The 57,135-nt window shown below is 70.3% G+C and carries 50 protein-coding genes, 2 tRNA genes and 1 riboswitch (2 of these 53 only partly in view); of the genes, 25 read left to right on the top strand and 27 right to left on the bottom strand.

Translation table 11 applies throughout. The annotated features are described in order from the left end of the window. Nucleotides 1-535, top strand: the 3' portion of a protein-coding gene (locus STRCI_RS27130; protein WP_269661585.1) for an SDR family oxidoreductase. The gene continues 218 nt to the left of window position 1, outside the view; only the last 535 of its 753 coding nucleotides appear in the window; its start codon lies off the left edge, out of view; it ends in the stop codon at nt 533-535. A gap of 130 nt (nt 536-665) precedes the next feature. After that, complete coding sequence (gene nagB, locus STRCI_RS27125) at nt 666-1,451, top strand: glucosamine-6-phosphate deaminase (RefSeq protein WP_269661584.1); 786 nt, start codon at nt 666-668, stop codon at nt 1,449-1,451. Nucleotides 1,452-1,514: 63 nt separating this feature from the next. Here the strand turns inward: nagB and STRCI_RS27120 are convergent, their stop codons facing one another. The 4 genes from STRCI_RS27120 to STRCI_RS27105 form a co-directional block, all read right to left on the bottom strand. Continuing rightward, on the bottom strand, nt 1,515-2,990 hold the full coding sequence (locus STRCI_RS27120) for a glycoside hydrolase family 3 protein (protein WP_269661583.1): 1,476 nt from the start codon (nt 2,988-2,990) through the stop codon (nt 1,515-1,517). Nucleotides 2,991-2,999: 9 nt separating this feature from the next. Then, entirely contained in the window at nt 3,000-3,830 is an 831-nt protein-coding gene (locus tag STRCI_RS27115; protein ID WP_269661582.1) for a carbohydrate ABC transporter permease, read from the bottom strand. After that, entirely contained in the window at nt 3,827-4,819 is a 993-nt protein-coding gene (locus tag STRCI_RS27110) for a carbohydrate ABC transporter permease (RefSeq protein WP_269661581.1), read from the bottom strand. The genes STRCI_RS27115 and STRCI_RS27110 overlap by 4 nt, the downstream gene beginning before the upstream one ends. 77 nt (nt 4,820-4,896) lie before the next feature. Next, entirely contained in the window at nt 4,897-6,180 is a 1,284-nt protein-coding gene (locus STRCI_RS27105) for an extracellular solute-binding protein (protein WP_269661580.1), read from the bottom strand. A gap of 308 nt (nt 6,181-6,488) precedes the next feature. On the opposite strand from STRCI_RS27105, the gene STRCI_RS27100 reads away from it, so the two are divergent. From STRCI_RS27100 to STRCI_RS27065, 8 genes are all read left to right on the top strand, one after another. Continuing rightward, the gene (locus tag STRCI_RS27100) at nt 6,489-7,253 is read left to right on the top strand and encodes a GntR family transcriptional regulator (RefSeq protein WP_269661579.1); all 765 of its coding nucleotides are present in this window, start codon (nt 6,489-6,491) and stop codon (nt 7,251-7,253) included. A 100-nt stretch (nt 7,254-7,353) separates the two neighbouring features. Then, a complete protein-coding gene (locus tag STRCI_RS27095; protein ID WP_269661578.1) occupies nt 7,354-9,489 on the top strand; it encodes a carbon starvation CstA family protein in 2,136 nt (711 codons plus the stop codon). Next, the gene (locus STRCI_RS27090) at nt 9,464-9,661 is read left to right on the top strand and encodes a YbdD/YjiX family protein (protein WP_269661577.1); all 198 of its coding nucleotides are present in this window, start codon (nt 9,464-9,466) and stop codon (nt 9,659-9,661) included. The genes STRCI_RS27095 and STRCI_RS27090 overlap by 26 nt, the downstream gene beginning before the upstream one ends. Nucleotides 9,662-9,771: 110 nt before the next feature. After that, on the top strand, nt 9,772-10,038 hold the full coding sequence (locus tag STRCI_RS27085; RefSeq protein ID WP_269661576.1) for a DUF3311 domain-containing protein: 267 nt from the start codon (nt 9,772-9,774) through the stop codon (nt 10,036-10,038). Beyond that, the gene (gene mctP / locus STRCI_RS27080) at nt 10,035-11,630 is read left to right on the top strand and encodes a monocarboxylate uptake permease MctP (RefSeq protein ID WP_269661575.1); all 1,596 of its coding nucleotides are present in this window, start codon (nt 10,035-10,037) and stop codon (nt 11,628-11,630) included. The genes STRCI_RS27085 and mctP overlap by 4 nt, the downstream gene beginning before the upstream one ends. 105 nt (nt 11,631-11,735) lie before the next feature. Next, a riboswitch (cobalamin riboswitch) is annotated at nt 11,736-11,874 on the top strand. 120 nt (nt 11,875-11,994) lie between these two features. After that, a complete protein-coding gene (locus STRCI_RS27075) occupies nt 11,995-14,346 on the top strand; it encodes a ribonucleoside-diphosphate reductase subunit alpha (RefSeq protein ID WP_269661574.1) in 2,352 nt (783 codons plus the stop codon). Next, the gene (locus STRCI_RS27070; protein ID WP_269661573.1) at nt 14,346-15,359 is read left to right on the top strand and encodes a ribonucleotide-diphosphate reductase subunit beta; all 1,014 of its coding nucleotides are present in this window, start codon (nt 14,346-14,348) and stop codon (nt 15,357-15,359) included. The genes STRCI_RS27075 and STRCI_RS27070 overlap by 1 nt, the downstream gene beginning before the upstream one ends. A gap of 215 nt (nt 15,360-15,574) precedes the next feature. Continuing rightward, on the top strand, nt 15,575-16,540 hold the full coding sequence (locus STRCI_RS27065; RefSeq protein WP_269661572.1) for a GlxA family transcriptional regulator: 966 nt from the start codon (nt 15,575-15,577) through the stop codon (nt 16,538-16,540). Nucleotides 16,541-16,544: 4 nt separating this feature from the next. Here STRCI_RS27065 and STRCI_RS27060 read toward each other — a convergent pair whose 3' ends face one another. The 10 genes from STRCI_RS27060 to STRCI_RS27015 all read right to left on the bottom strand — a co-directional run bounded on the left by STRCI_RS27060 (nt 16,545) and on the right by STRCI_RS27015 (nt 26,547). After that, entirely contained in the window at nt 16,545-17,921 is a 1,377-nt protein-coding gene (locus STRCI_RS27060) for a bifunctional albaflavenone monooxygenase/terpene synthase (protein WP_269661571.1), read from the bottom strand. Beyond that, nucleotides 17,918-19,003, bottom strand: coding sequence for an epi-isozizaene synthase (cyc1, locus tag STRCI_RS27055; protein WP_269661570.1), 1,086 nt, complete (start codon nt 19,001-19,003; stop codon nt 17,918-17,920). The genes STRCI_RS27060 and cyc1 overlap by 4 nt, the downstream gene beginning before the upstream one ends. Before the next feature lie 282 nt (nt 19,004-19,285). Then, on the bottom strand, nt 19,286-19,936 hold the full coding sequence (gene def / locus STRCI_RS27050; protein ID WP_269661569.1) for a peptide deformylase: 651 nt from the start codon (nt 19,934-19,936) through the stop codon (nt 19,286-19,288). A 126-nt stretch (nt 19,937-20,062) separates the two neighbouring features. Next, nucleotides 20,063-21,043, bottom strand: a complete 981-nt coding sequence (locus tag STRCI_RS27045) for a tetratricopeptide repeat protein (protein ID WP_269661568.1) — start codon at nt 21,041-21,043, stop codon at nt 20,063-20,065. 117 nt (nt 21,044-21,160) lie between these two features. Next, entirely contained in the window at nt 21,161-22,408 is a 1,248-nt protein-coding gene (locus tag STRCI_RS27040) for an HD-GYP domain-containing protein (protein ID WP_269661567.1), read from the bottom strand. Then, a complete protein-coding gene (locus STRCI_RS27035; protein ID WP_269661566.1) occupies nt 22,405-23,697 on the bottom strand; it encodes an HD-GYP domain-containing protein in 1,293 nt (430 codons plus the stop codon). The genes STRCI_RS27040 and STRCI_RS27035 overlap by 4 nt, the downstream gene beginning before the upstream one ends. Before the next feature lie 125 nt (nt 23,698-23,822). Further along, nucleotides 23,823-24,125: a mycothiol system anti-sigma-R factor gene (gene rsrA / locus STRCI_RS27030; RefSeq protein WP_269661565.1), complete on the bottom strand. Its 303-nt coding sequence runs from the start codon at nt 24,123-24,125 to the stop codon at nt 23,823-23,825. Then, entirely contained in the window at nt 24,122-24,826 is a 705-nt protein-coding gene (locus STRCI_RS27025) for a sigma-70 family RNA polymerase sigma factor (RefSeq protein ID WP_269664656.1), read from the bottom strand. The genes rsrA and STRCI_RS27025 overlap by 4 nt, the downstream gene beginning before the upstream one ends. A 256-nt stretch (nt 24,827-25,082) precedes the next feature. Further along, nucleotides 25,083-25,712 carry an alpha/beta hydrolase family protein gene (locus STRCI_RS27020; RefSeq protein WP_269661564.1) on the bottom strand — a complete coding sequence of 210 codons (630 nt, stop codon included), beginning with the start codon at nt 25,710-25,712 and terminating at the stop codon, nt 25,083-25,085. A gap of 19 nt (nt 25,713-25,731) precedes the next feature. After that, nucleotides 25,732-26,547: an SOS response-associated peptidase gene (locus STRCI_RS27015; RefSeq protein WP_269661563.1), complete on the bottom strand. Its 816-nt coding sequence runs from the start codon at nt 26,545-26,547 to the stop codon at nt 25,732-25,734. 252 nt (nt 26,548-26,799) lie between these two features. On the opposite strand from STRCI_RS27015, the gene STRCI_RS27010 reads away from it, so the two are divergent. The 9 genes from STRCI_RS27010 (at nt 26,800) to STRCI_RS26970 (ending at nt 39,972) form a co-directional block, all read left to right on the top strand. Then, nucleotides 26,800-27,300 carry a hypothetical protein gene (locus STRCI_RS27010; RefSeq protein ID WP_269661562.1) on the top strand — a complete coding sequence of 167 codons (501 nt, stop codon included), beginning with the start codon at nt 26,800-26,802 and terminating at the stop codon, nt 27,298-27,300. Between the two features lie 24 nt (nt 27,301-27,324). Continuing rightward, nucleotides 27,325-28,824 carry an ABC1 kinase family protein gene (locus tag STRCI_RS27005; protein ID WP_269661561.1) on the top strand — a complete coding sequence of 500 codons (1,500 nt, stop codon included), beginning with the start codon at nt 27,325-27,327 and terminating at the stop codon, nt 28,822-28,824. An 88-nt stretch (nt 28,825-28,912) separates the two neighbouring features. Next, a complete protein-coding gene (locus STRCI_RS27000; RefSeq protein WP_269661560.1) occupies nt 28,913-29,662 on the top strand; it encodes a thioesterase II family protein in 750 nt (249 codons plus the stop codon). Beyond that, nucleotides 29,656-30,411, top strand: coding sequence for a class I SAM-dependent methyltransferase (locus tag STRCI_RS26995; protein WP_269661559.1), 756 nt, complete (start codon nt 29,656-29,658; stop codon nt 30,409-30,411). The genes STRCI_RS27000 and STRCI_RS26995 overlap by 7 nt, the downstream gene beginning before the upstream one ends. Then, nucleotides 30,408-36,275 carry a non-ribosomal peptide synthetase gene (locus tag STRCI_RS26990; protein ID WP_269661558.1) on the top strand — a complete coding sequence of 1,956 codons (5,868 nt, stop codon included), beginning with the start codon at nt 30,408-30,410 and terminating at the stop codon, nt 36,273-36,275. The genes STRCI_RS26995 and STRCI_RS26990 overlap by 4 nt, the downstream gene beginning before the upstream one ends. A gap of 117 nt (nt 36,276-36,392) precedes the next feature. After that, entirely contained in the window at nt 36,393-37,106 is a 714-nt protein-coding gene (locus tag STRCI_RS26985) for a M50 family metallopeptidase (RefSeq protein WP_269661557.1), read from the top strand. Between the two features lie 122 nt (nt 37,107-37,228). Further along, nucleotides 37,229-38,545, top strand: coding sequence for a 3-phosphoshikimate 1-carboxyvinyltransferase (gene aroA, locus STRCI_RS26980; RefSeq protein ID WP_269661556.1), 1,317 nt, complete (start codon nt 37,229-37,231; stop codon nt 38,543-38,545). Between the two features lie 16 nt (nt 38,546-38,561). Beyond that, nucleotides 38,562-39,572 carry a ribosome small subunit-dependent GTPase A gene (gene rsgA, locus STRCI_RS26975; RefSeq protein ID WP_269661555.1) on the top strand — a complete coding sequence of 337 codons (1,011 nt, stop codon included), beginning with the start codon at nt 38,562-38,564 and terminating at the stop codon, nt 39,570-39,572. A 76-nt stretch (nt 39,573-39,648) separates the two neighbouring features. Continuing rightward, the gene (locus STRCI_RS26970) at nt 39,649-39,972 is read left to right on the top strand and encodes a DMT family transporter (protein ID WP_269661554.1); all 324 of its coding nucleotides are present in this window, start codon (nt 39,649-39,651) and stop codon (nt 39,970-39,972) included. On the opposite strand, the gene STRCI_RS26965 is transcribed toward STRCI_RS26970, so the two are convergent. Further along, the gene (locus tag STRCI_RS26965) at nt 39,969-40,577 is read right to left on the bottom strand and encodes a TetR/AcrR family transcriptional regulator (protein ID WP_269661553.1); all 609 of its coding nucleotides are present in this window, start codon (nt 40,575-40,577) and stop codon (nt 39,969-39,971) included. The two genes, STRCI_RS26970 and STRCI_RS26965, sit on opposite strands and share 4 nt — an antisense overlap. A gap of 183 nt (nt 40,578-40,760) precedes the next feature. Here STRCI_RS26965 and hisN point away from each other — a divergent pair, with 183 nt between their 5' ends. Beyond that, nucleotides 40,761-41,561: a histidinol-phosphatase gene (gene hisN / locus STRCI_RS26960; protein ID WP_269661552.1), complete on the top strand. Its 801-nt coding sequence runs from the start codon at nt 40,761-40,763 to the stop codon at nt 41,559-41,561. Nucleotides 41,562-41,681: 120 nt separating this feature from the next. Beyond that, nucleotides 41,682-42,074, top strand: a complete 393-nt coding sequence (locus STRCI_RS26955) for a CBS domain-containing protein (RefSeq protein WP_269661551.1) — start codon at nt 41,682-41,684, stop codon at nt 42,072-42,074. Between the two features lie 97 nt (nt 42,075-42,171). Here the strand turns inward: STRCI_RS26955 and STRCI_RS26950 are convergent, their stop codons facing one another. Continuing rightward, nucleotides 42,172-43,626, bottom strand: coding sequence for a catalase (locus STRCI_RS26950; RefSeq protein ID WP_269661550.1), 1,455 nt, complete (start codon nt 43,624-43,626; stop codon nt 42,172-42,174). Between the two features lie 160 nt (nt 43,627-43,786). On the opposite strand from STRCI_RS26950, the gene STRCI_RS26945 reads away from it, so the two are divergent. Further along, complete coding sequence (locus STRCI_RS26945) at nt 43,787-44,206, top strand: Fur family transcriptional regulator (RefSeq protein ID WP_269661549.1); 420 nt, start codon at nt 43,787-43,789, stop codon at nt 44,204-44,206. 133 nt (nt 44,207-44,339) lie between these two features. Here STRCI_RS26945 and STRCI_RS26940 read toward each other — a convergent pair. The 4 genes from STRCI_RS26940 to STRCI_RS26925 all read right to left on the bottom strand — a co-directional run bounded on the left by STRCI_RS26940 (nt 44,340) and on the right by STRCI_RS26925 (nt 49,581). Next, nucleotides 44,340-44,413: transfer RNA gene (locus tag STRCI_RS26940), tRNA-Met, on the bottom strand. A 90-nt stretch (nt 44,414-44,503) separates the two neighbouring features. Then, on the bottom strand, nt 44,504-46,330 hold the full coding sequence (locus STRCI_RS26935) for a tetratricopeptide repeat protein (protein ID WP_269661548.1): 1,827 nt from the start codon (nt 46,328-46,330) through the stop codon (nt 44,504-44,506). Nucleotides 46,331-46,535: 205 nt separating this feature from the next. Beyond that, nucleotides 46,536-46,609: transfer RNA gene (locus tag STRCI_RS26930), tRNA-Met, on the bottom strand. Nucleotides 46,610-46,650: 41 nt separating this feature from the next. Continuing rightward, nucleotides 46,651-49,581: a UPF0182 family membrane protein gene (locus STRCI_RS26925; RefSeq protein ID WP_269664655.1), complete on the bottom strand. Its 2,931-nt coding sequence runs from the start codon at nt 49,579-49,581 to the stop codon at nt 46,651-46,653. Nucleotides 49,582-49,745: 164 nt separating this feature from the next. Between STRCI_RS26925 and STRCI_RS26920 the strand changes: the two genes are divergently transcribed. Then, the gene (locus STRCI_RS26920) at nt 49,746-50,288 is read left to right on the top strand and encodes a PPA1309 family protein (protein ID WP_269661547.1); all 543 of its coding nucleotides are present in this window, start codon (nt 49,746-49,748) and stop codon (nt 50,286-50,288) included. A 12-nt stretch (nt 50,289-50,300) separates the two neighbouring features. Here STRCI_RS26920 and STRCI_RS26915 read toward each other — a convergent pair whose 3' ends face one another. The 4 genes from STRCI_RS26915 to STRCI_RS26900 form a co-directional block, all read right to left on the bottom strand. Beyond that, nucleotides 50,301-51,395: a YlbL family protein gene (locus tag STRCI_RS26915; RefSeq protein WP_269661546.1), complete on the bottom strand. Its 1,095-nt coding sequence runs from the start codon at nt 51,393-51,395 to the stop codon at nt 50,301-50,303. 36 nt (nt 51,396-51,431) lie between these two features. Continuing rightward, nucleotides 51,432-51,590 carry a hypothetical protein gene (locus STRCI_RS26910; RefSeq protein ID WP_269661545.1) on the bottom strand — a complete coding sequence of 53 codons (159 nt, stop codon included), beginning with the start codon at nt 51,588-51,590 and terminating at the stop codon, nt 51,432-51,434. 126 nt (nt 51,591-51,716) lie between these two features. Further along, a complete protein-coding gene (locus STRCI_RS26905; RefSeq protein WP_269661544.1) occupies nt 51,717-52,178 on the bottom strand; it encodes a molybdenum cofactor biosynthesis protein MoaE in 462 nt (153 codons plus the stop codon). A gap of 111 nt (nt 52,179-52,289) precedes the next feature. Further along, the gene (locus STRCI_RS26900) at nt 52,290-53,402 is read right to left on the bottom strand and encodes an SDR family oxidoreductase (RefSeq protein WP_269661543.1); all 1,113 of its coding nucleotides are present in this window, start codon (nt 53,400-53,402) and stop codon (nt 52,290-52,292) included. Nucleotides 53,403-53,595: 193 nt separating this feature from the next. On the opposite strand from STRCI_RS26900, the gene STRCI_RS26895 reads away from it, so the two are divergent. Together STRCI_RS26895 and STRCI_RS26890 are read left to right on the top strand one after the other, a co-directional pair. Then, entirely contained in the window at nt 53,596-55,032 is a 1,437-nt protein-coding gene (locus tag STRCI_RS26895) for a zinc-dependent metalloprotease (RefSeq protein ID WP_269661542.1), read from the top strand. Beyond that, nucleotides 55,029-55,544: an NUDIX hydrolase gene (locus tag STRCI_RS26890; protein ID WP_269661541.1), complete on the top strand. Its 516-nt coding sequence runs from the start codon at nt 55,029-55,031 to the stop codon at nt 55,542-55,544. The genes STRCI_RS26895 and STRCI_RS26890 overlap by 4 nt, the downstream gene beginning before the upstream one ends. A gap of 52 nt (nt 55,545-55,596) precedes the next feature. Here the strand turns inward: STRCI_RS26890 and STRCI_RS26885 are convergent, their stop codons facing one another. The 3 genes in view from STRCI_RS26885 to STRCI_RS26875 are tightly spaced (at most 17 nt apart) and all read right to left on the bottom strand, a layout consistent with a single transcriptional unit that may run on beyond the window. Beyond that, nucleotides 55,597-56,352: an AIM24 family protein gene (locus tag STRCI_RS26885; protein ID WP_269661540.1), complete on the bottom strand. Its 756-nt coding sequence runs from the start codon at nt 56,350-56,352 to the stop codon at nt 55,597-55,599. A gap of 17 nt (nt 56,353-56,369) precedes the next feature. Further along, complete coding sequence (locus STRCI_RS26880) at nt 56,370-57,050, bottom strand: AIM24 family protein (protein ID WP_269661539.1); 681 nt, start codon at nt 57,048-57,050, stop codon at nt 56,370-56,372. 11 nt (nt 57,051-57,061) lie between these two features. Further along, nucleotides 57,062-57,135, bottom strand: partial view of a TerD family protein gene (locus tag STRCI_RS26875; RefSeq protein ID WP_269661538.1) — the end only. 1,615 nt of this gene lie beyond the right edge of the window; only the last 74 of its 1,689 coding nucleotides appear in the window; the start codon falls outside the window, past its right edge; it ends in the stop codon at nt 57,062-57,064.

Below are 57,135 nucleotides of genomic sequence, written 5' to 3'. Positions count from 1 at the left end.
CCTCTGGGACGCCTTTGACCGGCATGCGGAGGGGGTGGACATCCTGGTGAACAACGCGGGGGCGGCGACCTTCGCGACCATCGGCGACACGGACGAGGAGCTCTACGAGCGGGCTCACGCCCTCAACGCCAGGGCGCCGTTCTTCATCATCCGGCAAGGGCTCGGCCGGCTGCGCGACCATGGGCGGATCATCAATGTCACGGCGGCCACGGACGCGGGGATACCGGGTATCGCCGCCACTCATATGGCCAAGGGCGCGGTGACGGCGCTGACCCGGTCACTGGCCGTCGAGCTGGCCGCGCGCGGCATCACCGCCAACTCGGTCGCGCCCGGCTTCATCGACACCGACCTCACGAGCGCGGTGCTGGCCGATCCGGGCCTGCGGGCGCACGCCGAGTCGGTCTCGGTGTTCCGACGGGTGGGGACGGCCGCCGAGGTCGCCGATGTGGTGGCCTTCCTGGCCTCACCGGACTCCCGCTGGGTGACCGGGCAGCACGTGGACGCGACGGGGGGTTCGCTGCTGAGCCTCCAATAGCCGGGCGCAGCCGGGTGGCTCGGGCGCCGCGTTCACCTGGGAGCGAATGCCGTCCTCTGTTAGATTGGTCTAAACCACATAGCCCTCTCGGGTACCGGTTGAGTCCCCTCTTCAGATCGGCAGGCCCAGCGTGGAAGTTGTCATCGTCCCGGATGCCAAGTCGGGTGGCGAGCTCATCGCCGAGGCCATGGCGCAGCTCCTGCGGCGCAAGCCCGAAGCCCTGCTCGGAGTGGCCACCGGCTCGACGCCGCTGCCCATCTATCAGGCGCTGACGGCCAAAGTGCGCTCCGGTGCCGTGGACGCCTCGCAGGCGCGGATCGCCCAGCTCGACGAGTATGTGGGGCTGCCGGCCGAGCATCCGGAGTCGTACCGCTCGGTGCTGCGCCGTGAGGTGCTGGAGCCGCTCGGGATCGGGATGGACGCGTTCATGGGCCCGGACGGTACGGCCGAGGACGTCCAGGCGGCGTGCGAGGCGTACGACGCGGCACTGGCCGGGGCCGGGGGCGTGGACCTTCAGTTGCTGGGGATCGGGACCGACGGGCACATCGGGTTCAACGAGCCGTGCTCCTCGCTGGCCTCGCGGACGCGGATCAAGACGCTGACGGAGCAGACGCGGGTGGACAACGCGCGCTTCTTCGAGGGGGACATCTCGCAGGTGCCGCACCATGTGATCACGCAGGGGATCGGCACGATTCTGGAGGCTCGGCATCTGGTCCTGCTCGCCACGGGGTTGGGCAAGGCCGATGCTGTTGCGGCGACTGTTGAGGGGCCTGTTGCCGCGGTGTGTCCTGCCTCGGCGTTGCAGTTGCATCCGCATGCGACAGTCGTCGTCGACGAGGGCGCCGCGTCCAAGCTGAAGCTGGCTGACTATTTCCGGCACACGTACGCCAACAAGCCGGACTGGCAGGGGATCTGAGGCACGTGAAAAGGCGCCGGTTCCCCTTCCTGGGAACCGGCGCCTTTCTCGTCGTAGCGGCCGCTACTGGCCCGCTATGACCTCCGCCGCCGCTCGTCCGCAGACTCGGGCCGCACCGTTCGTCGCGATGTGGAGGGCGCCTCTCGGTGCGGACTGGGGGACGCCCATTTCGACCACGACGGTGTCGGGGCGGGCGCGCAGCAGGGTGTCCAGGGTCTTGGACATCCACTCGTGGCGGTGCTCGTCGCGGACCACCGCCACGATGCGGCGGTCACCGGCCGCGTCCAGGGCCGCCTCGGCCACGGACTCGTCCGTGCCGTCGGCGGTCTCGGTGCCGGGCAGCAGTTCGGCCAGTTCGGCGCCCACGCCCCACGGTGTCTCGTCGCCCACCGCGATGTTGGCCACCGGGCTCAGGGCGATGACGTAGGGGGGTTCGGTCACCGGCGTATGGGCGTCGGTCGACGTCACGCGCAGGGCGCGGCGGGCCGCGACCATGCCGACGTCCGACGGTTCCCTGTCCTGCTCGGGGGTCGCGCTCGACGTCCAGCGGGCCAGGGCGCGGACCCGTTCCGCGGCCTCCGCGAGCCGCTCCTCGGGGAGTTCACCGCTGCGTACCGCGGAGACCAGGGCGTCGCGCAGGCGCCGTACGGTGTCCTCGTCGTTGAGGCCGCCGCCCACGCAGATCGCGTCCGCTCCGGCCGCGAGGGCGAGGACGCTGCCGCGCTCGATGCCGTAGGTGGAGGCGATGGCCTGCATCTCCATGCCGTCGGTGACGATCAGGCCGTCGTAGCCGAGTTCGCCGCGCAGCAGGTCGGTGAGGATCGGGCGGGAGAGGGTGGCCGGGCGGGTGGCGTCCAGGGCCGGGACCAGGATGTGGGCGGTCATGATCGCCCGCGAGCCGGCCGCGATGGCCGCGTGGAACGGGATCAGTTCGCGCTCGGACAGCACATCGAGCCCGAGGTCGATCCGCGGCATCGCCTCGTGCGAGTCGATCGCGGTGTCGCCGTGGCCCGGGAAGTGCTTGGTGCAGGCGGCGACGCCCGCCGCCTGGAGGCCGGTGACATAGGCGGCCGTGTGCCGGGCGACCAGGTCGGTGTCGGCGCCGAAGGAGCGGACACCGATGACCGGGTTGGCGGCATTGGAGTTGACGTCCGCGGACGGGGCCCAGTTGAAGTTGACCCCGCAGGCGGCGAGCCGGCGGCCCAGCTCATGGGCGACCGCTCGGGTCAGGTCGACGTCGTCGACGGCGCCGAGGGCGTGGTTGCCCGGGAAGGAGGAGCCGGTGCGCACCTCAAGGCGGGTGACGTCGCCGCCCTCCTCGTCGATGGCGACGAGGACGTCCTCGCGCTCGGCCCGCAGCTGGGCGGTGAGCGCGGCGACCTGGTCCGGCGTGGCGATGTTGCGGCCGAACAGGCCGACGGAGGCGAGGCCCTCGCCGAGGCGGCGCAGCAGCCAGTCGGGGGCGGTGGTGCCGGGGAAGCCCGGCTGGAGGACGGTCAGCGCGTCCCGCGTCAGGGTGTCGCTGGCGAATGTCGTCATCGGTGGGCGTTATCCCTTCACGGCGCCGTCGGTCAGTCCGCTGACGGCGCGGCGCTGGAGGAAGACGAAGAGGATGAGGATCGGGACGGCGAAGAGGGAGGAGGCCGCCATGGTCGCACCCCAGTCGTCGCCGAAGACGGTGCGGAAGCTGGTCAGCCACAGCGGGAGGGTCTGCGCCTCGGCCTCCTTGTTCACCACGAGGACGAGGGCGAACTCGTTCCAGGCGGTGATGAAGCCGAACAGCGAGGTGGCCATCAGTCCGGGCGCCAGCAGCGGCAGGATGACGCGGCGGAAGGCCTGGCCGCGGGTGCAGCCGTCGACCATGGCCGCCTCCTCCAGTTCGGCCGGCACCGCGGCGACGAAGCCGCGCAGGGTGAGGATGGTGAAGGGCAGGATCATCATCGTGTAGAAGGCCGTCAGCGGGACGAGGCTGTTGAGCATCGAGGCGTCCCGGACGATCATGTAGATCGCGATGATCATGACTTCCCAGGGTGCCATCTGGGCCAGCATGAAGCCGATGATGAAGCCGCGCCGCCCCTTGAACCGCATCCGGGCCAGGGCGAAGGCCCCGGCAAGGGCGATGACCAGGGAGAAGACGACCGCGAGGGTCGTCACGGTCAGCGAGTTGGTGACCAGGGTCCAGAAGTTGTCGACGCCGACCGCCGTCTTGAAGTGCTCCAGGGTGACGTCGGTCGGGAACCAGACGGGATTCTCGGAGATGATGTCGCCGGTCGGCTTGAAGGCCGTGGCGAACATCCAGTACACGGGGAAGACGAAGCCGATGAACAGGACGATGGCCGTGGCGTTGGGCCAGATACGGCCGAAGAGCGAGCGCTTCACAGCCCGGCCTCCTCTTCCTTCTCTTGCTTGAGCACGATCCGCAGGTAGTAGGCGGTGAGGCCGAGCAGGATCAGGATGGTCAGCAGGGCGATCGCGGCGCCCATGCCGTAGTGCTGGTTGCCGACGCCCTCGATGTAGGCGTAGACCGGCAGGATCTCGGTGAGGCGGTCGGGGCCGCCCTGGTTGAACGTGTAGACCTGCACGAACGCCTTGAAGATCCAGATGACTTCGAGGAACGTGGTCGCGTAGAGGAAGGGCCGCAGGAACGGGAAGGTGACCGTGGCGAAGCTCTTCCAGGCGCCGGCGCCGTCCAGGGCGGCGGCCTCGTAGAGCTCGGCGGGGATGGTGGTGGTGGCCGCGTAGAGGTTGATCGCCACGAAGGGGATCGACATCCACACGATCAGCATCGTGACCACGAAGAACGTGGACATCTGGCCGCTGGTCCAGCTGTAGTCGGCCATGGAGTGCCAGCCGAGCTTGTCCAGCACCCAGTTGACGACGCCGAAGCGCTGGGCGAAGAGCCACTGGTAGACGGTGGTGGCGGCGACCACGGGCATGGCCCAGGCCAGCACCAGGCCGATCATCAGGGTGAACCGCATACGCCTGCCGAGCCGGGCGAGCAGCAGGCCGACGAGCGAGCCGAAGATCATGGTCAGGGCGACGTTGGCCGCCGTGAACAGGATCGAGCGCACGGTGACACGCCAGAAGTCCTCGCTGCCGAGGACCTCGGTGTAGTTGTCGACGCCGTTCCACTCGGTGACGTGCTGGATCAGCTGCGCCATGTTGAGGTTCTGGAACGACAGCAGCGCGTCCTTCAGCAGCGGCCAGCCGAGCAGCAGCACGGTCGCCGAGAGGGCCGGCAGCAGCAACAGGTACGGGGCGAGCGCGCCGATGCGGGACGCGGCTCTCGGGGTGGAGTGGCCGGATCCCGGTGGGTCCTTACGGACGTGCTTCGGGCCTGAAGGCGGCCGTTCTGTCTGCACGGTCATGCTCGCGTTCTCTTCCTCCTCGACCTACCCATGCGCGGGGGGCGGGGGCCGCCTCGACGGCCCCCGCCCGGGTGCGCCTACTGCTGCTGCGACAGACGCTTGTTGAACTCTTCCTCGACCTGGGCGGCGGCCTCGGCCGGGGACTTACCGTTCAGCACGGCGGTCATGTAGGTCTTGATCGGGTTGGGCGCGTTCTCGACGGCGGCCCACTCGGCGATCAGCGGCGTGGTGCCACCGCCCGCGGCGGCCGGCGCGGCGGCCTCGGCGACGGCGTTGCCCGCGAGGTTGCTCTGGAGAGCCTCCTTGTTCGGGATGACGCCGTTCTCCTTGGCGAGCTGGCCCTCGAACTCGTCCGAGAGGGCGATCCGCAGGAACTCCTTGGCCAGGTCCTGCTTCTTGCTGCCCGCGGCGACGGCGAGGTTGGAGCCGCCGAGGAAGACACCCTCGGGCTTGTCGGCCGTGGCACCCGGGATGGTGAAGTAGCCGATCTCCTTCTCGATCTTCGGGTTGGCCTCGATCGCGATACCGGCCTCCCAGCCCATACCGATGAAGGCGCCGACCTTGCCCTTGCCGAAGACCTCACCCTGCTGCGGGGTGGCCTCGTCCTTGTCCTTCGGAGCCTTGGAGAGCTCCTGGAACTTCTGGTACGTCTCCATGGCGGCGGCGACCTTCGGGTCGTCCAGGTTGGAGACGTACTTGTCGCCGTCCTTCTTCACCAGCTCGGCGCCCTCACCGATGGTGAGGCCGACGAAGTGGTACCAGTTCTGGCCGGGCAGGTAGATCGGCTCGGCGTCGGTCTTCTCGCCGATCGTCTTCAGGTCCTCGTAGAACTCGTCCCGGGTCTTGGGGGTGTCCTTGATACCCGCGTCGGCCCAGACGCTCTTGTTGTAGAGGACGACACGGTTGGCGAAGTACCACGGCGCCGCGTACTGCTTGCCCTCGAAGACGGAGGACTCGTTCAGGGACTCGACCCAGTCCCCGCCGATCTCGGTCTTGAGGTCGGCCAGGTCGGCGAGGCCGCCGGTCTTGGCGTAGGCCGGGGTCTGGGTGTTGCCGATCTCGAAGACGTCCGGCGGGTTCTCCTCCGACAGGGCGGTGGTCAGCTTCTGCTGAATGCCGTTCCACTGCTGGACCTCGAACTTGACCTTCGCCTTGGTCTTCTTCTCGAAGGCGGCGGCGACGTCCTTCTGCCACTGGTCGGGGGAGGAACCGTCCATCACCCAGACGGTGAGGGTCTGGCCCGCGTAGCCGTCCGCGCCGGCCTTGCCGCCCCCGTCGCCGTCGCCGTCGTCGCTCCCACACGCCGCGATGGAGACCATCATTGCCGCGACACCGATCGCGGATATCAGCTTGCGCTTCACGCCACCCTCCTCAGGGATGCCCATGAACCCCCCGCCCATGGGCCGGGACCTGGACCAATGGTGTAGACCAGTACGTGGAGCTTGGACCAGACCAAAAATCCTGTCAAGGGTGCCGGAAAGGGCTCTGACCAGCCGTTATGCGACCTACATATGAAGGAACCTTTAAGTAAGAAGGCAGCGAAAAGAACGATGGCGGAGTACTCTCGTCCGCTAGACCACTTGGCTCTATGGACTAGACCAAAAGTGGTGGTGAGGGTATATAGAAGGGATCACGATGTGAGCCGCAGCCGGAGCCTGGAAGGCAGAGCATGAGCACCGACGTCAGCAGTGCGGAGAACGAGGGTGGGGCCGCCGTCCGTACCGCGCGTGTGCCGAAGTACTACCGCTTGAAGAAGCATCTGCTCGACATGACGGAGACACAGGCACCGGGCACCCCGGTCCCCCCTGAGCGGACCCTCGCCGCGGAGTTCGACACCTCCCGCACGACGGTGCGCCAGGCCCTGCAGGAACTGGTCGTCGAGGGGCGGCTGGAGCGGATCCAGGGCAAGGGCACCTTCGTCGCGAAGCCGAAGGTCTCCCAGGCGCTCCAGCTCACCTCGTACACCGAGGACATGCGCGCCCAGGGTCTGGAACCGACGTCCCAACTGCTGGACATCGGCTACATCACCGCCGACGACCGCCTCGCCGACCTGCTCGACATCACGGCCGGCGGCCGGGTGCTCCGCATCGAGCGGCTGCGCATGGCCAACGGTGAGCCGATGGCGATCGAGACGACCCACCTGAGCGCCAAGCGCTTCCCGGCCCTCAGGCGCAGCCTCGTGAAGTACACCTCCCTCTACACCGCCCTCGCCGAGGTCTACGACGTCCATCTCGCCGAGGCCGAGGAGACCATCGAGACCTCGCTGGCGACCCCGCGCGAGGCCGGCCTGCTCGGCACGGACGTGGGCCTGCCGATGCTGATGCTCTCCCGCCACTCCCTGGACCGGACCGGTCAGCCGGTGGAGTGGGTGCGCTCCGTCTACCGCGGCGACCGGTACAAGTTCGTCGCGAGGCTCAAGCGTCCGCAGGAGTAGGTCTGTTGAAGCCTCGAACTACATAGTGCTCGTGGTGTAGCGCCTCTGCTGTTCCTGTTCTACGGTCCTCCCCTCATCGCATGGACGGGAGGACGACCCGGTGCGCACTGCGAACACTCGAACCATCGTCATCTGGACCCTCGTCGCGCTGATCGGCGGCACCGGCTGGGCGGTGCTCGCGCTGGCCCGCGGCGAGGAAGTCTCCGCAGCCTGGATGGTCGCCGCGGCCCTCGGCTCGTACGCCATCGCCTACCGCTTCTACGCCAAGTTCATCGCGTACAAGGTCCTCAAGGTCGACAAGACCCGGGCCACCCCGGCGGAACGGCTCGACAACGGCATCGACTTCCATCCGACGGACCGGCGCGTCCTGCTCGGCCACCACTTCGCGGCGATCGCCGGGGCCGGACCGCTGGTCGGGCCGGTGCTGGCCGCGCAGATGGGGTATCTGCCCGGCACCATCTGGATCATCGCGGGCGTCATCTTCGCGGGCGCCGTCCAGGACATGGTGGTGCTGTTCTTCTCCACCCGGCGCGACGGGCGCTCGCTCGGCCAGATGGCCCGCGAGGAGATCGGCCCGTTCGGCGGCGCTGCGGCGATCCTGGCCACCTTCGCCATCATGATCATCCTGCTCGGGGTGCTGGCCCTCGTCGTCGTCAACGCCCTGGCCGAGTCGCCCTGGGGCACCTTCTCCATCGCGATGACCATCCCGATCGCCCTGCTGATGGGCTTCTACCTGCGCGTCCTGCGCCCCGGCCGGGTCAGCGAGGTCTCCCTGATCGGCGTGGGACTGCTGCTGCTCGCGCTGATCGCGGGCCGCTGGGTGGCGGAGTCCTCCTGGGCCGACGCCTTCACCCTCGCGCCCTCCACCCTGGTCGTCTGGCTGGTGGCGTACGGCTTCATCGCCTCGATCCTGCCGGTGTGGATGCTGCTCGCGCCCCGCGACTACCTCTCCACCTTCATGAAGATCGGCACGATCTTCCTGCTCGCCCTCGGTGTCGTGCTCGCGCTGCCGACGCTGAAGATGGACGCGGTGACGGACTTCGCCTCCCGCGGCGACGGCCCGGTGTTCGCGGGCTCGCTCTTCCCGTTCGTCTTCATCACCATCGCCTGCGGCGCGCTGTCCGGCTTCCACTCGCTGATATCCAGCGGTACGACCCCGAAGATGATCCAGAAGGAGACCCAGGTCCGGATGATCGGCTACGGCTCCATGCTGATGGAGTCGTCGGTCGCCGTGATGGCGCTGGTCGCGGCGAGCATCATCGACCCGGGCCTGTACTTCGCGATGAACGCGCCCGCCGGGGTCATCGGCGACAGCGTGCAGAACGCCTCGCAGGTGGTGGGGAGTTGGGGCTACCAGATCTCCCCCGAGGACCTCGCCCAGGCGGCGAAGAACGTGGAGGAGGCGTCCCTGCTCTCGCGCACCGGCGGGGCGCCCACCCTCGCCGTCGGCATCTCGGACATCTTCTCCCAGATCACCGGGGACAGTCTGCGGGCCTTCTGGTATCACTTCGCGATCATGTTCGAGGCGCTGTTCATCCTGACCGCGCTGGACGCCGGTACCCGGGTGGGCCGGTTCATGCTCCAGGACATGCTCGGCAACGTCTACCGGCCGTTCAAGCAGATCAGCTGGAAGCCGGGCCTGGTCATCTGCAGCGCCATCGTGTGCGGGCTGTGGGGCTACTTCCTGTGGGTGGGCGTCCATGAGCCCCTCGGCGGGATCAACCAGCTCTTCCCGATCTTCGGTATCTCCAACCAGCTGCTGGCCGCCGTCGCCCTCGCGGTCTGCACCACCCTGCTGGTGAAGTCCGGGCGCCTCAAGTGGGCCTGGATCACCGGGATCCCGCTCGCCTGGGACGCCACGGTCACCCTGACCGCGAGCTACCAGAAGGTGTTCTCCAGCGACCCCAGGGTCGGCTTCTTCAAGCAGCGCCAGGTGTTCCAGGACGCCATCGACGAGGGCAAGATCCTGCCGCCCGCGAAGACCATGGACGACATGCACACCGTGGTCACCAACTCCACGGTGGACGGCGTCCTCACCGCGGCCCTCGCCCTCCTGATCATCGTGGTCATCCTGGACGCGACCCGCGTCTGCGTCCGGCACCTCCGCCGCCCCGCCCTGTCCTCGCTGAGCGAGGCGCCCTACGTCGAGTCGAAACTCGTCGCCCCGGCCGGACTGTTCCCGACCCCCGAGGAGAAGGAGGAGCAGCGCGATGCGGTCACTCCGGCGGGCACTTAGGGCGATGCGCTGGTACGTCCGCGAATTGACCGACGAATCGGCCTACGACCGCTACACCGCCCACCTTCGCAGGGACCACCCGGCGGCACCCGTGCCGACCCGGCGTGACTTCGAGCGGATGCGGACGGACCGACAGGAGTCGGACCCCCGCCAGGGGTTCCGCTGCTGCTGAAGCGATCTTCCGGGGCCGATATGTGGACGAGGGGTTCCGTTTCTGCGACACCGTGACCTAGATTGCCTGCGCGTTACACCAGGTGATCAGTGAGGGGACGGTGCCGTCTGATGTCGCAAGGTCCTAAAGTGAGCAGAGAGCCGGTGGTGACGCCTGTGCGCGTCATCATCGCCCTCTGTCTGTTCGCGCCCTTCGTGGCGATGCTGTGGGTGGGTTCGTATGCGAAGGCCGACCCGGCCTTCATCGGCATCCCGTTCTTCTACTGGTACCAGATGGCGTGGGTGCTGATCTCGACCGTGCTGACGATGGTCGCGTACCAGCTGTGGCAGCGTGACCAGCGCGCCCGCGCCGCCGCGAAGGGCGGTGCGGCCGAATGAACGACGGCGTGAACGGCGTGGCACTCGCCGTCTTCATCTTCTTCTTCCTGGCCGTCACGGTCATGGGCTTCCTGGCCGCCCGCTGGCGCAAGGCCGAGAACGAGCACAGCCTCGACGAATGGGGCCTGGGCGGACGGTCGTTCGGCACCTGGGTCACCTGGTTCCTGCTCGGCGGTGACCTGTACACGGCCTACACCTTCGTGGCCGTCCCGGCGGCGATCTACGCGGCCGGCGCGGCGGGCTTCTTCGCGGTGCCGTACACGATCCTCGTCTACCCGCTGATCTTCACCTTCCTGCCCCGGCTGTGGTCGGTGTCCCACAAGCACGGGTACGTGACGACCTCCGACTTCGTGCGCGGCCGGTTCGGCTCCAAGGGCCTGTCGCTGGCGGTCGCGGTGACCGGCATCCTCGCGACCATGCCGTACATCGCGCTCCAACTCGTCGGCATCCAGGCGGTGCTGGACGTGATGGGCGTCGGTGGCGGGGAGAACACCAACTGGTTCATCAAGGACCTCCCGCTGCTGATCGCGTTCGGTGTGCTGGCGGCGTACACCTACTCGTCCGGCCTCCGGGCCCCCGCGCTGATCGCCTTCGTCAAGGACACGCTGATCTACCTGGTGATCGCGGTGGCGATCATCTACATCCCGATCAAGCTGGGCGGGTTCGACGAGATCTTCGCCGGCGCGGGCGAGAAGTTCACCACCACCGGCGTGGGCGGCCTGGTGCCGCCGGAGGCCGGCCAGTGGACGTACGCCACGCTGGCGTTGGGCTCGGCGCTCGCGCTGTTCATGTACCCGCACTCCATCACGGCGACGCTGTCGTCGAAGAGCCGTGACGTGATCCGCCGCAACACCACGATCCTGCCGCTGTACTCGCTGATGCTCGGTCTGCTCGCGCTGCTCGGCTTCATGGCGATCGCGGCCGGAGTGAAGGTGGAGAACGGCCAGTTGGCGATCCCGCAGCTGTTCGAGAACATGTTCCCGGACTGGTTCGCGGGCGTGGCCTTCGCGGCGATCGGCATCGGCGCCCTGGTGCCGGCGGCGATCATGTCGATCGCGGCGGCGAACCTCTTCACCCGCAACATCTACAAGGACTTCATCAGGCCGGACGCGACTCCGGCGCAGGAGACCAAGGTCTCCAAGCTGGTGTCCCTGCTGGTGAAGGTGGGCGCGCTGGCCTTCGTCCTGACCATGGACAAGACGGTCGCCATCAACTTCCAGCTCCTGGGCGGCATCTGGATCCTGCAGACCTTCCCGGCGCTGGTGGGCGGCCTGTTCACCCGCTGGTTCCACCGCTGGGCCCTGCTGGCCGGCTGGGCGGTCGGCATGATCTACGGCACGGTGGCGGCGTACGGTGTGGCCTCCCCGACCCAGAAGCACTTCGGCGGCTCCTCCAAGGAGATCCCCGGCATCGGCGAGATCGGCTACATCGGGCTGACGGCCTTCGTCCTGAACCTCGTGGTGACGGTGGTCCTGACCTTCGTTCTGCGCGCCGCGAAGGCCCCGGACGGCGTCGACGAGACCAGCCCCGAGGACTACACGGCGGACGCGGGCGACCCCGGCGTACAGAAGGATCTGACGCCGGTCCACTGAGGCACAGGCAGGGAAGCGGGCCGCCGAAGAGCAACACCAACGGCGGCCCGCTTTCATGCAATTACACCCAGCGACACAACATCTGGGGGTGGCGAAGCAGGCGAGCACAAGATGTATGCTCATGCTCGCTGCCGCCGCAGGGGAATCCGGTGTGAATCCGGAACTGTCCCGCAACGGTGTACTTATGCGTGTTCGCGCACGTATGGGAGTCAGTCCGAGGACCTGCCGACAGCGCACCCGGCCGTTCGGCCGTGGTGCCCGACGTCCGGGCCTCGTGGAATGGGCCGGTGGACGCGACGCCCCGTGCGCTCGTGAGCTGCCCCCTGCCCGCAAGGCCCCGTGCCGAGCGAGGGAGAGCCCCCACGTGACCATCGCGCCAGCCGACCCGGTTTCCGCCGCCCCGGTGGAGACCGACGGTCCCGGTACCGCGCTGCTGCGGACCCTGACCGAGCTGACCGCCGACCTCCCCGACGCCGACCCCGGCCGGGTCGCCGCCGCCGCGCTGCGCGGCCGGTCCGCCCACGCGGACGAGGCGGAGTTGCGCGAGCTGGCCACCGAGGCCGCCGCCGGGCTCATCTCCGAGGACCCCGCCTACAGCAGGCTGGCCGCCCGGCTGCTGACGATCTCCATCGCCGCCGAGGCCGCCTCGCAGGGCGTCGTCTCCTTCACCGAGTCCGTCGCGGTCGGGCACCGGGAGGGGCTCATCGCCGACCGGACCGCCGAGTTCGTGCGGATCCACGGCGAGCGCCTCGACGCCCTCGTCGACTCCGGCGCCGACGACCGCTTCGGGTACTTCGGGCTGCGCACCCTGCACAGCCGGTACCTGCTGCGGCACCCCATCACGCGCCGGGTCGTGGAGACCCCGCAGCACTTCATGCTCCGCGTCGCCGCCGGTCTCGCCGAGGACGACACCACTCGGGCACTGGACGAAGTCGCCGCGCTCTACGGGCTCATGAGCCGCCTCGACTACCTCCCCTCCTCGCCCACGCTCTTCAACTCCGGCACCCGGCACCCCCAGATGTCGTCCTGCTACCTCCTCGACTCCCCGAACGACGAGCTGGACTCCATCTACGACCGCTACCACCAGGTCGCCCGGCTCTCCAAGCACGCCGGCGGCATCGGTCTTTCCTACTCCCGGATCCGCTCCCGGGGTTCACTGATCCGCGGCACCAACGGGCACTCCAACGGCATCGTCCCGTTCCTCAAGACGCTCGACGCCTCCGTCGCCGCCGTGAACCAGGGCGGACGCCGCAAGGGCGCGGCCGCGGTCTACCTGGAGACCTGGCACTCCGACATCGAGGAGTTCCTGGAGCTGCGGGACAACACCGGTGAGGACGCCCGCCGGACGCACAACCTGAACCTCGCGCACTGGATCCCGGACGAGTTCATGCGCCGGGTGAACGAGGACGCCCAGTGGTCGCTGTTCTCCCCCGCCGACGTGCCCGAGCTGGTCGACCTGTGGGGCGAGGAGTTCGACGCCGCGTATCGCAGGGCCGAGGCCGCGGGGCTCGCCCGCAGGACCATCGCCGCCCGTGATCTGTACGGCCGGATGATGCGCACCCTGGCGCAGACCGGCAACGGCTGGATGACCTTCAAGGACGCCGCCAACCGCACCGCCAACCAGACGGCCCTGCCGGGCCATGTCGTCCACTCCTCCAACCTCTGCACGGAGATCCTGGAGGTCACCGACGACGGGGAGACGGCGGTCTGCAACCTGGGGTCGGTGAACCTGGGGGCGTTCGTCGACACGGCGACCGGCGACATCGACTGGGAGCGGCTCGACGCCACCGTCCGTACCGCCGTCACCTTCCTCGACCGGGTCGTCGACATCAACTTCTACCCGACCGAGCAGGCGGGCCGTTCCAACGCCAAGTGGCGGCCGGTGGGCCTGGGCGCGATGGGCCTCCAGGACGTCCTCTTCCAGCTGCGGCTGCCGTTCGACTCCGCCGAGGCCAAGGCGCTCTCCACCCGGATCGCCGAGCGCATCATGCTCGCCGCCTACGAGGCCTCCGCCGACCTCGCCGAGCGCAACGGCCCGCTCCCGGCCTGGGAGAAGACCCGTACCGCGCGGGGCGTGCTGCACCCCGACCACTACGACGCCGAACTCACCTGGCCGGAGCGGTGGGCGGCGCTGCGCGGCCGTATCGCCGGGACCGGGATGCGCAACTCGCTGCTGCTCGCGATCGCGCCGACGGCCACCATCGCCTCCATCGCGGGCGTCTACGAGTGCATCGAGCCGCAGGTGTCCAACCTGTTCAAGCGCGAGACGCTGTCGGGTGAGTTCCTCCAGGTCAACTCCTACCTGGTGAAGGACCTCAAGGAGCTGGGCGTCTGGGACGCCCGCACCCGTGAGGCGCTGCGCGAGGCGAACGGCTCGGTGCAGGACTTCGTGTGGATCCCGGAGGACGTGCGGCGGCTCTACCGCACGGCGTGGGAGATCCCGCAGCGCGGCCTGATCGACATGGCCGCCGCCCGGACGCCGTTCCTGGACCAGTCCCAGTCGCTGAACCTGTTCCTGGAGACGCCGACCATCGGCAAGCTCTCCTCGATGTACGCCTACGCCTGGAAGTCCGGGCTGAAGACGACGTACTACCTGCGCTCGCGCCCGGCGACCCGCATCGCCCGCGCCGCCCAGGCGACGCTCCCCGTCCAGCAGTCCGCGGACGCCGTCGCCTGCTCCCTGGAAAACCCCGAGTCCTGCGAGGCCTGCCAGTAATGTCCAGCGACACCAAGAACCTGCTCGACCCGGGCTTCGAGCTGACCCTGCGCCCCATGCGCTACCCCGACTTCTACGAGCGCTACCGGGACGCCATCAAGAACACCTGGACCGTGGAGGAGGTCGACCTCCACTCGGACGTGGCCGATCTCGCCAAGCTGACGCCCGCCGAGCAGCACCTCATCGGCCGGCTGGTCGCCTTCTTCGCGACCGGTGACTCGATCGTCGCGAACAACCTGGTGCTGACGCTGTACAAGCACATCAACTCCCCCGAGGCGCGGCTGTATCTGTCCCGACAGCTCTTCGAGGAGGCCGTGCACGTCCAGTTCTATCTGACGCTGCTCGACACCTACCTGCCCGACCCGGAGGACAGGGCGGCGGCCTTCGACGCCGTCGAGAACATCCCCTCCATCCGCGAGAAGGCCGGGTTCTGCTTCAAGTGGATCAACGAGGTCGAGAAGCTGGACCGCCTGGAGTCCCAGGCCGACCGCCGCCGCTTCCTGCTCAACCTGATCTGCTTCGCCGCGTGCATCGAGGGCCTGTTCTTCTACGGCGCCTTCGCGTACGTCTACTGGTTCCGCAGCCGGGGTCTGCTGCACGGTCTGGCCACCGGCACCAACTGGGTGTTCCGTGACGAGACGATGCACATGAGCTTCGCCTTCGACGTCGTGGACACGGTCCGCAAGGAGGAGCCGGAGCTCTTCGACGACCAGCTCCGGCAGCAGGTCACCGACATGCTGCGGGAGGCCGTCGAGGCCGAGCTGCAGTTCGCGCGCGACCTGTGCGGTGACGGCCTCCCGGGCATGAACACCGACTCCATGCGGCAGTACCTGGAGTGCGTCGCCGACCAGCGGCTGACCCGGCTCGGCTTCGCTCCGGTGTACGGCTCGGAGAACCCCTTCTCCTTCATGGAGTTGCAGGGGGTTCAGGAGCTCACCAACTTCTTCGAGCGGCGTCCTTCGGCGTACCAGGTCGCGGTGGAGGGCACGGTCGACCTCGACGAGGACTTCTGAGTCGGGCGGGCCGCCCGCAGCTGGCGGTCGATCCGGCGCTCGTGGACCAGGCCCATGAGCGCCGGGGCGGCGAGGAGGAGGAAGAGAACGGTCACGGTCAGAGTTCCGAGGAGTGCGTCCATGCGGTAATCGTCGTACGCCGAGGACACTCCTGACAGTGGCAGGACTGCCGTACAGCATCGAATTACTGCCATAGACGTGGCAGACTGGGCTCCATGCTGAAGAACGTGGCTGTCGCCCTGCTCGACGGTGCGCATCCCTTCGAACTCGGGGTCGTCTGCGAGGTCTTCGGACTCGACCGCAGTGACGAGGGGCTTCCGGTGTACGACTTCGCGGTCGTCTCGGCGGAGGGCCCGGACCTCGCCACGCACGTCCCGGGGTTCACGGTGTCCACGCCGTACGGCCTGGACCGGCTCGACGAGGCCGATCTGATCGCGGTGCCGGCGGGCAGCGACTACATCGGCCGGGACTATCCGCCCGCGCTGCTGGACGCCCTGGTGCGGGCCGTCGACCGCGGGGCCCGGGTGCTCAGCGTCTGTTCCGGCGTCTTCGTGCTGGGCGCCGCGGGACTGCTGGACGGGCGGCGCTGCGCGGTGCACTGGAAGCAGGCCGAGGAGCTGGCCCGGCGCTTCCCGCGCGCGGTCGTCGAGCCCGATGTGCTGTACGTGGACGAGGACCCGGTGATCACCTCGGCGGGCACGGCCGCCGGGATCGACGCCTGTCTGCACCTGGTGCGCAAGGAGCAGGGCACGGAGGTCGCCAACGCCATCGCCCGGCGCATGGTGGTACCGCCGCACCGGGACGGCGGGCAGGCGCAGTACATCGACCGCCCGCTGCCCCGCTCCCAGTGCGACACGGTCGGCGATGTCCTGACCTGGATGGAGCGGCATCTCGACGAGGAGGTCACCGTCGAGCAGCTCGCCGACCTCGCGCATATGTCCCCGCGCACCTTCGCCCGCCGTTTCCAGCAGGAGACCGGCACCACGCCGTACCGCTGGATCCTGCGCCAACGGGTACTGCTGGCCCAGCAGTTGCTGGAGACGACGGACGAGACGGTGGACGCGGTGGCGGGCCGCACCGGGTTCGGTACGGCCGCCGCGCTGCGCCACCAGTTCGTACGTGCGCTGGGGATCGGCCCGAACGCCTACCGGCGTACCTTCCGGGGCCCGGAAGCGGCCTGAGCCGTCACCGGGGCACCGGCCTGAGCAGCAGGTCGTGCGGACGGAGCGTGATGCCCACCCGGGTGGCGTCGTTGGATCCGGACACCTGCTCGAAGCGGTACTTCGTGGCCACCGCCGCCGTGATCAGCGTCAGCTGAGCCATGGAGAAGTGGTCGCTCGGGCACTTGCGGTTGCCCACACTGAAGGGGCTCATGGCGTATTTCGGCACGTCCTTCACGCGTTCCGGAAGCCAGCGGTCGGGATCGAACCGGAGGTTGTCGGCGTACGAGTTCGGGTCCCGCTGGATCGCATACGGGCTGTATACGATGTCAGCGCCTGCCGGAATGCGATACCCGCCGAGCTCGGTGTCGGTCACCGCCCGGCGCGTCAATATCCAGACGGCCGGGCGCAAACGCATGGCCTCGACGACGACATTGTTGGTGTGCCGGAGCTTCCGGACGTCCTCGAATGCGACGGGCCGGCCACCGGTGACGGATTCGACCTCCGCGGCGACCCGGTCGGCGTGCTCCGGATGTTCCGTCAGCACTTGCAGCAGCCACATGATCGTGGACGCCACGGTTTCGCTTCCCGGGGTGAGTATCGCGACCACCTGGTCGTGGATCTCCTGTTCCCCGATCGGCTCGCCATTCTCGTCCTTCGCCTCCAGCAATGCCGTCAGCAAATCGTCCGGCCTTTGACCAGATGCCCGCCGCTCGGCGACGATCTCGTCGACCAGCGCATGCAAATCGGCCAGGGCCCGGTTGAATTTGCGGTTGGGCGGAAGCGGCAGCCGGTAGAGCGGTCCGGCCGGTATCACCATCCTGCGGTACATACCACGGAAGACGGTGGCAAGAGCAACGCACAACCGCTCGGCGCGCTCGTCCATGCAGTCGCCGCGCAGCAGACAGCGGGCGGCGATCCGGACGGCCACCCGGAACGACTCCGAGGTGCAGTCGACCGTCTCGCCGGGCCGCCAGCGCACGGTCAGCGCGTGCGCCTCCTCCTCCATGATCGGCCCGTACGCGGGGATGGCGTCGAGCCGGAACGCGGGCTGGATGGTGCGTCGCTGGCGCCGGTGCCGGGTGCCGTTCGCGGTGGCCACACCCTCCTTGCCGAGCAGGGCTTCGAGGGACTCCCAGAGCGGCCCGTCGATCTTGAAGTCCGGAGACAGGGCCAGCGCGCCGGTGAGGTCCGGCGTGGTGACCGCGTACACCGTCTTCGGTCCCAGCTTCAGCCGGACCACGTCGCCGTGCTCCCGCAGGGCGGCCATGAAGGAGAGCGGATCGCGCACCAGCTTCCAGCCGTGCCCGAGCAGCGGAACACCACCGCCCGCCACGGGCGGCTCACGCAGCTCGGATTCCGCATATATCTGCGTTTCGGGCCTCACAGACTCGACGGTCATTTCTCACCTGCCGCTTCGTTGTTGACGTACGGGGGCGTGGACCGGTCGTCCCAGTTGTCGACCATGTACCGGCCGGACTCGTGGTGGAACCAGTAGACGGTGCTGAACCAGTTCCGCATATTGCAGACACAGGCCCGTACGGCGGCACTCATTTCCTTTCCCCGCAGGGTGCCGTCGGCGAGATCGTCGGCGAACCGAAGGGCGGCCCGTTCGGCGACCTGGAATTCGGATATGCATTCCGTGACACGGTGCCTTACTTCCATCACGGATTCTTCCAGGGTCAGCCCCTCATGTTTGATGAGACTGATTCCGAGATTGTGGACCTCATCGCCCGCTATTTCCTTGGGCAGCGAGCAGAGATCGTTGTACCAGGCGGCGAATTCCTGGCTCAGCAACGCCGCCCGCCGATATGCCGGGTGTTTCCGCACCGAGTCCGGTAGTTCACGTCCGGCGCTCGGCTCCAGCAGGTCGGTCCAGATCCAGTGGGCGAAGGTGAGACGACGCAGGGCGAGGTATTCCTCGACGGTGGGGATGACACCATTGGTGCGGTTGTGGAATTCCCGGTCGTAGGCCTCGATCACCGCGTGGAAGTGCCGGGCGAACCGGGCGTTCCAGCTCGGCGGCAGGAACGAGTACAGCCGCGTCATACTCTCCGCGAACCCGGCCACCAGCGGATCCTCGTGATGCAGGTGGTCCTCGGGAGAGGCGAGGGCCGCATGCAACCGGAACCTCAACCGCCGCCAAGCGGACGGGCGGCGGTGCACGATGTCACGGTCGTGCCGGTCGTCCCAGACGAAGAACCACGCGCTGTAGTCCGCAATCGCCTGCAGTACCTCGTCGGGGGCGCCAATGTAGTACCCCGCCATGAGGTCGGTGTAGCAAAGGCCATCGGCATATTCCTCCACCTTGTCCGCCGGCATGAGGCGTTTTTCCAGCAGCCAGGTGCGTGTCTTCTCCTGAAGCCTGGGCCAATATGGATGAAGGTGCCTGGGAAACGCCGTCTCGATCACCGGGAGACACAGCGATGGTGGGACCGCGACCGCAGTCGGCGTCGATGTGGTGCTGTGTGAGAAAGCATGCACGAACAAACCCCTCTCAGCCGCCAGTTGCGCACACCCCTCCCGCCGTGCCGGGCGTGCGCCGTTGCGTATCCCCGCACTTCCCATTCAGCACTACAACTGACCGATCTGGGAACGGATTTGCTCCATTCACTACCCCACCGTGCCGAGAATCTCCCCTTGTGTGACTGATTATGGATCAGTAGATAGGCACATGGGCTCGAACATACGACGCACAGACGAACGGCGCCTGGTCAAGAAGGGAGGTTCCTGAACAGACGCCGTGCGCATGGGGCTTGAGGGAAGTCAGTCGTTTGCCACCACCGGGTAGCGCGGCTCGTTCTCGGCCATCTGCCGCAGCGCATCCTTGCGCTCCCGCTTGGAGAGCCGGTCGATGTAGAGATAGCCGTACAGATGATCCGTCTCGTGCTGCAAACAGCGCGCGAAGTAGCCGGTGCCCCGGAGCTTGATCGGGTTGCCCTTCTCGTCCTGGCCGGTTACCTCGGCGTAGTCGGGCCGGGCGAGCGGCGCGTACGCGGTCGGCACCGACAGGCAGCCCTCGTTGCTGTCGTCCAGCCGGCGCTTCTCGGCGGGCAGGTCGACGAGCTTGGGGTTGCAGACGACACCGACGTGCCGATCGCCCTGGTCGTCCTGGCAGTCGTAGACGAAGACCTTCAGGTCGACGCCGATCTGGTTCGCGGCCAGGCCCACGCCCTCGGCGGTGCGCTGGCTGGCGAACATGTCCGCGACCAGCTGGTCCAGCTCGGGGCCGAACTCGGTGACGTCCTTGCACTCCTTGTGGAGCACCGGGTTGCCGACCACGGTGATCGGCCGTGAGGTCCCCCGCTCACGCCAGGCGTTCTCGCGCTCCTCGGTCTCCTCGGTGTCGATGACGAAGCCCTCGTCGTCCACGGGAAGCACGCCCGCGTGCTGCTGATCGGTGTCCTGCTGCGCCATGACCGACGTATGCCTTCCTAAACAAAAACAGGGGTTTGCTGCGGATACAGGGTAAGGGGAGCGCCCCGCCAGGGGCGCGGGGAACTGCGCGACCAGCCACAACGAGCCCTCAGCCGAAGAACGACCTCAGCAGACCTCTTCCAAGTCCCGCCAGTCCCGGGAGTCAGGGGAATCCGCGACCCACCCGTCCAGCAACCCCCGCACCAGCGAAGCCGGCGCAGCCACTCCGCATTCCCGCTCCGGCACCCACAACTGCCCGTCCGTCCGGTGCCCCAGCGGCCCGGGATGCCCCGGCTCACTGTGGTCGTGCGGATCCAGATGCTCCCCGTCGCCTTCATCGGACGGCATCCGGGACTCGGAACACGTCCGGCACAGCAACCGCACCGACGAAGACCAGTCCTCCGCCGCGAAACCCGCGTCCGCCGCGAGCTGCTCCAGCGCGTCCCGGTCCGCCTCGGTCGCCGCCTCCAGCAGCACCACCCAGGTCGGCACCGGCGACGGCGCCCACAGCTCGATCTCGTCGAAGACGGGGTACGCGTGCCCCGCCGTGGTGGTCCGCTCGCCGTGCGGGACCCCGTCGTGCAGCACGACCTCGCCCCAGCGCCGCCCGGACGACGGCAGCGGAATGGACAGCACCTCGATCCGCGCGGGATCCAGCCGCCGCCCCCACACCACCTCGGCCTCGCCCTCGGGGGACAGCCGTACGGCCGCGCTGCCGAGGTCCATGCCGACCGGCTCGCCGGAGTCGGTGGCACCGCCCGGCACCCGCAGCCCGTAGGCCTGCCAGGCCCGCCGGGCCAGCGGCCAGTCCTGGAGGGCGGTGGCCGCGATACCAACGTTCCACCAGTCGGGCGCCCCGGTCTCCCGGTCGAGCAGCGCCACGGCCCTGAGGCCCGCCGCCCGCGCCTGCTCCCAGTCGTGCCGGAACTTGTGCAGCAGGGCGAGGTTGAACCAGGACTCGGACAGCCAGGGCTCCAGATCGGCGGCACGTGTCAGCAGCGCGCCCGCGTCCTCGTACCGGCCATCGCCGATGAGCGTGAACGCGCGGTCGGTGGCCTGCCGCCAGGAGGCGGAGGGCCGGTGCCGTCCCTTGCCGAAGATCCTCACGATTCCCGCCTGCCAGTTCCGTGGAGTGGGCCGGCTGTGCCCCCGGACAGCCTCCTGGAGACCCTCTCCCTTCGCATCCAACCACGGACCGCTGGAGAGGCGCTCATTACCCATGGGTTACCCCACCCGACCCAAGGTCAGACAGTCTCTTGACAACACCCGGGCCAGGGCTTCCACGACCTCCGGCGCGTACTCCCCCGCGGTGCCCAGTCTCAGCTCCTCCAGCGCCTTCAGCGGCCCGCCGGGACCCGCTCCCTGCGCCTTCTCCTCGTAGGCGTTCACCGCCCGCACGATCCGGGCGGCCAGTGGCTGTTCCCGGCACGGGTCGGCCTGCCGCTCCACCACCACCGCGACCGAGCCGTCGACCCCGGTCTGCCGGACGACGGCGCCGCCGAGGAGGGCTATCCGGCGCTGCTCGGCGACGGGCAGCCCGGCGGTCGCCCCGGCCGGGACCGGGTCGATCAGGCTGAGCTGTCCGATGTCGTGCATCAGGGCGGCGTACTCCAGCACGGTCAGCTCGGCCCCGGACAGGCCGAGGTCCCGGCCGACGGCGAGGCTCAGCGCGGCGACCCGGCGGGCGTGCCCGGCCGGGGTGTACCCGGCGACCTCGGTGGCGCGGGCCAGGGAGGCGATGGTCTGCCGGTAGGTGGCGCGGACGGCGGCGTAGCGGCGGAAGGAGAGCTGGGTGAGGAGCAGCGGCAGACAGAACACGGGCAGCGCCCACAGGCCGACGACGGCCACCGCGAGCGCCATCACCGCGCCGGTCGCGCAGACGGCCGAGCCGATCCCGAGCAGCGCCCGCAGCTCGTCCCGGAGCAGCGGTCCGAACGGCCAGCCGGTCCTGGAATGGGCCAGCACGGCGGTGAGCACCGCGTCGCACAGGGCGGTGAGGGCGAGCAGCGCGACGATCAGCAGGGCGTAGGCGGCGCCGCTCCACTCGTCGAACGCGCCCCGGTTGTACAGGGGTTGGAAGCAGGCGGCGGCGAAGCCGACGGTGAGCACCCGGCGGGCCGGCAGGTCGGGCTCGGGGCTGCGCCCGCGGGCGATGTGCGGGACGGCACCGAGGAGGGTGGCGGTGAGGACGATGGTGACGGTCTGGAACACGCCGTGGTGGGTGGGCTGCCCCGCGTCCTCGCCCAGCAGGGCGTAGGCCAGGGCGCCCGCCGCCGCGAGCGGGGCGGGCTCGCGGACCTCGGGGCCGGTCCACCGGGTGAGTTCACCGACGGTGATCAGCAGTCCGAAGGCGAGCGCGACGGGACGTTCCTCCAGACCGAGCCAGAGGGTGCCGACCAGACTGACGGCGGCCAGCAGGGCGGCCGAGGCATGGATCAGGACCAGGATCCAGCCGGGCCGGGAGGCGCTCATCGACGCGCTCCCGGGCGGTCGGCGACGGGGCCCCCGGGTGCCGGGACGCGCCCCTCGCCCGCGGTGACCTCGGGACACCACCCGGACCGCTGGATCACCCGGTCCAGCGCCGCCACCATCCGCGGATCGAACTGTGTCCCCGCGCACCGCCGGAGCTCCTCCAGCGCCACGTCGACGGGCCGCGCCCGCCGGTAGGACCGGGTGGACGTCATCGCGTCGAAGGCGTCCGCGACGGCGACGACCCGCGCGGACTCCGGGATCTGTCCGCCCACCAGTCCGTACGGATACCCGCTGCCGTCCAGCCGCTCATGGTGGTGCAGTACGGCGGCCCTGGCCTCGCCGAGGAAGGAGATGCCCCGCACCATCTCGTGCCCGTACTCCGGATGCAGCTCGATGACCCGCCGTTCCTCGGGGGTGAGCGGCCCGTCCTTGCGCAACAGCCGGGTGGGCACGCCGAGTTTGCCGACGTCGTGCAGGATCCCGGCGAACCGCAGCACCTCCACGCGCTCGGTGTCCAGGCCCAGTTCGCGGGCGATCAGCATCGAGGCGTGGCCGACGCGCTCGCTGTGTCCGCGGGTGTAGCCGTCCTTGATGTCGACGGCCTGCACCAGCGCCCTGATGGTCGCCTGGTGGGCCGCCCGCTCCCGGTGGTACTGCGCGAACACCCACCAGGAGACGCCCATCGGCAGCAGCACGAGCAGCGCGGCGACCGGGCCGTACGGGCTGCGCCACAGGACGGCCATCATCAGTCCGGCGAGGCCGTGCACGGCGGTCGGGGCGAGCGAGCGGGCGAACAGCCCGCGCCAGGCCCGGCGGACGGGCACCCGCTCGGCGAGGGCGAGGATGCCGCCGTCGAGGAGGGTGAGCACCCCGCAGAACGTCAGGACCGCGGCCCCGGCGGGCAGCAGCGCGTAGGGGAAGTCCGAGGCGACGACCGCGTCCCGGCCGTCCAGCGCCCAGTGCACCCGGGCGGCGGCCCAGACGGCGAGCGCGAGCTGCGCGGCCCGCCAGATCCGGCGCAGCGCCGCGCCCTGGGAGAGCAGCGCGCCCGGTACCGCGATCAGCGCCGCGGCGGGCGGGGCCAGCAGGAAGGCACCGGCCAGCAGGACCGGGTGGAAGGTGCCGGCGAAACGCCGGCGGGCGATCTGCTCGCAGCCGGCGTACAGCGCGGCCAGGAGGGCGAGGGCCCACCAGGGCGCACGGGTGGCCGGCAGCGGCAGCAGACAGAGCAGGGCACCGAGGGCGACGCAGGCCACGTACACACGCGCCCGCGCGGGAGTCCCCTCCATGTGCCCCTCCCCTGACCATGCCTGTCCAGGCTTCGGAGCCTAGGTCGGCCAGGGGGGAGGATGCGGGCTTATCACCCGCCGATTAGCACGTTCGAGTGACGACCGGTCGTTCCCGGGGCGGGAGTTCAGGACTCCTGCGGGGTGACGGTGACGTCGTGCTCGGGGACGGCCTGCCCGGAGCGGATCAGATCGAGCCGCCCCAGGACCTTCGAGCGCAGGTCGGTCGGGACGTCGTCATGTCCGCAGCACCGCTTGACCAGCTTCTTCACGGCCTCTTCGAGTCCGTACTTCTCCAGGCACGGCGAGCACTCCTGGAAGTGCTGCTTGAACTTGTCGCGGTCGATGTCCGGCATCTCACTGTCGAGGAACTCGTACAGATGGTCCAGGACCTCACTGCAGTCCGTCTCGTGCGGCTCTCCGCAGCTCATGAGCCCGAGCCTTTCGCTTCGTTCGACTCTCCGGCGCCCGCCGGGACCAGCCCGCGCTCACGGGCGTAGTCCTCCAGCATGCCGCGCAGTTGACGGCGGCCCCGGTGCAGCCGGGACATCACCGTACCGATGGGTGTCCCCATGATGTCCGCGATCTCCTTGTACGCAAAGCCCTCGACGTCCGCGAGATAGACGGCGATGCGGAATTCCTCGGGGATCGCCTGGAGGGCTTCCTTCACGTCCGAGTCGGGCAGGTGGTCGAGCGCCTGCGACTCGGCGGAGCGCAGACCGGTCGACATGTGCGACTCGGCGCGCGCGAGCTGCCAGTCCTCGATCTCCTCGGCCGCGGAGCGCTGGGGTTCACGCTGCTTCTTGCGGTAGGAGTTGATGAAGGTGTTGGTGAGGATCCGGTACAGCCAGGCCTTCAGGTTGGTGCCCTCGCGGAACTGGTGGAAGGACGCGTACGCCTTGGCGTACGTCTCCTGCACCAGGTCCTCGGCGTCGGCCGGGTTGCGCGTCATGCGCAGGGCGGCCGAATACATCTGGTCGAGGAATTCCAGCGCGTCCCGCTCGAAGCGCGCGGTGCGCTCGGCGGTCGTCTCCGCGGGGGTCGTCTCCGCGGACGTGCCGGTGCCCTGGCCCTCGGGCAGCTCCGCCTGGCCGTTGTCGGTCCCTGCGTCGGTACCGGTGACCGGACCCACCTCCTCAAGATTCCGGGCAGCACCGAAGCCGGTGTCGCCAGAATCGGAGGATAGACGAACCTCCGGTCCGCCCGCCGCTCGAATAGGAGCGGTCTTGGCCGCGTGCAGCACCGTCCAGTCCAGCTCGGTGCGGCTGCTGCGGGCCGGGCAGAAGGTCGAACCCATGCGGCGGACTTCCTCTCCTACGACGTCGGTGCTGGTGGCCAGCGCCTCTGTCCGCCTCAACAGTGGTCCGGTGCGCAACATTCCCGAAGCTTTACCTGCGTGACGTGGTCCACTTCACTACGGCATCGGTGATCAGGGCCAACGCCTGCGCCTGGGTGATGTCGGCGCGCTTGGGGACGGCGAAGCCGTGGTCGCCGTGCGGAACCTCGACCAGGTCGTAGGAGCCGTCCGGGAACTCCTCGGGCTTTCCGAAGGGGTCGTTGCCGCCCTGGGCGACGAGGGTGGGCACCCCGGCGCCGAGCAGCTCCTGCGCGCGGGACTTCTCGGGCTTGCCCGGCGGGTGCAGCGGGAAGCTGAGGGCGAGGACGGCGTGGGCGCCGAGCTCCGTGGCGGTACGGCAGGCGACGCGGGCGCCGGCGCTGCGGCCGCCGGAGATCACCGGCAGGCCGGGCGCGGCCAGTGCCGGCCACACGCCCCGCCAGCCGACGTCCAGGGTCTTCGGAGCGGGGGCGACCTTCTTGCCGGCCACCCGCCAGGGCTGCTCGACGAGGGCGACGGTCACACCGTGCTCGGGCAGGACCTGGGCGAGTGCCTTCAGGTCGCGGGCCTCGATGCCGCCGCCCGCGCCGTGGCTGACGGCCAGCACGAGGCGTGCCTTGCCGGCCGGGTGCCAGGTGATACGGGCGTCGCCCGCGTCCGTGCTGATGGTCTCGGTGCTCACAACAGACTCGCTCGTCACATCAGAAGAGTGTGCCCTCCTCGGGCCCCTCCAGCTCCTTCAGCAGCTCCGGGCCGTTGTTGCGGACGTTGCTGACGGCGGTGGTCACCGGGTAGGCGCGCAGCAGTCCGGCGGGCGGCGGGGCGAGCAGCTCGCGGAGGTCGTCGGGGTCGGTGCGGGCGGGGTCCAGCCAGGAGTCCCAGTGGTCCGGGGTGAGCATCAGCGGCATCCGGGGGTGGATGTCGGCGAGGGTGCGCGGCCCGTCGGCCGGGGACACGGCGAGCGGGGTGGCCTCCGCCTCGGTGGTGATCACGGAACAGGTCACCCACCACGCCTGCGGATGGTCGTCGGGCAGGGTCTTGTCCCGCCAGAACTCGTACAGCCCGGCCATCGCGAACACGGAGCCGTCGGCGGGCAGCACGAAGTACGGCTGCTTGCGCGGGCGCTTCTTCCTGCCCTCGACCTCCAGTTCCCGCTCGGCGGTGCCGGTGACCCACTCGTAGTAGCCATCGGCGGGCAGGATGCAGCGGCGGGTGGTGAAGGCGCGGCGGTAGGACGGCTTCTCGTGGACGGTCTCGGCGCGGGCGTTGATCATCCGGGCGCCGCCCTCGGGCGTCTTGGACCAGGACGGGACGAGTCCCCATTTGAGCCTGCGCAGCTGGCGGACCGGCCGCTTGTCGTCGGTGTCCTTCAGGGCACGGTCCAGAACCGCGTAGACCTCTTTGGTGGGCGCGACGTTGTAGTCGGGCTCCAGGGTCTCCTCGGGCTCCCACTTCTCGATCTCGAAGATCCCGGCCAGGTCCTCGGGTTTACGACTCGACGCGTACCGTCCGCACATCTTCACCACCCTACATTTCACCCTCACGGCTGAAGCCGGGACAGCGGAAACGGCCACCCGGGACCGGGTACCCCTCACTTCCCCCGGGCATATGCCCTGGTCGATCGCTCAGAACCCGAAACAGAACCGGCAAACATCGGCAACTGGTGCAAAGTTCTATTACTTCTCTCTTTCCATATCTGTTGCTAAGTTTTTCAACGCTTCGGACCCTATTTCCCCCCATTCAGCGCAACAGCGCCAGGAAGGATCCGTATGGGCACCATCGACACGATCAAGGACTTCTACGGTGACGTCGCCGACGACTGGAAGAAGGCCTGGGACGACCTGCTCGACCGCGACGATGACGACGATCTGCCCTTCGGACTGCCGGCGGGCGCGTTAGCCGCCGTGCCCGGGGACACGCTGCGCACGATCGCGGCCATGTCCCTGCTCCAGGACGACGACAAGAAGAACAAGAGCAAGAACAAGAACCTCGCGGCCCTCGCGCTGCTCTCCGGAGCGGGTGCGGGAGTCGGGGCCGCAGTCCCAGCCGCGTCCAGCGCCCCGCTCGCGGCCGTCGGCACCCCCCTCGCCGCCGCCGGTGACATGGCACAGCAACTGGCCGCACTCCCCCAGCAGCTCCAGCAACTGACCGAGGTGGTCGGCCTGTTGACGGAGGCCCTGAAGGCGGTCGAGCCACTGCTCGGCGCCGCCGGTGCCGTCGGCGGGGCCGTCGGAGCGGTCACCAGAAGCGCGGCGGGCAAGAAGGCCTGACCGAGGCCGAAAGGACCCCTGCTCATGGCCCCGCGCACGGGCAGCCGGCTGCGGACGGTGGCCGCCGTACTGCGGCAGGTCGTCGGCGAGACCCGGTCGGCCCCGCCGTCCGACGGCCCGGACGACCGGGAGCGGCGGCGGGCCCGGGCCGTGCGCGGCGCCCTGGAGAGCCTCGGCCCCTTCTACGTGAAGATCGGTCAGATGCTCTCCACCCGGCCGGACATGGTCTCCCCGATCATGATCGAGGAGCTCCAGAACCTGCACGACGAGGTGGACGTCCAGCCCTTCTCCGAGCTGGAGCCGGTGCTGGAGCGGAACCTCGGGCCGGACTGGAAGCGGCGCTTCGACGACATCGACGTCGAGCGTCCGCTGGGCGCGGCCTCCCTCGCGCAGGTGCACCGGGTCACCCTGGCCGACGGCCGGCCCGGGGTGATCAAGGTGCAGCGGCCCGGGATCCGGGACACGGTCCTGACCGACATGGCGCTGCTGCGCAAGGCCGCGCGGCTGATCGCCCGGGCCGCGCCGCGGTTCAGCGCGGTCGTCGACGTGGAGGCGATGCTCGGGGGCGTCTTCGACGCCATGGAACCCGAGCTGGACTTCACCAAGGAGGCGGCGAACATGGACCGGGCGCGCGAGGCCCTGCGCGGCTTCGAGCGGCTGTCCGTGCCGCACGTCCTCGCCGCCACCGAGGGCGTCCTGGTGCAGTCCATGGCGCCCGGCGTCTCCGTGCGCAAGGCGGACCCGGCCGCCCTGCGCGACCGCGACCGGCTGGCCGTCAGCCGTGAGCTGATCGCGTTCATGTACCGCAGCTACTTCATCGAGCGCGTCTATCACGCCGATCCGCACGCCGGGAACGTCTTCGTCACCGGCGACGGCGAGGCCACGCTGATCGACTGGGGCATGATCGGCCGGATCGACCAGCGGACCAGCATGCGACTGCTGCTGGTGCTGATGGCCGTCGCCCAGAACGACGGGCACGGCCTGGCCAAGGCCTGGGTGGAGATGGGCCGCACCACACCGTGGTCGGACATCCCGGGGTTCTCCCAGGACATGGCGGCGCTGGTGCCGAAGGTCGCGACGGCCTCCCTGGATGAGCTGAACTTCGGCATCACGCTCACCAGCGTGCTGGAGAAGTCCACCCGCAGGGGCATCGCCTCCTGTCCGGCGGTCTCCCTGCTCGGCAAGTCCTTCGCCAACCTGGAGGGCTCGGTGCGCTGTCTGGCGCCCGAGCTCGCGCTGGTCGACGTCTTCCAGCGCGAGGTCCCCCGGATCGTCCTGCACATGGTGCGCGAGGCCGGCTCCCCGCAGGCGTCGGCCCGGCGGCTGCTGGAGGCCACGCTCACCCAGGCCGGGGCCTCCGAACAGCTCCGGGCCCTGAACGACGACATCGCCGACCGCGCTCTGCGTGTGCAGTTCAGCGAGGTCGTACCGACCCGGTCCCAGGGCGGCCGGTCCGGCCCGCACACGGCGCTCGCCCTCGGCGCCCTCGCCCTCTATCTGGACCACCGGCGGCGCAAGGCGTGATCCCGCGCCCGCGCGCACGCCGTACACCTCATCCGTCCCCGCGTGTGACGTGTCCCGTCACCGTTGAAGCGAAAGCCTGTGCCTGCCTGTGAGTGTCACAACAGAACAACCGTGGTTCCCGCGCGCCCTGCCGGGTGCCCCCTGTCCCCAGGTCCGGCTCTTCTGCGTCCCCCATGGCGGCGCCGGAGGCTCGGTCTTCCGGCCCTGGCAGAGTCTGCTCGGCCCGGGCACCGAGGTCGTCCCCGTCCAGTTGCCCGGCCGGGAGATCCGGGTGACCGAGCCCGCCGAGAGATCGGTGGCACGGCTCGCGGAACGGCTCGAAGGCCCCCTCGCCCGCCGGGCCGAAGGGCTGCCGTACGTCCTGTTCGGGCACAGCATGGGGGCGCTGCTGGCCTATGAACTCGCCCTCGCCCTCCAGGAGTCGGACCGGCCGCCGGCCGCGCTGGTGGTCTCCGGCAGTGTGCCGCCGCACGTCCCGCGCCGCACTCCGGCGATGCACCGGCTGCCGGACGCGGAGTTCGTGGCGGGCCTGCGCCGACTCGGCGGCGTACCGCCGGAGTTGCTCGCCGACGAGGAGTGGCTCGCCCTCTTCCTGCCCCAGTTGCGCGCCGACTTCGAGGCCGCCGAGACCTACCGGGCCCTGGACGCCCTGCGCCCCGGTATCCCGCTGCTCGCCCTGGCCGGTGCCGACGACCCCGCCGCCGCGCCGGACGAGGTGGAGCACTGGCGGGACCTCGGCACCGATGTCACGGTCCGGGTCTTCGACGGCGACCACTTCTTCGTCTTCACCTCCGCCGAGGCCGTTCTGACCTTCGTGGCACGGGAGTTGGCGTGGTAGCCCGGTCCAGGGGCCGCTACGGCGTGGACGGGCCGGGCTGGGCGATCGGGCTCGGCGCCTCGGTCCTGGTGCCGCTGCTCGCGGTCGCGGCCGGCGCGCCCCGCCGGCTGCTGCGGATCCCGGCGGTGACGGCCGCACCGGCCGGGCTGTTCCTGCACGCCAGTGTGCGGGGCAAGTTCCTGGTCTGGGAGGAGCTGCTGGACGGGCTCGGGCTGCGGGGCGACGAGCAGGTGCTGGACCTCGGGTGCGGGCGGGGCGCGGTGCTGACCGCGGTCGCCCGCAGAGTGCCCCGGGGGCGGGTGACCGGCGTCGACCTGTGGCGCTCGGTCGACCAGTCCGGGAACCGCGCGCGGACCACGCTGGACAACGCCGGCCGGGAGCGGGTCGCCGAGCGGATCGACCTGGTCACCGCCGACATGCGGGAACTGCCCCTGGAGGACGACCGGTTCGACCTGGTGATCTCCAGCATGGCCCTGCACAACATCACCGACGCGCGGGGCCGCGCGGAGGCGGTGTGCGAGGCGTACCGGGTGCTGCGGCCGGGCGGCCGGCTGCTCATCGTCGACATCTTCCACACCGCCCAGTACCGCGATCTCCTGCTCGCCGCCGGCGCCCGGAACGTCACCCGCGCCGACGTGGGCCACCGCATGTGGTGGAGCGGGCCCTGGGTGCCGACGAAATGGGTGCGCGCGGACAAGCCCGCCCTCACGAGGACAACCACCACGGGAACGACCGGAGGAACAGCATGAACACGCCCCTGAGGACACTCTCCCGCAGCCTCGTCGACCTGCTCCGCACCCGCGCGGAGGAACAGCCGCAACGCCAGGCCTACGTCTTCCTCGACAGCCACGGCAGAGCGGAGAACGCCCTCACCTACGCCCAGTTGGACCGCCACGCCCGCCAGGTGGCCGCGGGCTTACGGGCCGCCTGCTCCCCGGGCGACCGGGTGCTGATCCTCCACCCGCCGGGCGCCGAGTACGTGAGCGCGTTCCTCGGCTGCCTGTACGCCGGGACCGTCGCCGTACCGTCCTCTCCCCCGCACTCCCGCAACGCGGCACGGCTCGGTGCCATCGCCGCGGACGCGGCGCCCGCCGCCGCGCTCACCGGTGACCGGGCCCTGGCCGGCATCCGGAGGCGGCTGCCGGAACTGACGGACGTGGCCTGGCTGCCGACCGACGCGCTGACCGCCGATCCGGAGTCCTGGACGGACCCGGGCGCCGACGGCGACAGCCTCGCCTTCCTCCAGTACACCTCCGGCAGCACCGCCGTGCCGAAGGGCGTGATGGTCACGCACGGCAACCTGCTGCACAACTCCGCCCAGATCCAGCGGCGCGCCCGGACCGGGGAGGAGTCCCGGCTGGTCAGCTGGCTGCCGCCGTTCCACGACATGGGCCTGATCGGCGGCATCCTCCAGCCGCTCGTCGGCGGTTTCCCCGGGGTGCTGATGGCGCCGGGCACCTTCGTCCTGGACCCCGCGCAGTGGCTGCGCGCGATCTCCGAGCACGCCGCCACGGTGTCCGCCGTACCGCCGTTCGCCCTGGACCTGTGCGTGGAGCGCGTCGACCCCGGCAGGCACGAGCCGCTGGATCTGAGCAGCCTGGACACCGTCATCGTCGGCGCGGAACCGGTGCCGGCCGCCTGTCTCGACCGGTTCGCCGAGCACTTCGCCCCCTGGGGCCTGCGCCGCTCGGCCCTGCGGCCCGGTTACGGGCTGGCCGAGGCCACGCTGATGGTGTCCTGCGGCGACCGGCTCACCGCCGCGCCCGCCCTCACGCTGGACGCGGCCGCGCTGGAGGCGCACCGGGTCGAGCCGGGCGGGGCGGGGCAGCGGCGGACGGTCGTCGGCTGCGGGAGCGCCGTCGACGGACAGCGGCTGCTCGTCGTCGATCCGGCCGACGGGACGCCGTGCGGGCCCGGGCAGGTCGGGGAGATCTGGGTCGGCGGGCCGAACGTCGCACGCGGGTACTGGAACCGGCCCGAGGAGAGCGCGACGGTCTTCGGCGCGACGACGGCGAGCGGCGAGGGACCCTTCCTGCGCACCGGGGACCTCGGGTTCCTGCGCGACGGCGAGCTGTTCGTCACCGGCCGCAGCAAGGACCTCATCATCGTGCGCGGCCGCAACCTGTATCCCCAGGACATCGAGCGCTGTGCGGAGAGCGCCCATCCGGCGTTGCTGCCGCATGCCACGGCGGCCGTCGCGGTGGCCGCGGGCGACGGCACGGAACGGCTGGTCGTGGTCGCCGAGGTGCGGCGCGGGGTGGAGCCGCCGCCGGTGGCCGAGGTCGCGCGGGAGGTCGGCCGGGCGATCACCGCGGAGTTCGACGTACGGCTGCACCGGCTGGTCCTGGTCCGGCCCTCGACCGTGCCCAAGACCTCCAGCGGCAAGATCAGGCGCCGGGCGACCCGGACGGCCCTCGTCGCCGGGTCCCTCGCCGTCGTCGCCGAGTGGACGGCCGGGCCCGAGGCCGGCGAGGTGGAGGCGTATCTGACCGGACTGGTCGCCTCGCTCGCCCCGGGGTCGCGGACACCCGGACGCGAGGAGCCGCTCGTCGACCTCGGTCTGGACTCGCTCGCCATGCTGCGGCTCGCGGGGCGCATCGAACGGGATCTCGGGCTGTCCGTCTCCGAGGACCTGCTCTACGACGCCCCGACCGTCGCGGCGCTGGCGGCGGCACTCGGGGAACAGCCGAGGTCCGGGCCCGGCACGGCACCGCCCGCCGAGGACGACCCGTACGCCCCCTTCCCGCAGACCGACACCCAGCAGGCGTACTGCCTCGGCCGCACCGGCGCCTTCGAACTCGGGAACGTCTCCACGCATGTGTACGTCGAGTTCGACGCCCCCGCCCTCGACCTGGACCGCTTCGAGCGGGCCTGGCGGCGGGTGATCGACCGGCACGAGATGCTGCGGGCGGTGATGCTGCCGGACAGCAACGAGCAGCGGATCCTGCCCGAGGTACCGCCGTACGAGATCCGGGTGACCGATCTGCGCGGTCTGGACAAGGGTGCGGCCGACGCGGAGCTGGCGGCGGTCCGGGAGCGGCTGTCGCACGAGGTGCGGCCCGCCGACCGGTGGCCGCTGTTCGAGGTCACCGCCAGCCGGCTGGACGACGGACTGCGCGTCCATCTCAGCGTGGACTCGCTGATCGCCGACTTCTCCTCCGGCCGGCTGCTCTTCGACGACCTGTCCCGCTTCTACGAGGAGCCGGAGGCCCGACCGCCCGCCCCCGCCCGCTCGTTCCGCGACCATGTGCGCGCCGAGGCGGAGCGGACCGGGACGCCCGAGTACCGCCGCGCCCACGACTACTGGTGGCGCCGCCTGCCCGAGCTGCCCCCGGCGCCCCAGTTGCCGGCCCGGTCCACGACGGTGGACGTACCGCGGTTCACCCGCCGGGACACCGTCCTGTCCGCCGCGACCTGGGCAGGCCTGAAGGAACGGGCGGCGCGGGCCGGGCTGACCCCGAGCGGACTGCTGCTCGCGGTGTACGCCGAGACGCTGGCCACCTGGAGCAACAGCCGCCACTTCACGCTCAACGTGCCGCGGCTGACGCGACCGGTGCGGGATCCCTCGTACGACGAGGTGCTCGGCCAGTTCGCCTCCTTCACCCTGCTGGAGGTCGACCACCGCGGCGCCGGGACCTTCCTGGAGCGGGCTCAAGCTGTGCAGCGTCGACTCCGGTCCGATCTGCGGCACTCGGCCGTCAGCGGAGTGGAGGTGCTGCGCGAGCTGATGCGGCTCCGGAGCGGCTACGACCGGGCGCTGATGCCGGTGGTGATGACGAGCAACCTCGCCTTCGCCGCCGAGACCCCTACCGCGCTGGAGCGGCTGCTCACCCCGGTGTTCACCATCTCCCAGACCCCGCAGGTCACCCTGGACTGCCAGGCCCATGAACGGTCGGGAGCGCTGCTGCTGAACTGGGACTCGGTGGACGAACTGTTTCCCGCCGGGCTCGTCGACGACATGTTCGACGCCCAGACGGCCCTGCTGCACCGGCTCGCCACCGACGAGGACGCCTGGTCCCGGCCCGCGCCGCTCCCCCTGCCGGAGCAGCGCCACCCGGACGCGGGCCCCGAGCGGGCCGTACCCGATCTCCAGGTGCAGCAGCTCTTCGAGCGGCAGGTCGTGCTGCGCCCGGACGCGCCCGCCGTGATCGCCCCGGACCTGACCCTGTCGTACGCCGCGCTCGCCGACGCCTCCCGGCGGGTGGCCCGCTGGCTGCGGGCGCACGGCGCGCGGCCGGGGCATCTGGTCGCCGTGGTGATGGAGAAGGGCTGGGAGCAGGTCGTCGCGGCCTACGGCGTGCTGTTCTCCGGCGCCGCCTATCTGCCGATCGACCCCGACCTGCCCGCGCGGCGGGTGCGGCAGCTGCTGGAGCGCGGTGAGGTGGGGCTGGTGCTGACCCAGTCCCGGCTGACCCTGGACTGGCCGGACGGGCTGCTGCGGCTCTGCGTCGACCAGCCGCTCCCCGCCGACACCGAGACCCCGCTCCCGGCGCCCGGCAGCCCCGGGGACCTCGTCTACACCATGTTCACCTCGGGCTCCACGGGCGAGCCGAAGGGTGTGATGGTCAGCCACCGGGCGCTGGTCAACTGTGTGCGGGAGACCCTCGACACCTTCCGGATCACCGAGGCCGACCGCTGTCTGGCGGTGACCGCGCTCCATCACGACCTGTCCGCCTTCGACCTGTTCGGACTGCTCGGCGCGGGCGGCGCCGTGGTCGTCCCGGCCGCCGCGGACCGCCGCGACCCGGCGCACTGGGCGGAGCTGATCGCCCGGCACGGGGTCACGGTGTGGAACTCGGTCCCGGCGATGATGGAGATGCTCCTGGCGAGCGGCGCCCGCCCCGGCCCGCTGCGGCTGGTGTTCCTCGGCGGCGACTGGATCCCGCTGCCCGTGCCGGGCCGGCTGCGGGAGCGCGTGCCCGGCGTCCGGGTGGTCTCCATCGGCGGTCCGACCGAGACCACGGTGTGGAGCATCTGGTATCCCGTCGCCGACGTCGACCCGGACTGGCGGAGCATCCCGTACGGCACGCCCCTCGCCAACGTCCGCTACCGCGTCCTCGACGACCGGCTGCGGGACTGCCCGGACTGGGTGACCGGCGAGATGTACGTCTCCGGGGTCTGTCTGGCCGACGGCTACTGGCGCGACCCCGACCGCACCGACGCGGTCTTCGTACGGCACCCGGAGACCGGCGAGCGGATGTACCGCACCGGGGACCTGGGGCGGTGGCGGTCCGAGGGCACGCTGGAGTTCATGGGCCGGGCCGACTTCCAGGTGCAGATCCGCGGCCAGCGCATCGAACCCGGCGAGATCGAGACGGCTCTGCTCGCCCACCCCGACGTGACCTCGGCCGTCGTCACCGCCACCGCCCACGCCGAGGGTCCCGGCCATGACGGGCTGGTCGCATATGTCATCCCGAAGGAACACGCCATCCCCAAGGAGCACGTCGCCTCGAAGGACCCTGCCGTCCCGAAGGACCCTGCCGTCCCGGACGAGGCGACGGACACCGCCGCCTTCGAGGCCGGCCGCCGCGCCGGGATCACCCTGCTCGACCCGCTGGCCCGCGCGGAGTTCAAGCTGGCCCGCCACGGACTGCGCCGGGAGCCCGAACGGCGGCGGGTCGCGCTCCCCCGGGTGCCCGCCGAGCCGTCCCGGCGGCGCAGCGACCGGGCGTTCCTGCCCGAGCCGGTCACCCTCCCCGAACTCTCGGCCTGTCTGGGCCTGTTGGGGCAGGACGAGGTGGACGGTCTGGCCAAGTGCCGCTACCCATCGGCAGGAGGCCTGTATCCCGTCCAGACGTATGTGCAGGTGAAGTCCGTGGCGGGTCTCGCACCGGGCGCGTACTACGTCGACCCCGACGAGAACGCCCTCGTGCCGCTCACCGAGGGCGCCCGGGTCGGCGCCGACGTGCACGCGGGGCACAACCGGGCGGTCGTGGACGCGGCCGGCTTCACCCTGTTCCTGGTGGCGGACCTGGACGCCATCGAGCCGATGTACGGTTCGCTCGCCCGCGACCTGTGCCTGCTGGAGGCCGGGTACATGGGGCAGCTGCTGATGGACTGGGCGGCGGGGACGGACGTAGGACTGTGCCCGATCGGGGAACTCGACTTCGAGCCGCTGAAGCCGGAGTTCGCGCTGGGCGAGCGGCATGTCCTGGCGCACGCGCTGGTCGGCGGCCGGGTGGACCGCACCGCGGCCGCCCCGGTCGCCGCTTCCCTGCCGGACCGGCTGCGCGGCTGGCTGCGCGACCGGCTGCCCGCGCACATGGTCCCCGAGCACGTCCTGACCCTGGACAGCTGGCCGCTCAGCGCCAACGGCAAGGTCGACCGCCGCCGCCTGCCCGCGCCCCGGCAGACCGGCCCGGCCTCCGGTTACGTCGCACCGCGTACCCCGACGGAGCAACAGCTCGCCACCCTGTGGTGCGAGGTCCTGGACGTTCCCCGGGTGGGGATTCAGGACAACTTCTTCGACCTCGGCGGGCACTCGCTGGCCGCGACCCGGCTGATCGCCCGGATCCGCGACCGCTTCGAGATCTCCATCGGCCTGCGCGAGGTCTTCACCAGCCGCACGGTCGCCGATCTGGCGAGCACGGTGGACCAGCGCCGGGCGGGGTGAGCGGCCCGGAACTGTGTTCGGGGACGTTCCCTCTCTTCCGGCCGTTGACATGCCGTCCACACATCCGTACGTGTCACACTGCCGAGTCCGTACGAGGAGAGGGAACGACCGCACACCATGGACACCAGCACAGCGACCTCTCTCTGGGACGAGCTCGCGGGCACCCAGAGCGACCCGGACCTGTGGGTCGTGATCGCGACCCTCGTCGCCGCGGTGGCGGTGGTCGTCCCCCAGGGCGTGTGGCGGGTCGCCCGCAACGCGATCACCATCGCCCACGAGGGCGGACACGGCCTGGTGGCCCTGCTCACCGGCCGACAGCTCACCGGCATCCGCCTGCACTCCGACACCAGCGGCCTCACGGTCAGCCGCGGCAAGCCGCACGGCCTCGGCATGATCCTCACGGCGGCGGCGGGCTACACCGCCCCGCCGCTGCTGGGCCTCGGCGGTGCGGCCCTGCTCGGCGCGGGCCGCATCACCCTGCTCCTGTGGCTGGCCACGGCCCTGCTCCTGGCCGTGCTGGTCATGATCCGCAACGCGTACGGCGCCCTGACGGTGGTCCTGACGGGCGGCACCTTCGTCCTGGTCTCGTGGCTGGCGGGCCCCCAGGTACAGGCGGCGTTCGCGTACGCGGTGGTGTGGTTCCTGCTGCTCGGCGGCGTACGTCCCGCTTTCGAGCTACAGGCGAAGCGGGCGCGAGGGGGCGCGGGCGACTCGGACGCGGACCAGTTGTCGCGGCTGACGCATGTACCGGCGGGCATGTGGCTGTTCCTGTTCCACGCGGTCTCGTTGTGCTCCCTGATAGGCGGCGGAAGGTGGCTCTTGGACCTGTGACAAGCCACGTAGAGCGAGTCACAGAGAGGCGCGGGGCTGTGTCATGTGCGGCTCCGCCGCGTGGGCGCGACCAGCCACAACGGCGCCGCACCCGACCTGCACACCCCTACTAAAGTGGTCCTATGGCTTCGAACCCCAAGAACCCCGCCCTCTGGCCCGCCCCCCACGCGAGCGGAGCCGTCGACGCGACGGTCCACGTCCCGGGGTCGAAGTCAGTCACCAACCGAGCCCTCGTCCTCGCCGCCCTCGCCAGCGAACCGGGCTGGCTGCGCCGCCCGCTCCGCTCCCGCGACACCCTCCTGATGGCCGGCGCCCTGCGCACCATGGGCATCGAGATCGAGGAGGGCGTGGGCCCGGACGGCACGGGCGAGACCTGGCGCGTCCTCCCGGCAGGGCTCCGCGGCCCCGCCACCGTGGACGTCGGCAACGCCGGCACCGTGATGCGCTTCCTGCCGCCCGTCGCCGCCCTCGCCGACGGCCCCATCCGCTTCGACGGCGACCCGAGGTCGTACGAGCGCCCCCTGAACGGTGTGATCGACGCCCTGCGCGTGCTCGGTGCCCGGATCGACGACGACGGGCGCGGCGCGCTGCCGCTGACCGTGCACGGCGGCGGCGCCCTGGACGGCGGCCCGGTGGAGATCGACGCCTCCTCCTCGTCGCAGTTCGTCTCGGCGCTGCTGCTCTCCGGACCGCGCTTCAACCAGGGCGTCGAAGTCCGGCACACCGGCTCCACGCTGCCCTCGATGCCGCACATCCGGATGACGGTGGACATGCTGCGCGCGGTCGGCGCCCAGGTCGACACCCCCGAGTCAGGGGGCGAGCCGAACGTCTGGCGGGTCACTCCGGGCGCCCTGCTCGGCCGCGATCTGACCATCGAGCCGGACCTGTCCAACGCCCAGCCGTTCCTGGCGGCCGCACTGATCACCGGCGGCAAGGTGCTGATCCCGGCCTGGCCGGCCCGCACCACCCAGCCCGGTGACCGGCTGCGGGAGATCTTCACCGAGATGGGTGGTTCCTGCGAACTGACCGAGTACGGCCTGGAGTTCACCGGATCGGGCGCGATCCACGGCATCGACGTGGACCTGGGCGACGTCGGCGAGCTGACCCCCGGTATCGCGGCGGTCGCCGCCCTCGCGGACTCCCCCTCCACCCTGCGCGGGGTCGCGCATCTGCGGCTGCACGAGACGGACCGGCTGGCCGCGCTCACCAAGGAGATCAACGAACTCGGCGGTGACGTCACCGAGACCGCCGACGGTCTGCACATCCGCCCGCGCCGACTGCACGGCGGCATCTTCCACACGTACGAGGACCACCGCATGGCCACCGCCGGCGCGATCATCGGCCTCGCGGTCGAGGGCGTACAGATCGAGAACGTGGCGACGACGGCCAAGACGCTGCCGGACTTCCCCGAACTGTGGGCCGGGATGCTCGGGAACTGACGGGCGGAACGGGATCATGCGCCGCTACGGCAAGCACACCGACGAGGACGACATCCGCAGCCGCCCGAACCGCAAGGGCAACCGGCCGCGTTCGAACATCCGCCCAAAGCACGAGGACGCCGCGGAGGGCATGGTCCTCACCGTCGACCGGGGCCGGCTGACCTGCCTGGTCGAGGACCGGGTCGTGCTGGCGATGAAGGCCCGCGAACTGGGCCGCAAGGCCGCCGTGGTCGGCGACCGGGTGGCGCTGGTCGGCGATCTGTCCGGCAAGAAGGACACCCTCGCGCGGATCGTCCGCATCGAGGAGCGCAGCTCGCTGCTGCGCCGTACCGCGGACGACGACGATCCCTATGAGCGGGTGGTCGTGGCCAACGCCGACCAACTCGCCATCGTCACCGCGCTGGCGGACCCCGAACCCCGGCCGCGGCTGATCGACCGCTGTCTGGTGGCGGCGTACGACGGCGGGCTCGAACCGCTGCTGGTGCTGACCAAGTCGGACCTCTCGCCGCCCGACAAGATCCTTGAGCTCTACGGCGACATGGACATCCCGTACGTCGTGACCAGCCGCGCGGAGCTGGAGAACGGCGACGCCGCGGACCGGGTGCGCGCGGAACTGGACGGCCGGGTCACGGCGTTCGTCGGGCACTCCGGGGTCGGCAAGACGACGCTGGTGAACGCGCTGGTGCCCGAGGACCGGCGGCGGCTGACCGGACATGTGAACGCGGTGACGGGCCGGGGCCGGCACACCACGACCTCGGCGCTCGCGCTGCCCCTGGACGGAGCGGAGGGCTGGGTGGTCGACACCCCGGGCGTGCGCTCCTTCGGCCTCGCCCACATCGACCCGTCCCGGGTCATCCACGCCTTCCCTGACCTGGAACCGGGAACCGAGGGCTGTCCGCGCGCGTGCAGTCATGATGAGCCGGACTGCGCGTTGGACGACTGGGTGGCGGAGGGTCACGCCGATCCCGCACGGCTGTACTCGCTACGGCGGTTGCTGGCCACGCGGGAGCGCAAGGAAGGCGACTGACCTTCGCGTTGTTTGTCATCCTGCCGCTCAGGTAAAGGCATACTCGCACCGAGCCGGACATACGGGAGGACAGCACATGGCGTGGCTGCTGGTCATCGTGGCCGGATTGCTCGAAACAGGCTTCGCCGTCTGTCTGAAGCTCTCCCACGGGTTCACCCGTCTCTGGCCGACGGTCGCGTTCAGCATCTTCGCGCTCGGCAGTTTCGGTCTGCTGACCCTGGCCCTGAGGAAACTCGACGTGGGCCCGGCGTACGCGGTGTGGACCGGCATCGGCGCGGCGGGCACCGCGATCTACGGAATGATCTTCCTGGGGGACATCGTCTCGACACTGAAGATCGTCTCGATCAGCCTGGTCATCGTGGGGGTCATCGGGCTTCAGCTGTCGGGTTCGGCGCACTAGGGGCGTAACTGCCGGTGCAGGGCGCAGCGTACGAGATCGGCCACTCCGCCCTCGCCGGGCGGGGCGGCCACGCACGACAGCGCGATACGGACGACGAGTTCACAGGAGCGGGTGAGTTCCCCGCTGTCCGCCTTGTTCGCGCCCGGCCCCGACAGCACGGCCACGGCGCGGTCACGGACGATCGTCACGAAGTCGCCGGGCGAGGGCAGCGGGCCGTCGGCGCGGCGCTGTGCCGGTACGGCGGACGAGGACGGGACGGCCGACAGGGTGGGCGCGGGCAGGCGCTCGCTCCAGCAGCCGGTGAGCATGGCGCGGACCAGGGCGTTGTCGCGGGCGGCCGTGGTGGTCCACTCGGCGGTGGCGGTGAGGCGGTCGCGGGCGTCGGAACCCAGGGTCAACGCCCGTTCCACACCGGCGAGATAGCCGTCGGCCTCCCGGCGCACCAGGGCCCGCGCGAGGCCCTCCTTGCTCCCGAACTCGTTGTAGAGGGTCTGCCGTGAGACGCCGGCCGTCGCGGCCACGTCCACCATGCGCACCGCCGACCATGACCGACGCGCAAGCGCCGTGTAAGCGGCATCCAGCAGAGATTCCCGCGCAGCAGGCATCGTCGCCTCCCAGGCACCCGGCTCTGCGCCCAGATTTGACGCGCCCACCCGACCTGTCAAGAGTTGCGGAGCGGTACGAGGCCGGCGCGGGCGGGCGCGGACACTCCCCGCACCAGCTCCCCGCACGGTCCACACCCCGGCCCCGGTAGCCCCGTGCGACCCCCGGCGGATACCGTGCACAACATGGCCGACTACCTCGACGATCTCCGTCTCGCCCACGTCCTCGCGGACGCCGCCGACGCGGCGACCATGGACCGCTTCAAGGCGCTCGACCTGAAGGTCGAGACCAAGCCGGACATGACTCCGGTCAGCGAAGCGGACAAGGCGGCGGAGGAGCTCGTCCGCGGCCAGCTCCAGCGCGCCCGCCCGCGTGACGCGATCCTCGGCGAGGAGTACGGCATCGAGGGCACCGGCCCCCGCCGCTGGGTCATCGACCCCATCGACGGCACCAAGAACTACGTACGCGGCGTTCCGGTCTGGGCCACCCTGATCTCCCTGATGGAGGCGGGCGAGGGCGGCTACCGGCCCGTCGTCGGCGTCGTCTCCGCCCCCGCCCTCGGCCGCCGCTGGTGGGCCGCGAAGGGGCACGGCGCGTTCACCGGCCGCAGTCTGTCCTCCGCCAGCCGCCTGAAGGTCTCCCGGGTCTCGAAGCTGAGCGACGCCTCCTTCGCGTACTCCTCGCTCAGCGGCTGGGAGGAACAGGGCAGGCTGGGCGGCTTCCTCGACCTGACCCGCGAGGTCTGGCGCACCCGCGCCTACGGGGACTTCTGGCCGTACATGATGGTCGCCGAGGGTTCCGTGGACCTCTGCGCCGAGCCGGAGCTGTCCCTGTGGGACATGGCCGCCACCGCCATCGTGGTCATGGAGGCGGGCGGCACCTTCACCGGCCTCGACGGCCGCCCGGGCCCGCACAGCGGCAACGCCGCCGCGTCGAACGGTCTGCTCCACGACGAGCTCCTGGACTACCTCAACGAGCGTTACTGAGCCTCACGCGCCCTCTTGTTGACCCTCCCTTTGCCTGCCACTCTGAAAGTCCCACCCCTTGTGAATTTGTGAAACAATGAACAAGTGGACCGGGACCCCCCTCAGGAGGTGGCTGCATCCATGCTCGTCCGCGACGCCATGAGCACCGTGGTCCTCACCATCGGCCCCACCCACACCCTTCGACAGGCCGCCCGGCTGATGTCCGCCCGCCGGGTGGGCGCGGCCGTCGTCCTCGACCCGGACGCCGGCGGTATCGGCATCATCACCGAACGCGACGTCCTCAACTCCGTCGGCCTGGGCCAGGACCCGGACGCCGAACACGCCCACGCCCACACGACCACCGACGTGGTGTTCGCCGCCCCGTCCTGGACCCTGGAGGAGGCGGCCCACGCGATGGCGCACGGCGGCTTCCGCCATCTGATCGTCCTCGATCACGACGAACCCGTCGGCATCGTCTCGGTCCGCGACATCATCCGCTGCTGGGCACCGCTGCGGCAGAAGATCCCGGCCTGACCCCCGCACGACGGGCTGCGCACGCGCGAACGGGCCGGACCCCCTTCCCTGAGGGGTCCGGCCCGCTTCGACAAGCGATCCAGTGCTGGTGGGTTGCTCAGCCGCGCAGGGCCTGGACCGCGGCCTCCAGCCGCTTGCCGAAGTCCTCGTCCGCGGAGCGGAAGTTGCCGATCGCCCGCTCCACGATGTCCTCGCGCGAGACCTGGGCGATGAAGCCCGCCAGGTTCGCCACCAGGCGCTCCCGCTCGTCGTCGGCCATCAGGCGGTAGAGGTTGCCCGCCTGCACGAAGTCGTCGTCCTCGGCGTGCACCGGCGCCGGGTGGTTGCCCGTGCCGCCGCCGAAGCCGTCGTAGGGCTGCCACAGCGGGCGGCCGGTCTGCGCCGGGCCGCCGAAGCTGTTCGGCTCGTAGTTCTTCGCCCCGCCGTGGCGGCCGTCGTAGAGGAAGCCGTCGCGGGAGTTGGTGCGCGCCTCGGTGGCGTGCGGGCGGTTCACCGGGAGGTGGTCGGCGTTGATGCCGACGCGGTAGCGGTGGGCGTCGCCGTAGGCGAAGAGGCGGCCCTGGAGCATCTTGTCCGGGGACGGGCCGATGCCGGGCACGAAGTGGGCCGGGCTGAAGATCGACTGCTCGACCTCGGCGAAGATGTTCTGCGGGTTGCGGTTGAGCTCCAGCCGGCCGATCTCGATCGGCGGGTAGTCCTCGTGCGGCCACACCTTGGTGAGGTCGAACGGGTTGAAGCGGTACGTCGCCGCGTCCGCCGCGGGCATGATCTGCACCTGCACGGTCCAGCTCGGGAACTCGCCGCGCTCGATGGCCTGGCGCAGGTCGCGCTGGTGGGAGTCGGGGTCCGCGCCGGCGAGCCGGTCGGCCTCCTCCTGGGTGAGGTTCTTGATGCCCTGGTCGGTCTTGAAGTGGTACTTGACCCAGAAGACCTCACCGGCCTCGTTGTTCCACTGGTAGGTGTGCGAGCCGTAGCCGTTCATGTGGCGGTACGAGGCGGGGATGCCGCGGTCGCCGAAGAGCCAGGTCACCTGGTGCGTGGACTCGGGGCTCAGGCTCCAGAAGTCCCAGACGTTGTCCGCCTCGGTCGAGCCCGTGTACGGGTCGCGCTTCTGGGTGTGGATGAAGTCGGGGAACTTGATGGCGTCCTTGATGAAGAACACCGGGGTGTTGTTGCCGACGAGGTCGTAGTTGCCCTCCTCGGTGTAGAACTTCAGCGCCCACCCGCGCGGGTCGCGCACGGCGTCCGCGGCACCGAGGTTGCCCGCCACGGTCGAGAACCGCAGAAAGGTCTCGGTCCGCTTGCCGACCTCGGAGAGGAACGCGGCCCGGGTGTACGGCGTGACATCGGCCGTCACCGTGAAGGTGCCGTACGCGCCGGCGCCGCGGGCGTGCACCACCCGCTCCGGGATGCGCTCGCGGTTGAAGTGGGCCAGCTTCTCCAGCAGGAGCTGGTCCTGGACGAGCACGGGGCCACCGACGCCCGCGGTCTCACTGTTCTGGTTGTCGGCGACCGGTGCCCCGGCCTCCGTAGTGAGCGGTCCCTGCGTCACGTCTGCCTCCTGCGCCATTCCTTGCCGGTCCTGCCCCTGGCCAGTCCTGTCCCTTGGCCAAAGCCGTTCCCGATCCTACAATGGACAATGTCTAAGTCAAATAAGGTTCCAAAGTCACACCCATTCGGAACCTGGTCTTCTTGCTGTTAGGCTGTAGCCCATGAGCGACCTTCTGGAACGACTGCGCGGACGTGGATGGCGGATGACCGCGCAGCGGCGCGTCGTGGCCGAGGTCCTCGACGGCGAACACGTCCACCTGACGGCCGACGAGGTGCACGCCAGGGCCGTCGCCAAGCTGCCCGAGATCTCCCGGGCGACCGTCTACAACACGCTGGGCGAGCTGGTCACCCTCGGTGAGGTGCTGGAGGTCGCCACCGACAAGCGCGCCAAGCGGTACGACCCGAACGCGCACCGTCCGCACCACCACCTGGTCTGCGCCCAGTGCGGCGCGATCCGGGACGTCCACCCGACCGGCAACCCGCTCGCCGACCTCCCCTCCTCGGAGCGGTTCGGCTTCACGGTCTCCGACGTCGAGGTGACCTACCGCGGCCTCTGCCCGAGCTGCGCGGCGGCCGCGTAACCAGACGCCCGCGAGGAGCCCCGGCACCGATCCCGATCGGTGCCGGGGCTTTCTGCTGTCTGCGTCCCTGCGGCATGCCCCGTAAACGAACCGAGGGCCGGAACCCTTTCGGATTCCGGCCCTCGGCCTTCAGTAGCGGGGACAGGATTTGAACCTGCGACCTCTGGGTTATGAGCCCAGCGAGCTACCGAGCTGCTCCACCCCGCGTCGGTGAATGCAACGTTACGTCAAGGACGCGGACGGAGGCAAATCGCTTCACGCGGAGCCGGCGCCGGCGCACGCCTGCCCGGCCCTGCGCTACGCCGACAGCTCCTCCCGCAGAGCGTCCCGCAGCCGTGCCGCCCGCTCGGAGACCTCGTCCGGGCCGAGCGCCACCGCCCGGTCGGCCCACCCCTGCCCCTCGGCCAGCTCGCCGCGACGCGCGTAGACGAGGGCCAGCCGCAACGCCGCCCGCCCGTGACCGGCGTCGGCGGCCCGGGTCCACCACACCGCCGCCTCCGGCTCACTGCCCTCCCGGGCCAGCAGCAGCCCCAGATTGAACGCGCCGTTGCGGGACCCGGCCTCCGCGGCCTCCCGGTACCAACGGGCCGCCTCCACGACGTCCCCGCGCGCCGCGGCCAGCATCCCGACCCGCACCTGCGCCCGCCGGTGCCCCTGCCCGGCGGCCCGCTCGTACCACTCCTCGCACTCGCTCTTCTCGTGCACGATCTCCCCGAGCTCATGCGCGGGCTCGGGCGGGCGCCGGGCGTCGAGCACGGTCGCCAGCCGGTACGCGGCCTCCGCGCTGCCGCCACCCGCCGCACACCGCAGATGCCGCTCGGCCCCGGACTCGTCGCCGTCCCTGAGCCGGGCGATCCCGACCTGGAGCGCGGCCTCGGTGTGCCCGGCGGCCGCCGCCCGCTCGTACCACCGCAGCGCGACCCCGTCCTCCCCGCGCCCGGCGAAGAGGATCCCGAGGTTGAAGGCGGCGTCCACGCTCCCCGCCTCCGCGGCCTTGGAGAACCACGGCTCCGAACCCGCGGTGTCCCCGCCCTGGAGCAGCAGGATCGCCAGCGCGTTCGCCGCCTCCCGGTGCCCGGCGTACGCCGCCCGCCGGTACCACTGCTCGGCCTGCGCGGTCCGCTGCTGCTCGGCACAGAGCAGCCCGAGGTTGTACGCGCCGTTCACATCACCGGCGTCCATCGCGGCCCGGTACCACCGCTCGGCGGTCTGGGTCTGCCCCCGCTCGGCATGCAGCGCGCCGAGCGCGTTCGCGGCGTTCCCGTCCCCCTCCTGGGCGGCCCGCAGCCACCACACGGCGGCGCTCTCCTCGTCCCCGGCGTCCCGGAGCAGGAACCCCAGCGCGCAGGCGGCCCGTGCCTCGCCGTCCTTGGCGGAGGTCAGGTACCAGCGCCCGGCCTCCTTCAGCTCACCGCGCCGCTCCAGGATCGCCCCGAGATGCAGCGCGGCCCGCCGGTGCCCGCGCGCCGCGGCCTGCCGGTACCACTGCTCGGCCTCGGCCGCACCGGACGCCTCGGACGCCTCGGCGTCGGAGTCGGAGTCGACACCGTTGTCACCGTCGGCTTCCCCCGCGCCCCGCCGGTCCAGCGCTCTGGCCAGCCGGTACGCGGCCTCCCGGTGCCCCCGCTCGGCGGCGGCCCGCATCCATCGCCCGGCCCCGGCGTCACCGCGGTGCTCCAGCAGATCGGCGAGCGCGTAGGCGCCCAGCGCGTGTCCCTGCTCGGCGGACTGCCGCAGCCAGTACTCGGCGGCCGGCTCGTCGCCGCGCTCGCGGTGATGACGGCCCAACGCGTGCGCGGCGGCGGCCGATCCGGCGACCGCGGCGATCCGCCACCAGCCCGCGGCCTCGTCGGCGTACCCGCGCTGATGAAGGAGGACTCCCAGGTTGTTGGCGGCGGCCCGGTCGCCCGCGGCGGTGGCGGCACGCAACTGGGGCTCGGCTCCGTCGAGATCACCGCGGCGCAGCAGCAGGGCGCCGAGGACGCTCATCGCCTCGACGTCGCCGGCCTCGGCGGCGAGCCGCAGGCGCAGCTCCTCGGCAGCCTCACCGGCTTCGTCCCGGTCGGAAGACTGCACAAAACGCCCTGTCTCCAACAGAGTTGCCTTGTCCCCCATAACGTCCATCGTCGCACCACCTGCAACCTGGGTACACCTGGTATACCGCAGCCAGTGAGGTCACTTCAGCGTTTTGTCGACATGCCCACAGAGAGACAAGTCAAACACAGTTCCGCCAACTCCCCACAGCGGCACGGCGGTACCGCCACGCGGCACATGCGTTCGCACATCACGAAGGCCCGGATCCAAAGAGGATCCGGGCCTTCGATCGCAGTAGCGGGGACAGGATTTGAACCTGCGACCTCTGGGTTATGAGCCCAGCGAGCTACCGAGCTGCTCCACCCCGCGCCGTTGTGCGACAACAGTATCACGGCGCGGGGTGGGCTTGATCAGCTGCTGTCCGGGCTGGGACTCGGGCTGGGACTCGCCCCGCCGCCGTCCCCGCCGCCGGTCTCGCCGGACTGCGCGTCCTCGGCTCGCCGCAGCGCCTCCTCCAGGTCCTCCTGGGCCTTGCCGTACGCCTCCCAGTCGCCGTCCTTCAGCGCCTGCTGACCGTCCTCGAAGGCCTTCTGGGCGTCGTTCAACGCCTCCTGGACCGTGGGGTTCTCGGTCGTCGGCGGTGGCGTGGGCTCGTTGGGTTCGTCACCGTCGTCCTCCGGTGGCTCGGGCGTCGTGCCCTCCGCGCCGAAGATCTTGTTGAGCGCCTGGTCGAGGGTGTCCTCGAAGGCCGTACTGCCTCCGTAGGTCACCAACACCTTGCGCAGCAGCGGGTACTTCAGCCCGCCACCGCGGACGTAGACGGGTTCGACGTAGAGCAGTCCGCCGTCCAGTGGCACCGCGAGCAGGTTGCCGTACTCGACGTTCGAGTCGCCTCTGCTGAGGAGGCTGATCGTCTCGGCGATGTCCTGTTCGGAGTTGAACTGGCTCTGGACCTGTTTGGGTCCGTTGACGGTGGTGTTGGTCGGCAGTTTCAGGATTCTGATCTTGCCGTAGTCGGTGGTACCGGCTTCCGCGTCGACCGCCATGAACGCGCTGAGGTTGTCACGGCCGTTCGGTGTGAACGTCGTCGTCAGCGAGAACGCCTGCTGCTTCTGGTCCGGCATCTTCATGGACAGGTAGTACGGCGGCACCGCGTCGCCCGCCTTGTTGGTCGGGTCGTCCGGGACCTGCCACACCTCGCTGCCGCTGAGGAACGTGGTGGCGTCGTCCACGTGGTAGCGGCTGAGCAGCTCGCGCTGGACCTTGAACAGGTCCTGCGGGTACCGCAGATGGGCCATCAGCGACTCGGAGATGTCGCTCTTGGGCTCCACGGTGTTCGGGAACGCCTTCATCCAGGTCTTCAGGACCGGGTCCTGGGTGTCCCACTGGTAGAGCTTGACCTGGCCGCTGTACGCGTCGACGGTCGCCTTCACCGAGTTGCGGATGTAGTTGACCTGGTTCTGCTGGGCCACCACCGCGCGGGAGTCGTTGGTCGCCGTCAGCGAGTCGGCCGTGGTGTCACCGAGCGTCGTACGGGACGCGTACGGGTAGCCGTTGGTGGTCGTGTAGGCGTCGACGATCCACTGGATCTTGCCGTCCACGACCGCCGGGTAGGCGTCGCCGTCGATGGTCAGCCAGGGCGCGACCGCCTCGACGCGCTCCTTGGGCGTGCGGTTGTACAGGATCCGCGAACCCTCGCCGATCGCCCCGGAGTACAGGATCTGCGGCTCGCTGAACGCCACCGCGTAGGCGGCGCGGTTCACCGGGTTGGAGAGGTTGACCCCGCTGTTGCCCTCGTAGCTGTAGGTCTTCTCACCGGTGTCGTCGGAGTAGTCGATCTCCTTCTGGGGACCGCCGACGATCGAGTACTCCGTGGTCTTCTCGCCGTAGTAGACCCGCTGCTGGTACTTGCCGAGGTCGCCCTTGGACGGCAGGTCGGACTCGGTGAAGACCGGGCGGCCCTGGGAATCGGCGCTGGTCCCCTCGGCGGCGACCGCGCCGTAGCCGTGGGTGTAGCGGAAGTGGTCGTTGATCCAGTTGTTCTTCGGGATGCCGTTGAGGTTCAGCTCACGCAGACCGATGACGGTGTCCTGGTCCTTGCCGTCCTTGCTGTACCGGTCGACGTCCAGGTTGGTCGGGAACCCGTAGTAGTTCCTGATCTGCTGGAGCTGCTGGAAGGTCGGCGAGACCACGTTCGGGTCCATGATGCGGATGCTCGCCGTGCTGTCGACCTCGTCCCGCAGCTTGGTCTTGTCGGCCGTGCTGCTCTGCCCCGAGTACTCGGTGACCTGGGCGTCGTCGATGCCGTACGCCTCACGCGTCGCCTTGAGGTTCTTCTCGACGTAGGGCGCTTCCTTGGCCTGCTCGTTCGGCTGGACCTGGAACTTCTGGACGATCGCCGGGTACAGACCGCCGATGAGGATCGCCGAGAGCACCATCAGACCGAAGCCGATGACGGGCAGCTGCCAGGTGCGCCGCCACAGGGTGGCGAAGAACAGCAGGGCGCAGATGACCGCGATGCAGAACAGGATCGTCTTGGCCGGCAGATAGGCGTTGGCGTCGACGTACCTGAGGCCCGTCCAGTTGTCGGTGGCCTTGAAATCGCTGGACTTCACGGCCAGGCCGTACCGGTCGAGCCAGTAGGCGACCGCCTTCAGCGCCACAAAGATCCCGAGCAGGACCGACAGGTGCCCGGTGGCGGCCGCGGTGGCGCGCGCTCCGGGGCTGGTGATGCGCAGCCCGCCGTAGAGGTAGTGGGTGAGCGCGGCGGCGATCACGGAGAGGATCGCGGCCGCGAAGCCGAAGCCCAGCAGGAAGCGGTACCAGGGCAGGTCGAAGGCGTAGAAGGAGACGTCCAGGTGGAACTGGGGGTCCTTCTGGTTGAAGGACACGCCGTTGACCCACATCAGCCAGGTCCGCCACTGCCCCGACGCGGAGGCACCGGCGATCAGCCCGACCAGCGCGGTGATCGCGAGCAGCAGCCACTTCTTGTACGGCGCGATGCCCATGCGGTAGCGGTCGAGGCTCTGCTGCTCCATCGACATGGCGCTCAGCGGCGGCCGCAGCCGGTGCGCCAGCCAGATGTTGAAGCCGACCGAGAGGGCCATCAGCAGGCCGAAGACGAAGAACAGGCCGATCTTCGTCCACAGGGTCGTGGTGAAGACGGACGAGTAGTTCACCGAGCGGTACCAGAGCCAGTCCGTCCAGAAGCCCGCGAACATGGTGAACGCCATGCCGAGTACGGCAAGGACGCCCAGCGTCATGAGCAGGGTCCGGACACGCCGGGACGGGCGGCCCACTCTGATCCGTGGCCCCGTCGGGCCTCCGCCGCGGTCCGGCATCTGGAAAGCCAAGGTGTGCACCTCGAAGTTCGCTGTCGATCCGTCAGGCCCTGGTCGTTTCGGGCCCTCCGAAGGGCCTCGTGATCGTAGGCCCACACCTATGCAACTTACTCACGCTTTACTCGGTTCCCGATTCCGGGCGGGAACGAGGCAGGATTGTGACCATGTCCAACACTCCCATGGCGGCGAGCCCGCTCACCCGGGCCGTACTCGAGATCGACGAGTACGCCTCCGGCCTCGGCTGGGACCAGCCCGCCCGCCTTTTCGCCCTCGTCGACACCGCACGGCTGCGGGCCCAGGAACCCGGCCTCGCCGCCCAGCTCGGACTGGAGGACGAACAGGAGACCTCCGGCCTGACCCCCATCGAGCAGGACGAGATTCCAACGGGCAAGCCGCTCGACGAGTTCCTCGGCACCATCGCCTGGCCCGACGCGGTGACCGGCTGCGCGCTGACCGTGGAGCGTCTGATGCTGCCGCCGTCCGCGGAGGCCCAGGTCCCGGAGGGTCTGGACGAGGCCGCGCTGACGAAGTGGGTGGCGCGGCACCCGGAGCGCCAGGAGGTCCGGATGACCGTCGCGGTGCTGCGGGACGGCACCCGTGACTCGGCCGTACGGCTGCGGGAGAAGGACACCCCGACGGAGGTCCTCACGGGCAAGGACCTGGTGCCGGGCCTGTCGGAGGCGCTGGCGGCGACGTTCGAGGACTGAGGTCCTGGGCTGCTAGGCGGCCTTGCACTTCGGCAGGTCGGCCGTGTCGCCGGAGCGGATGTCCTTGAGGGCGCCGAGCGCGTCGTCGATGGTGCCGACCTTGACGAGGGTGAGCCCCTCGGGGACGTCCTTGGCGGCGGACGCGCAGTTGTCGGCCGGGGTGAGGAAGTACTGGGCGCCCTTGTCGCGGGCGCCGACCGTCTTCATCTCGACACCGCCGATGGGGCCGACCTTGCCGTCGTCGTCGATGGTGCCGGTGCCCGCGACGAAGGCACCGCCGGTCAGGCTGCCCGGGGTGAGCTTGTCGTAGATGCCGAGCGCGAACATCAGGCCCGCGCTCGGCCCGCCCACATCGGCGAGCTTGATGTCGATGGTGAACGGGAAGGTGTGGTCGGTCCCGGCGGAGATCCCGACGATGGCCCGCTTCTCCCCGGCGTCGTCGGAGGTCGCGGTGGTGATCGTGACCTTCTGGGTCTTCGTCGCCGGCCGCTGCTCCTTCTCGGCGGCGGCCTGCTCCTTGGCCGGCACGATCGTGAACTCGACGTCCTCGCCGGGCTTGTGCTCGGTCACCAGTTCGGCGACGTCCGCGGGCTCCTTGACGGCCTTGCCGTCGACCGCCTTGATCACATCGCCGGCGTGCAGCCTGCCCTCGGCCGGGGAGTCCTTGACGACCGTGGAGACGATCACCCAGGACTGCACGGGGATGTCCAGCGCCTCCAGGGCGGCGACCTTCGCGCTCTCCTGGGACTGGCTGAACTCCTCGGCGTTCTCCTGGGTCGACTGCTCCTCGGTCTTGCCGTCCGGGTAGAGCGTCTCGTGCGGCACGACCTTGTTGTCGTGCGCGAGCCAGCCGTAGACGGCCTCGACGAGGTTCATCTTGTAGTCGGCGCTGGTCACCCGGACCGTGGTCATGTTCAGGTTGCCGCTGGTGGCGTACGTCTTGCGCCCCGAGATCTGCAGCACCGGCTCGCCGTCGTGGTCCCCGAGGGTGTTCACCGTCGGCCCCGGGGACATCTCCGAGTACGGCACGGGGATGAACACTCCCGCGCACAGAAGCGCGATCAGCATCAGGGTGGAGGCGAGCATCGTCGCGGTGCGGCGTGGCATGCCACGACAGTACGGGACGCCCCTGTCAGCGTCCCGTCAGGGCCGTGTCTTCTCCATGGCGGCCCGGAAGCGGGCATATCCGTCCAGCTCGGGCCCGTCGCTTCGGACCTTGCGGGTCCGGTTGGCCCAACTGCCCCACAGACCGGCGCCGACCGCCGCGACAAGCGGAATCAGCAACCAGGCGAGCGCCGCCATGCCGTCCTCCCAACCCCGATGAGCGACCGCGACTGACTGATCAGCAGATTAACCATCAGCACTGACAACGCTCACGCCAGGGGTGCGGTTACGCAACCGGAGGGGGGTGGGGGTACCCGGTCCGGCTCAGCAGGCGCCGACCCACTCCTCGGTGCCGTCGGAGAACTTCTGGTGCTTCCAGATCGGCACCTCGTGCTTGAGATCGTCGATCAGCTTGCGGCAGGCCTCGAAGGCTTCCCCGCGATGGGGGCAGGACACGGCGACGACAACGGCGAGATCCCCGACGCCGAGATCCCCGACCCGGTGCACGGCGGCGAGCGCCCTGACCGGAAACTCCGCGACGACCTTCTCGGCGATCCGCCGCATCTCGGCCTCGGCACTGGGATGGCAGGAGTACCCGAGCTCGTCGACGTCGGCACCCCCGTCGTGGTTCCGCACGGTCCCCACGAACAGGGCGGTCCCCCCGGCGGCCTCGTCCCCGACGGCCCGGAAGACCTCGTCCAGGGAGAGCGCGGTCTCCCGAATGGAGATCAACTTGATCGGATCCTGCGCGGCCTGCTCACCGGGATGGTCGTTCATGGGTGCCATACCCCCATCGTGCCCCACCCGAAGGAACCCGGGGAACACCGAAATCACCCGGCACACACGCGTACGGCTTTGGAGGCTTCTACAGGGGCCCTCGGCCCGAACCCGCCCCGATCAGATCCGCCGCCGCGCCTTCCGGGCCCGCCGCACCACGGCCGCCGCACCCAGCAACGCCACCGTCGCCCCCGCGGCCCCCGCAGCCGTCGCGTCCTTCCGCCCCAGCCGCCGCCCGGCGACCGTGTGCCGCCCGGCCACCTCCTCCAGCAGCTCGGCCAGCACCTCCTCGTTCGTCCACTGCGGCCGCCACCCCGCGTCATGCAGCCGGCTCCCGCTCACCACCCAGGGGTACATCGTGTACGCGAGATCCCCGGCCGGCGAAGGCGTCAGCCCGATCCGGTGCAACCGAGCCGCCGCCCCCAGCGCGACCGCGGACGGCAGCTCCATCCGCCGGATCCCGCTGAGCTCCTCGACCTCCTCCTGCTCCAGCCACCCGTCACACCCGACGGCCAGCTCACCTTCGACCTTCTCCAGGACGGCGTACTCCAGAGCGCTGCACAGATCCTCGACATGACAGAACTGCCAGGCCGGCCGCGACCCCGCCACGACAAGCAGCCGGGGTGACTCGAAGTACCTGGTCAGCGCGGTGTCCGTGCCTCCCACGAGCACCGCCGGCCGCACCACGGTCACATTCAGCCCAGGATGCGCCCGCGGGGCGCGCCGCGCGAGGCGCTCGATCTCCAGCAGGTCCCCCACCCCGGTCGCCTCAGCCGTGGCCCGCAGCTCCGCGTCCTCCGACAGCGGCAGCTCGTTGTCGGGCAGCGCGCCGTAGACCATCGAGGACGTGCACAGCACGACCCGGTGCACGCCCGCGGCCGCCGCGGCCGTCAGTACGGTCTGCGTCCCCCGGACGTTGTAGGCCGTCCGGGCGGCGCCGTCGGTCTCCAGATCGAGGTCGAGCGCGAGATGCACCACCGCGTCGGCGCCCCGCAGCTTCTCCGCGATGGCGGGATCGCGGACGTCCAGGATGTGCCACTGCGCGTCCGCGCACTCGCCCCGCCGCTCGTCGATGGCGATGACCTGCTTGATCTGCTCCGACGCGGCGAGCCGCTCGGTGAGCAGGGCGCCTACGCCGGACGCGGCACCGGTGACCGCCACGACGGGCCCGCGCGCGGCGGGACTGGTTGACTGGTTTCGCGCTGCGCGAACCTGCGGATCAGGGGAACTCACCGGGCGTCTCCAGCGGTTGTCTTCAGTACGGACGCGAGTGACGCGTACGTACCAGGTGGCATCCATCCTGCCGCAGGCCGAGAGTCGGCGAAGCACCGAGGCCCCAACCGCCCGTGGTGTCTACGCTGGGTGGTGTTATCGGGCAGTCGCGCCGTCGGAGAAAGACCGGCGGCCTTACCAGCCGAGGAATCCCGTGAGTGACACCCCATTCGGATTCGGCCTTCCGCCGGAGGAGCCGGACGACGGCGACGAGGGCAAGAAGAAGGACCAGCAGAGCGGTGGTGGTCAGGGACCGGCCAACCCGTTCGGATTCGGCGGGCTGCCCGGTGCCGGTGGCTTTGGCGGCCCCGGCGCGGACAACCCGTTCGCTGCCATGTTCGGTTCGTTGAACCCCACCGACCTGGGCGCCGCATTCCAGCAGCTCGGCCAGATGCTCTCGTACGAGGGCGGCCCGGTGAACTGGGACATGGCCAAGCAGATCGCCCGCCAGACAGTCTCCCAGGGCACCTCGGACGGCACCAAGGACGCGAGCGTCGGCCCCGCCGAGCGCACCGCCGTCGAGGAGGCCGTCCGCCTGGCGGACCTGTGGCTCGACGACGCGACGTCGCTGCCGTCCGGCGCCGGTTCCGCGGTGGCCTGGTCCCGCGCGGAGTGGGTCGAGGCGACCCTGCCGGCCTGGAAGGAGCTCGTGGACCCGGTCGCCGAGCGCGTCGGCACCGCCATGGGTGACGTCCTGCCGGAGGAGATGCAGGCCATGGCCGGCCCGCTGATCGGCATGATGCGCTCCATGGGCGGCGCCATGTTCGGCACGCAGATCGGGCAGGCCGTCGGCGTGCTCGCGGGCGAGGTCGTCGGCTCCACCGACATCGGTCTGCCGCTCGGCCCGGTCGGCAAGGCCGCGCTGCTGCCGGTGAACATCGAGGCGTTCGGCAAGGACCTCGGCGTGCCGAAGGAGGAGGTGCGGCTGTATCTCGCCCTGCGCGAGGCCGCCCACCAGCGCCTCTTCGCGCACGTCCCGTGGCTGCGCTCGCACCTGTTCGGCGCGGTCGACGGGTACGCGCGCGGGATCAAGGTCGACACCGCCAAGCTGGAGGACGTGGTCGGCCAGTTCGACCCGCAGAACCCCGAGCAGCTTCAGGACGCCCTTCAGCAGGGCATGTTCCAGCCGGAGGACACGCCCGAGCAGAAGACCGCCCTGGCCCGTCTGGAGACGGCTCTGGCGCTGGTCGAGGGCTGGGTCGACGCGGTGGTGCACGCGGCCGCGAAGCCGCGGCTGTCGTCCGCGGACGCGCTGCGCGAGACCCTGCGCCGCCGTCGCGCCTCGGGCGGCCCGGCCGAGCAGACGTTCGCCACGCTGATCGGTCTGGAGCTGCGCCCGCGCCGGCTGCGGGACGCCTCGCGCCTGTGGGCCTCGCTCACGGACGCGCGCGGTGTCGACGGCCGTGACGCGCTGTGGGCCCACCCGGACATGCTGCCGACGGCGACCGACCTGGACGACCCGGACGGCTTCGTCCACCGCGAGCAGCTGGACTTCTCCGAGCTGGACAAGATGCTCGGCGAGGCGGCCGGCGGCTCCGCGGGGAAGCCGGACCTGACCAAGGACACCGAGAAGGACGACGACAGCGAGTGAGTCTGCACGACGACGCGGTCCTGGTGCTCAAGGGGTACGAGGACGAGGCCGAGCTGCGCCAGGTCTATCTCGACCATCTCGCGGCGCGTCCGGACGGCATGTGGAAGGCCTGCGAGACGGGGCACCTCACGGCGAGCGCCCTGGTGATCGACCCCTCGCGCGGGCAGGTGCTGCTGACCCTGCACAGGAAGCTGCGGATGTGGCTCCAGATGGGCGGCCACTGCGAGCCGGTGGACGAGACGCTGGCGGCGGCCGCCCTGCGCGAGGGCACCGAGGAGTCCGGCATCGAGGACCTGACCCTGCTGCCCGGCGGCCCGGTCCGGCTGGACCGCCACCTCACGCCGTGCGCCTGGCACCTGGACGTCCAGTACGCCGCCGTCGCCCCGCCCGGCGCCCTGGAGGCCATCAGCGAGGAGTCCCTGGACCTGCGCTGGTTCTCCTACGACGAGGTGGCGGACGTGGCCGACGAATCCGTCGTACGCCTGCTGGCGGCGACCCGCGCGCGGCTGTGAACGGGTAAGGGGCGACCGCCATGGACGGTCGCCCCTTACCTGTGTGCTTACGTCAGCTCCAGACGTTGCCCTGGTTCTGGGCGCGGACGCCCTGCTGGCCCATGCCGTACTGCGCGGCGAGGCCCGAGCCGATCTGGGCGCTCTGCGGCGGCAGCAGCTCGCTGGGCTGCACCAGCGCGTAGCCGCTGCCCATGAAGCTGAGCTCCCAGCCCTCACCGGTGTTGCCGCGGCGCCGCCACACCCCGGAGGAGTGCGTCTGGGCCTGCATCTGCACCCGCAGACCGGTGGACCAGGCGACGATCGCGTCGGCGTCGCAGTTGACGTACTTGTCCGGTGTGACCTGCATCATCAGCGGCATGCCGGAGGTCATCAGGGCGACCTTGCCGCGGCCGGTGATGTTCAGCTGGTACTTCCCGGACCCGGAGATGCCGTAGAGGCTGTCCACGGCGATGACCTCGTGGTGCAGCGAGGAGTCCATCGCCAGCACATAGCTGCTGTCGACGGTCAGCCCCTCCTGGTCCACGTCCATCAGGTGGATGTGCTGCTTGAGGTTGGCGAGGTAGACCGTGCCCTGCCCGTGGCAGCGCATCAGGTCCAGGCCCTCGCCGGTGTGGGCACGCGCGCGTCCCTGGCCGTTGCTCTGGTACTCGGCATCGAACTCGACGAGGCCCTGGTAGGCGACCATCGTGCCCTTGCGGGCGAGGATGTCGTCGTGGCCCTCCAGGGTGAGCCGGAGCATCTGCTTGTTCTGCAGGCTCCAGCGGTCCTGGGTCTGCTGGTCGTTGTAGGCGAAAAGCGGACTCTGCATGGCGTTCTGGCTCCCCCTCAGCCCCGGACCCGGAGGCGGTCGGTGCTGTCCTCGCTGGGCTGGACGACGACGATGCCCTGGCCGGAGAAGGCCATCTGGTAGGCCTCGCCGCTGCCCCGGCCGATGAGCGACTGCGCCTTGAAGCTGCGCTTGCCCTTCACCTTGAGGTTCGGGGACCAGGCGACGAGCGCGTCGGGGTCGACGTACGTCTCGTTCTCACCACCGCCGCAGTCGACGACGATCGGCTTGCCCCGGGAGGTCAGCGCGACCCAGCCCTGCCCGGAGATCTTGGTGTTCCACAGGCCCTGTCCGGCGAACTTCGCCAGGCCCTTCACCCGCTCGACGCCCCACGTGAGGTGCGCGTCGAAGGCGAGCAGGTTGGTGGCGTTGACGGAGATCCCGTCGCCGTTGAGGTTGATCACGACGACGTTCGCGCCGTAGTCGGCGAGGTAGAGCAGTCCGTCCCCGGAGCACTTCATCAGGGGCGCGCCCTCGCCGGTCATCCAGTCCTTGGCGATCTGGCGCACGGCGGGCGGGTTGGGCTCGTACTGCACGAACCCTTCGTAGGCGACCATCGACCCCACGCGCGCGAGGAGGTCGTTCCCGGTCTGGAGGGCCACCTTCAGCATGTGGTTGCCGTGGTTCTCCATCCGGGCCGTGACGGGTGCGGGAGCGTAGCCCGCGAGCGGCTGGTTCATGACGGGCTCCCTCAGATCTCGTACGGCTGGACGACGATGAAATTGCCGGGAGCGGCCCGGAACTGGAGGTTGACGCTCTCCCCGG

Source organism: Streptomyces cinnabarinus (assembly GCF_027270315.1).
Lineage (GTDB): Bacteria > Actinomycetota > Actinomycetes > Streptomycetales > Streptomycetaceae > Streptomyces > Streptomyces cinnabarinus.
This window is presented reverse-complemented; position numbering and strand designations above follow the sequence as displayed.

What these genes read in the sequence shown, in the direction of transcription:
- STRCI_RS27120 (WP_269661583.1), bottom strand. Translation starts at nt 2,990, where the DNA reads ATGACGACATTCGCCAGCGACACCCTGACGCGGGACGCGCTGACCGTC.
- STRCI_RS27110 (WP_269661581.1), bottom strand. Translation starts at nt 4,819, where the DNA reads ATGACCGTGCAGACAGAACGGCCGCCTTCAGGCCCGAAGCACGTCCGT.
- STRCI_RS27100 (WP_269661579.1), top strand. Translation starts at nt 6,489, where the DNA reads ATGAGCACCGACGTCAGCAGTGCGGAGAACGAGGGTGGGGCCGCCGTC.
- STRCI_RS27090 (WP_269661577.1), top strand. Translation starts at nt 9,464, where the DNA reads ATGCGGTCACTCCGGCGGGCACTTAGGGCGATGCGCTGGTACGTCCGC.
- STRCI_RS27085 (WP_269661576.1), top strand. Translation starts at nt 9,772, where the DNA reads ATGTCGCAAGGTCCTAAAGTGAGCAGAGAGCCGGTGGTGACGCCTGTG.
- mctP (WP_269661575.1), top strand. Translation starts at nt 10,035, where the DNA reads ATGAACGACGGCGTGAACGGCGTGGCACTCGCCGTCTTCATCTTCTTC.
- STRCI_RS27070 (WP_269661573.1), top strand. Translation starts at nt 14,346, where the DNA reads ATGTCCAGCGACACCAAGAACCTGCTCGACCCGGGCTTCGAGCTGACC.
- STRCI_RS27065 (WP_269661572.1), top strand. Translation starts at nt 15,575, where the DNA reads ATGCTGAAGAACGTGGCTGTCGCCCTGCTCGACGGTGCGCATCCCTTC.
- STRCI_RS27060 (WP_269661571.1), bottom strand. Translation starts at nt 17,921, where the DNA reads ATGACCGTCGAGTCTGTGAGGCCCGAAACGCAGATATATGCGGAATCC.
- def (WP_269661569.1), bottom strand. Translation starts at nt 19,936, where the DNA reads ATGGCGCAGCAGGACACCGATCAGCAGCACGCGGGCGTGCTTCCCGTG.
- STRCI_RS27040 (WP_269661567.1), bottom strand. Translation starts at nt 22,408, where the DNA reads ATGAGCGCCTCCCGGCCCGGCTGGATCCTGGTCCTGATCCATGCCTCG.
- STRCI_RS27035 (WP_269661566.1), bottom strand. Translation starts at nt 23,697, where the DNA reads ATGGAGGGGACTCCCGCGCGGGCGCGTGTGTACGTGGCCTGCGTCGCC.
- rsrA (WP_269661565.1), bottom strand. Translation starts at nt 24,125, where the DNA reads ATGAGCTGCGGAGAGCCGCACGAGACGGACTGCAGTGAGGTCCTGGAC.
- STRCI_RS27015 (WP_269661563.1), bottom strand. Translation starts at nt 26,547, where the DNA reads ATGTGCGGACGGTACGCGTCGAGTCGTAAACCCGAGGACCTGGCCGGG.
- STRCI_RS27010 (WP_269661562.1), top strand. Translation starts at nt 26,800, where the DNA reads ATGGGCACCATCGACACGATCAAGGACTTCTACGGTGACGTCGCCGAC.
- STRCI_RS27005 (WP_269661561.1), top strand. Translation starts at nt 27,325, where the DNA reads ATGGCCCCGCGCACGGGCAGCCGGCTGCGGACGGTGGCCGCCGTACTG.
- STRCI_RS26990 (WP_269661558.1), top strand. Translation starts at nt 30,408, where the DNA reads ATGAACACGCCCCTGAGGACACTCTCCCGCAGCCTCGTCGACCTGCTC.
- STRCI_RS26985 (WP_269661557.1), top strand. Translation starts at nt 36,393, where the DNA reads ATGGACACCAGCACAGCGACCTCTCTCTGGGACGAGCTCGCGGGCACC.
- aroA (WP_269661556.1), top strand. Translation starts at nt 37,229, where the DNA reads ATGGCTTCGAACCCCAAGAACCCCGCCCTCTGGCCCGCCCCCCACGCG.
- rsgA (WP_269661555.1), top strand. Translation starts at nt 38,562, where the DNA reads ATGCGCCGCTACGGCAAGCACACCGACGAGGACGACATCCGCAGCCGC.
- STRCI_RS26970 (WP_269661554.1), top strand. Translation starts at nt 39,649, where the DNA reads ATGGCGTGGCTGCTGGTCATCGTGGCCGGATTGCTCGAAACAGGCTTC.
- STRCI_RS26965 (WP_269661553.1), bottom strand. Translation starts at nt 40,577, where the DNA reads ATGCCTGCTGCGCGGGAATCTCTGCTGGATGCCGCTTACACGGCGCTT.
- hisN (WP_269661552.1), top strand. Translation starts at nt 40,761, where the DNA reads ATGGCCGACTACCTCGACGATCTCCGTCTCGCCCACGTCCTCGCGGAC.
- STRCI_RS26955 (WP_269661551.1), top strand. Translation starts at nt 41,682, where the DNA reads ATGCTCGTCCGCGACGCCATGAGCACCGTGGTCCTCACCATCGGCCCC.
- STRCI_RS26945 (WP_269661549.1), top strand. Translation starts at nt 43,787, where the DNA reads ATGAGCGACCTTCTGGAACGACTGCGCGGACGTGGATGGCGGATGACC.
- STRCI_RS26935 (WP_269661548.1), bottom strand. Translation starts at nt 46,330, where the DNA reads ATGGACGTTATGGGGGACAAGGCAACTCTGTTGGAGACAGGGCGTTTT.
- STRCI_RS26925 (WP_269664655.1), bottom strand. Translation starts at nt 49,581, where the DNA reads ATGCCGGACCGCGGCGGAGGCCCGACGGGGCCACGGATCAGAGTGGGC.
- STRCI_RS26920 (WP_269661547.1), top strand. Translation starts at nt 49,746, where the DNA reads ATGTCCAACACTCCCATGGCGGCGAGCCCGCTCACCCGGGCCGTACTC.
- STRCI_RS26915 (WP_269661546.1), bottom strand. Translation starts at nt 51,395, where the DNA reads ATGCCACGCCGCACCGCGACGATGCTCGCCTCCACCCTGATGCTGATC.
- STRCI_RS26910 (WP_269661545.1), bottom strand. Translation starts at nt 51,590, where the DNA reads ATGGCGGCGCTCGCCTGGTTGCTGATTCCGCTTGTCGCGGCGGTCGGC.
- STRCI_RS26905 (WP_269661544.1), bottom strand. Translation starts at nt 52,178, where the DNA reads ATGGCACCCATGAACGACCATCCCGGTGAGCAGGCCGCGCAGGATCCG.
- STRCI_RS26885 (WP_269661540.1), bottom strand. Translation starts at nt 56,352, where the DNA reads ATGCAGAGTCCGCTTTTCGCCTACAACGACCAGCAGACCCAGGACCGC.
- STRCI_RS26880 (WP_269661539.1), bottom strand. Translation starts at nt 57,050, where the DNA reads ATGAACCAGCCGCTCGCGGGCTACGCTCCCGCACCCGTCACGGCCCGG.